Origin of the sequence: Archaeoglobus sulfaticallidus PM70-1, from assembly GCF_000385565.1 — an archaeon.
Classification (GTDB): domain Archaea; phylum Halobacteriota; class Archaeoglobi; order Archaeoglobales; family Archaeoglobaceae; genus Archaeoglobus_A; species Archaeoglobus_A sulfaticallidus.
This window is the reverse complement of record NC_021169.1, coordinates 1,187,167-1,243,196: the sequence shown is the minus strand read 5'-3', so window position 1 is coordinate 1,243,196 and position 56,030 is coordinate 1,187,167. Positions and strand designations below refer to the sequence as shown.

Here is a 56,030-nt window from a genome sequence, read left to right as displayed (position 1 = left end):
ATTCCTCTCCCAGTGCTTCTAAAATTTCATAAGTTCTTGCCTGCCTATCACTTTTAAGAAGGAAAGACAGAGCAAACCTCTCTTTATCGGATAGCTTTGCTATTTCTATCTTTGGGAGCTCAAGTATCTCTGGATCAATGCAGACGCTCCTCCCATAATCGTAAAACTCTTTCTCGTTCTCATAATATCTGTCCGGCTCCACATAGTAAACGATGCAGTCGTGATACCAGCCTGCAAGCGAAGCTGCAACAGCAACTAACCTTCCGAAAGCAGATATGTTGATGTAAACTCTCGCTCCTCTCATTTTTTCCTGAACTATCAGCTCAGAAATCTTGCTGAGCACGGACTCAAAATCGAAAAGATCAACATCGTGAAACTCCACATCATAACCCAATTTTTTCAGGTCACCTATCACAGCGTTTGTGAAATATTGCTGCTTTTTGTAAAGATCCGGATCTCGAAGATGTGCATTTTCAGGACCTATCGAGAGTATGTGTACTTTCTCACCACCAATTTTCCTTATGGCTTTGGTTACAATCGATCTTTCAAATCCAAGCGGTATGATGTGAACTACTCTCAATGTTTTCATTGTTATCGATGTTATCGTAAACAAGTATAATTATTTTGTGGTCTAACAAAAGCCATGATGTCGCTGGAGGTGTGCAGACAGAAAAAACCTTGAGGGGGTGGCGGGGATGAGAAACCACAAAATTCTGGTTCTGGTTGTTGTGTGTTTTTTATTTGGATTCGCAATGACAGGTTGTGTATCGGAAACCTCCACAAAACCCGCTGAAACATCAGAACCAGTAAAAGAGCCAGTAAAAACGCAAACACAGGAGCCGAAGGGTAGCTACGCAAACCCCGCATCCATAAACGAGACTGCAGTGGTTAAGACACTCTCAGGAACCTTTGAAATTACGGTCCTGGATTACATGAAAGGCGAAGAAGCATACCGGATCATCAAATCAGGCAATATGTTCAATCCAGAGGCTGAAGAAGGCTACGAGTATCTGCTCGTGAAAGTAAAGTTCAGGTATGCATCGGGTAAAACCTCCCTTCCCATCTCAGAGTACAGCTTCAAAGCCTACAGCAATGGTGCAGGCTATTCGCCAGCTTTCGTGGTTTTGCCGGAATCTTTTCCGGAGTTCAAGACCGTCAACTTGATGCCGGGTGGAGAAATTGAGGGCTGGATTGCATTTGTGGTGCCAGAGGGGAAAGAAGCTTTGCTTGCGTACGAGTACATGTTCGAACCTGTATGTTTTATAAGGGTGTGCTGAATGATGAGTGATAATAATGGCAAGCAAATACGATGATTACTGGATAAAGCGTCTGGATGTCATATCAGATCTGATTCAAGAGGCTCGTGAGAGAGGAGCAAGCAGGAGCATCGATGTCTCGGACATCCTTAAGTACGGTGATAGAAAAAGCTGGTATGGTGACGTTGTTGTTTCCGAGAAGGGAATCGGCAAGGGAGAGATGGCTCACGCCAGATCCCTTGGAAAGATCGTGTTTGCAAACAAACTCATAGATGCCGGGAAATTCAGGTTTGTGATAACCTCAAATCTGAAGCTGAGAGTTGAGAGACTGGAGACAGTTGAGAGAGTAGAAGCATCTTTTCAGCCGAAAAAAGTCGAAACTCCACAAAGCTCGGTTAAATCGAATTATACTATTTCTGCCATCCTCTCAGCAATCCCTGTAGAAATCTGGGACAGAGTGGTCCAAGAAGAGCCGGAATGGAAACACATGCGCGAGTTCCTTGAAAGCTATGGGTTTGGCAGGTTTGCGGTTCTGATGATCGCTGCTGGATTAAACGACTTCCAGCTCAAGGGGAAAGCTGAGGTAGCATACTGGCCGAAGATGAGGGAGCTTTTGAAGAGAAATAATACCCCCAACTCTCCAAGAGAGCTAGAATCCATTCTGGCAGAGTTCTACGCCAACGAGAGGCTTCCGGATCTGAAGCTCAGGAGGCTGAACAGGTTCCTTTCTAGCAGGCTTGCAGAGTGGCTGTGGAATGCTATGCCAGGAGAGGTGACGGAGAATTTTCTCAGAATATGGTATGATCTTGCCGCTACCATGAGGCAGGAGAGAAGTGTGAAAACCATCGTCTTCGCGATGAAATGCCTCGGTATTGCATTACTGATGGCTGGAGAGAGCAACTTCTGCTTTGAGAGGATTCCGATACCTGTGGATTACAGGGTGAGGGAGTTTACGAAAAGAACTGGTGTTGTCGTTAGGGATGACGAGGATGTTAGGACATTTTGGGGTAAAGTCCTTGAGGAGCTGAGGGGGAGAGGCCTTGAGATAAACATGATCCACCTCGATTCCTTAATCTGGCAGATTGGTGTGCTGAGCAAGCCTGAAATTGTGGATTATTGTCCTGAGCAAAACTATTTATACTAAAAATAACAGACCAGTTGCATGGGCAGAAAGCGAATCTACGAAGTTGTAAAGCATTTACCGGCAGAAGAACTCGATAAAAGGATCAAAAAGCTCGAAAAAGATACAAGAGTTCTTAAAAGACTGTACTTCATAAGATATCTCCACAAAGGAATGAGTGTTGAGGAAGCTGCCGACTTGGTTGGGGTTACTAAAGCTACGGGCTATGCATGGCTTAAGAGATGGAATTCTAGCGGCTACGAAGGCTTAATTCCGGAGTTTGGTGGAGGAAGACCCTCCAAACTTACGGAAGAGCAAAAGGAAGAACTCAGAGAAATGCTCAAGGAAAGAGAATGGACAACAAAAGAAGTTCAGGAGCTCATTGAAGCAGAGTTTGGGGTGAAATATTCCTCATGGCAGGTCAGAAGAATTCTCAGATCTTTTAGGATGAAGTACGCTAAACCCTACCAGAAAGATTACAGGAAACCCGAAAATGCTGAAGACACCTTAAAAAAACCTGGATGAAGCTGAAATCAACGATGACGTCATAGGATTCGTTGATGAAATGGCCGTTGAAGCAAATGCAAATACTGCAAGGCTGTGGAGCTTTGGAAAGCCGGTTAAAAGGGTTGCCACGTACGTTAAAGCTAAGGTTTCAGGATTCTATAGCTTGAACGGAGAGAGTGTAATAGAGTTTTCAGAAAGAAACAGGTCAGAAGACTTCATATCTTTTCTCAGGAAAATCAGAGATGTTAATCCTGAAAAAAGAATCGTAATCATTCTCGATAATTTCAGGACACATCATGCAAAGAGAGTAAGAGAGGAGGCTGAAAAGCTTAATATTGCATTGGTTTATCTCCCTCCTTACTCTCCCGACTTAAATCCAATTGAAAACGTTTGGAAGAGTGTTAAAAGGTTTGTTTCTGAAGTATCTCCGTTGAATATAGAAGAACTTAAAGAAACGATTGTTAAAGCTTTCAAAAAGTTAACAGAGTCAATATCTTTTGCGAAGGGCTGGATTGAGAAGTTCTTGAGTAATAAGTTTAAGATGTTATGCACTTAACCATATTTTGCGAAACTGGGTTTGAGGGAGGTTGGGGAGAGAATTGCGGAGGTGGTGAGATGAAGCTTTGTGTAGTTCCCTGTGGGAGCATGAAAATATGGCATAAGAATCCTGATGCAGGTCCGACCAAAGCAAAGGATGTTTATATCGGCCTTTTCGCCAGAACGTGCATCGAGTACGCTGAAAAATTTTATCCCAACAACTATGTCATCCTGTCGGCAAAATACGGATTTCTCTCTCCCGATGAGCTGATTCCGGAAGACTACAACGTGACCTTCAACGATCCCAAGACGAACCCGATAGGTGTTGAGGAATTGAGAAAGCAGGTGGAAGAGAAAGGGTTAATGAAGTATGATGAAATAGTGGTTGTTGCGGGCAGCAATTACGTCAACATTGCCAAAAGAGTGTTTGCAGGCAAAAAAATCTTAACCCCGCTGAAGGGGCTTGGTGGGATGGGTCCAATGATTTCTGCGATGAAGAAAGCTATAAGAGATGGAAAGGAACTATAACTATGTTCTGTGAGCATGGACGTAATATAGCCCTAGCACATAACGAAAGAGTTGTTACGAGAAACACTATACACCTTGGATGCACTGAAGGATTAGAAGTTGAGAGCCGGTAATAGAGGTGAAGACATGAAAGTAATTATTGAAGTTGTGTACGAGAATAGTGTATTCAAACCTCTTAAACCGCTCGAATCGCTGGGAGTATCTCTTTCTGACGGTGAAAAATTAACTGTTGAAATTAAGGTAGAATCTGGATTTCCTAAAGCAAAAGCTGATCGCACCCCAGAAATCAAAATACTGGATGTTAAAGAACTCAGACCAACAAAACCCTACGCAGAAATGGAGGATTATGGAGAAATTAGAAGATTTAAGGTTTTTGCTAAGATAAACAATAACGTAGAGAAATTCACAATTTACGAGCTTCTGGAGGAAATTGAAGATAACATGTGCTATGTCGTGAATGGCCACTGCAAAAGGCTGGAAAGTAACAGGAACAAAATTTTTACTACGATGAGCAAGGTGTATTTTTCCCGGCTTGGGGCATATCTTGGAAGGTGGAATCGAGACACAGGTTTGATGAAGATGAAGTAGAAAAAATATCGGAACTAACTGGCTTTGAATACGCCTACAAACCGGACAGAAGAGGTTTTGCAATATATATAGCCACAAAAAGAGCCTTTGATTACAGAATCTAGACGCAATGAGCAGTTACTGGAGAAGCTCATACTGGGCTGGCTCGCATGTTGGGAGCTGATCTGAATGGTCAAGCATCATAAGGAGTTATTATTCAACCCCCATCCCGCTAAGGTTGGAGAGGTAGAAATTCAGATGTTTGGTGCAGAGAGAGCAAAAATTGCCAGACTTTTCATAGCCGGCAACTTCAGCAGGAGATTTGATGATGCAAAGAAGATACTGGAGAAAGTTTCAGAGATGGACTTCAAAGCTGACTACTTCCTCACTCCGAGCGGATTCGTGAAAATTCCGTGGAAATTCAGCGGATTTGATGAAGCTTTGAAGGATGGAAAGCGGTGGGCTGCAAGGTTGCTCGAAGGAGTTGAAATAAATGCCAAGCAAATTTTCATTGGCGTGGATTCTTACAGCAGCAGTAACCTCGCCAAACCGCACGTTGAGCTGTCGATAGCGTGCTCTCCTGATCCGTGGCACTGCACGGGCAAGGTTTACCCCACAGTTTCTCAGAAGGGTTTGATCAGGGCGGATATCGATTCTCACTTTCTGGAACTCGATGAGAGAGTTGTGGTGCTCTGCTGCCATGATCTGACGATATTCAATCCCAGATCAGACTCTTCAGCAAAGGGCTGGAGGAAGGAGATCAAGGAGGAGTTCAGGGAGGGGGTTGTGGACTTCAAGCCTGAAGTTGCACTCCATCACTCCCATTATACTGACACACCCTTTACGTGGATCGCCTCATGGAGAAACCTTGAAAAAATTTCAGATGTCAGGCATTACGCAACCTCTGGCGTTTATTACAGGGAGGGCGGTGTGAGAGCAGAGATTGAGAGAACTCTGGAGCTGACTGGGAAAGGTAGCGTTCTGGATGTTGTAGTCGATATTTCCTGCTAAAAAATTGGTAGAATTCCAATCACAAGAGGACAGTTGACAAACATGCAACTGTGGAAAGTCCAGCTCACTTGAGATCTATCCTCTTCTTTCCAAGATTGTTTAGTTCCTCAATCCACTCGGTCAGAACAGCTCCGAAATCTTTCTCCCTAAATTTCAAATTAGCTGGACGATATTTAGACGCCTTTAAGCAAAGATACAGAAGCGTATAGTAATCTCTCATGTTCTTGTTGGGAGAGATTGCTGGTAGAAGTGCTCCGTCAAACTTGCTAGGCAAGTATTTAACGATCTGAGTTGGAACACCACTCCTACTAGGTTCCCGATCTTCCTTCTGAACGACTCTTACGTCTAATCCATCTGCTTTAACCTTGACTGGCAACTCCACAGACCTCAAGACTGCGACATTACACTCCTCGAAGTTCTCTAAAACCTGCCTTAGGTTGCCAAATGCCGCAAGTATCATGGGGTCAAATGCGAAATAGACTTTTCGATTGAATTTGGCTATTCTTTCCAGAGTACTAACATCAATAGGCGTCTTGGCAAGAGCAGTGTCGGCATCGTCGAGGATTATAACCTCATATCTAAGCAATTCGTCGAGGTTCTCGACAACATTCCTCGCTTGCTTAATGTTTATATCTACGTCGTAACCCAGATAATCCCTAATTCTCGAAACAATATCAGAGCTTCTCCGATCCGGCAACACTATCACTACTGCTCTGTCGGAATACTTGTATACGTAGTATGCTGCCAATTCTGCCAGTTTTTCAGTCTTACCGCTACCCGTTAACCCAAAGATTACGGCCTTATCCCCCAAACGGTCGACTACATCCTCTTCTATACTACCGATCCTATCAAGGAGGATTTTTTCAAACTCGTTCGCGATGCCCTCCTCCAGATACCTCCCTAGAGTCTCGTGGGCCTTCTTGTTCTGCTCCTTTAGTGGTAAGGACGAAATTTCCTTTAGAAATCTCTCCAACTGTGAAAGTTTGCGAATCTGAAGCTGGTAGTATTCAAACTCTTTGGAAATACTCACGTTCTCCAGACTCGGATCCTTCTTCAAGGTGATGTATCCCATCTCGAACCAGATACCGTTCTTAGCCACATCTATCGTTTTGTCTCCAATTCTCCAAGCATATCTTGTTCTGGTTAACTTACCCTCATTTTCCCACTTCCGCAACCTCTCCATGAGGGCGGCTTTGAACATCTTTGGGCTGTTGGTATCCAACAGAATTACGTCGCTTTCCTCATCAAAAAATACCAGAGCATCATCTATACTCTTCAAGTCAATTACATCTCGAACTTTATACGCCACGACGAACCCATTGGTGATCTCGTAGTCGATAACTTCGTTCTCAGCCAGAATTTTTAGTGCGTTTTTCAGGGTAGCCTTACCGTCCGAGTATCCGAAGCGGCTGTAAAATGGGTTTAGAGGAATGGCGATTTCGTCTCTCTCGTTCGACGCTCGAAAGTTGCCAATTATCTTAACCAACTTGTTAACCTGGTCGTAAGTTATGTGCCTTATTAACTGCCTTTTCTCGTCAAAATCGTCTGGAGAGAAAACTGTTACAGCGTAACTGTCTTTTCGATCTCTCCCTGCTCGTCCTATTTCTTGATAGTACTCCTCCAGAGACTGTGAAACGTGGGCGTGTACAACGAACCTTACGTTTGGCAGATCCACACCCATGCCAAAGGCTTTTGTGGCGACAACTATCCTCGGCTTGCTTGGCGATTTTACGGCCCTCTCAAGCTTACTGATAACTTCCACTTTTTCATCCAGATCCATTTGCCCGTGGAAGTACAAGACCTCCTCCCCTATACCCTCCTCTATCGACCTTGCAATGTAGTCTACATTCTCGTGAATGATGGGGGATCTCACGAAGGATGCAAAGACCAGTCCAATCCAAGGCTCTCCTCTTTCGTCTAAAGTGTCTCTCAACTGTTTAATTACGTTAACAACCTTCCTAAGCTTATCTTCGTCATTTTTGGCCTGTATAACACCTATTTTTATTTCTGGCCTCGTCGCAGGACCTCGCAGAACCAGATTACCAGAGAAAATCTGGACGTCGTCTGGAGTAAAGTCAGAATCGAAGTCTATTTCGATCTCTCGAACTTTTGAAACGCCAATGCCTAACTCTGCGAGCACATCACTGAGAACGTCCTTCGGCAAGGTTGCCGAGAAGCCGTATATGGGCAAAAATCTATTCTCACTTTCCGAAGCTATCATTCTCGCCATGTACTTATAGCTGGGCCTAAACGTGCTACCCCATGTACTCAGGCAGTGAATTTCGTCAAGTATCACGAAACCAACATTTCCACAGCCAAGAATTACCCGCAATTCGTCTCTCTCGAACCTTTCTGGAGTAACGTACAGCAGCACGATGTCTCCGGAGATAGCATCTAGGATCGCGTTAAATCTCTCCTCTGAACTTGTATTGCTGTCTATTTTCGCCACTCTAACCCCTTTCCTCCTCAGCCCCTCCACGTGATCGTGGATTAGGGCCTGAAGAGGTGAGACCACTATCGTTACAGTGCCAGTTAGTTTATGCAAAGCGATGGCTGCGGACTGGAAAATTACACTTTTTCCAGAACCGGTGGGTAAAACGACCACCCCGAAAGGAGATGTCGATCTGTTTAGCGAATACGCCGATAGAAGGAGCGCTACAGCTTTTCTCTGATATGGCCTGTAGCGAAAGCCCCACACTTCTTCCGTGATATTTTCAGCATACTCGACGGCCTCTTCGACGGAGTTCCACACTCGGACAAAAACATTACCACGTGGCCTCTTCCTCCTATACGTCATTTTATCCGCAGCAGCAAGCATTTTTCCGAACTCCGGTATGCGCAAGAAGTCCGAAAACACTCCGGAAGAAAAAGATAAGTAGGCTATCTTATTAGCTTCGATCTTTCTGGCGATGCCGTACACCTTCATAAAACCGTAGGCCAACTTTTCGGCCCAAGTACGCCCTTTGACACCCTTTACTATACTTTTGTCCGAGAACACGACTAATGACTTGAATCCTGAGGGTATTCTTTCGAACAAGCTCGTAATTGCCACTCCTTCGTTCTCTATAGCCAACCTAAAGGCCGACGAACCGTAATTTTTGTCGTCCACATAAGTTGGACAGAAATCGCTAAAGGCTCTTATTGCGAGACTTTTCTCGTAGTCGTTACTGACCAAAACGACTGCAGGCAACTCAATAACGTCCATCAGGCCTGCAACATTCGACGCGATGTTCAGTGGGTCTAGCGACGATGATTCAGGAAGTAGTAATGCAGGTTTAAATCCCGAATCCACGAACGTAATGGGGTCGAGCTGAATAGTTTCAGATATCTCTGAAAATGCTTTCGCCAGCGAGACGTATGCCAAGACGGTGTCGGATAATCTAAAGAAATCTTTCAGATTGAAAGCTGTTGACAGTACCAGTTCACCATCGTAAAGCACCACTCTGTCGAATTTACCTGTTAGAAATGGAACGTATTCTGATAGCGTTTCGATCGACATTTTAGGTACTTCTCTCTTTTTAACAACCTTTGAAACCTCTAAAATTGCTTTTCGCGTATTTTCGTCGTTGACCCATGTCTTCCTGAACGTATTTGGATCGCCGTTCCCGCACTTGGGGTCACGAATAGCGCACATAGCGGAAAACACTGCAGCACTCTCCCAAACATCTCTGGGAGAGTGCGACGCCGGGTCAACGATGTACGGTGACCACGGATTTGACAAACCTCTCCAATCTGCCACAACGAGCAACTCTCTTCTGTCTTCACCGCCCTGAACACTTTGTTCGCAGTTCTCCGATACGAAATCCGAGCTGTGAGCACACTCACTTTTATCTATGACGTGAGGCAAGCCGGATAGGTACGGGTTATCTTCTAACAGCTCTTTCGCCTCTTTTTCGAGTTCGTATTGTCTGAGCTTTTCAACCAAATGCTTGAGTAAGGTCAAACTCGCCTTAGCGTCTTCTACAGGGTCGTGTTCGTTGTGAGGTACTAACATTGAGAGAGATCTTGGTTTCGATCCGGGTTCAACTAAGCAGTGAAGGTAAAGCGTGTCTACTACTTTGTTTTTTAAATCGATACCACAAACCTCACTCAAAAATTTCAAGTCGTGCTTTAAAATGCCGTGTCCGACCAGAATAGCGCTTGATTTGGATACTACTTCTACGAGAAGCTTTAAAAATTTGTCAGTGTCGCTTCTACTAAAGTAAAAGGTCACGAATCGCTCGTTGTCACAAAAAACTATGCCACCAGCTTCAATGGTTCGACTATCCAAACTGATCTCCACATCCAGCGCTACTACGCCGCCGTCGAGCGATTTCGCGATAACTTTTGCATCTTCGATAAAATCGAGCTTTTCAAGGACTTCAAAGGCCTTCTCTGGGTAATTTACTATCACGTCTTTCCAGAATCTGGTGTATTCGGACAAGCGAAGTAATTCGGGTTTACTTGCTAAGATCTCTTTAAATCTACTATCTCTTCGTTCAATTAGGTAGTCTACTAAAGCCTTAACATCGTCAGTTTTACAGATGCTTAAAAGTTCGTTGCAAGTTATTTTACCGTCTAAATACTTGCAAATAGACTTAGCCGTTTTAAAGATTGAGAAATTAAACGGGAACTTTGATAGAGGTTTGTACAGGGATATTTTCATCTGTTATACTAATTTTACCTGCATGATATAAGGATTGTGAAGGATGTTTTCTTCCCATTTCGTGGAAAACCCATGCAAATGGTTGCAAAAGCAAAATTTACTCTTGATTCTAGAAAGTTGGAGATGCAATTGCCCTGCATCGAGAACTGCGACCTTATGACTGCCGAAGAAAGGGCGATGTACGACTTTTTCTGCTTCCAAGAACTCAGGGAGGTTTACGAGCCGTATGAGGTTGATTACAGCGAGGATAATGCAAGGGAGAAGGTGTTTGTCGAGGTGTATGAATGGGGCTGGGTGAGGATCGAGTTGGAACTAGTTTATCTGACTTTTTTCTTTTGATCTTTGTTGATTTCTTTGGTTAACAAGTTTGGGATTTGGGGCTATTCTGTTTTAGATTGAAATCTGGATGGTATTAAAGCCCATCCACCTGCCCAGAGTTTTGACAGGTCAGAAAGGAGATCTGCAGGTCAAAATTTACGAAATTCAAATTTTCAGTCCATAAACCGGCAGTAATCCTTGAAGTTTTCCATAACTCTGAAAGGATGCACTTCTCTTAAAATTTCTACGGTGTAAACCAGACTCACCCTGAATTTTTCTGAATTCTCCAGTATCTTTTTTATCTCTCTTTCAATTTTTCTGTACAGGATTCTGAGAGTTGGAGACACATCTTTTATTTTACCTTTCACAAGCAATCTTCTGAAACTCTGAATCATTATGGAGGCGGCATAACATCTCCTTGCATCTTCCAGATCTATTTCAAGATCAGGTATGAGTTCGCTCAGTCCAGCGTAGATTTTCTCCAGATCTTTCAGACTTCGGGGGTGCTCAATTCTGAATACCGGAACAGGCCCTTTTCTGGTAAAAACAATCTCAAAGTCATTCCACCATTTTTTGATGTACTCCGGATTTTTTGCCGTAAGGTCGAGAGAAGCAAGATATTCTGAAATTTTTCTCTCTGTATCTTCATGCGGTATTTTCATTTGTTCCGAGTAATTTTCAACTGCCATCTGGAGCAGAAGAATCCACTGGAGCGCATCTTTCAAAAGTTCATCAAAACCATTCCAGATGTATGGCCCCCTCCTGAATACCGCCCTCTCTCCGTGCTCCATCATGAGCCGGATAAAATCTGATCTGAAAGAGAAATAAAGGCCCTGTCTGTCAAGCATGAGTTCCTTGCCAATCAGAGTGGAGCTCCTGCTCTTTTCCATGATTTCACTTGTGTTGATCTCAGCAAGTTCGTTCTCTGAAACAACCAGTAATGATGAGTTTGGCGGAATAAATGCGCCTCTTCCATCGAAATCAACAACGAGCAGAGCTTTCTCGCCGGGTTCAAGTGTTAATGGGTATGAGGGGTAACCATACTGAGGGGTCGATACTTGGATACCGCTATCCAGTTCAAACATGAATTCTTCAGCTAAATCCAAGATTTCCTGATTGGAACTGAGATCAAGTTCTTTCTGTATCTTTTTAAGCAAGGGTGGTGCCGATTCATCCTTTGACAGGATGTAAAGAGGCTTTCTTAGGTTCTCGTCAAGTCTGTTCTTTACAAGCTTGGTAACCGTTTCAATGAACTTTTTTCCACCTATAAATGCGATTTTCTGGATTCTTGGTGCACTTAGAGTAAATAAATATGGTGGTGTGACTGTGCTTATTAAACAAACATCACCACTGCTTTTGCTCCTGAGTATTTCTGGAAGATCAATCCAAGAACATACTACAAGTCTGTCACAGCTTCCAGTGATCAGAGTTTTGAGAATTTTTCGAGTGGCACGAACGTCATGGCTGTGAACAACCACTCCAATTGTGCAGTCCTCCTTTTTAAGTAATTCATTTGCTTTTTCCAATATCTTTTCCATTATCGGGCTACCTATTTCTGGCTCACTTCCGTAAACTGACTTGACGATGGAATTAATCTCATTCGCTTTTTCTTCGCCATGTATATTGTATATCTGAGTCATAATGTAATCGAACGTTAGAATATGTCCTGTGAGCTTACCCTTCCTTCTTAGATTTGCAGGATGGACTGGTGATTTTAACATGTCACGCAAAAATTTAATCATGTCTCTGCCCATATCTCCCTGAAAGATATTTTCTACCTCTTTAACAGCCTCCTCCAAACTGCTGATGCTTTCTGATTCAATAAATTCAACTTCTGGAATACCTCTTTGGTCAGGAAGATCCTGTATGTTTGAAGAAACGGGCGAGGGATAAGTACTGTCTCCACTACCAAGTGCTTTCACCCTTTCAACTACCGGTGCGCAGTCCCATGTGTGGGGTATTACACCCAGATCAAAAATGCTGAATTCACTCGGGTAATTAATGCCATAAAGGTACCGCGCTTCCTGATTTGTCGAAAACATAAGAACGACCGATTCTGGCGGTTCATTCAGGAAATTGATAAATTTCATGCTTTTCGAACCATTTAGAACCATATCTTTTATGAAATCATCCACATTCTGTATCACAACCAGATCCGGGTTGATTGAACTGACCATTCTGAAAATATCTCCGGGATCGATTTCCGCAGATATGAAAAAAAGTCTTGCGGAAGCTGAGTTTTTCAGGTCATCTTTACCCCTGACAGTTGTGTATTTGATAATTCTGGAGGGCCTTTTTATTTTTCGAGAATTTAATAAAACTTCCCAGAGCCACTGACTCCTGTATCTGAGATTTTTTGCTGAATACTGCTGTCTTTCTTCAAGCACAATATCAACAAATCCGTCCTCATTCAGAGCGTCCTCTCTCCACTTTTGAGCATCCAGTTTTTTCCATTTCACAATCCTTACAGCATCTTTGCCAAATGTCTCTTCCAGCTCTTTTATGATGCTGTTTTTACATTTCCTGATCGTTTCTGTGCAAATAAATTCCCTCTGATTTTTTCCTTTCGTCTCTTTGATAACGCAGTTAACAACCTTAACCTTCTTGAAGACCATTTTTCTGTTAAATCTGTTGATTTCTGTTTTCAGATCCTCAAAATCTGTTTTCGGTGAGTCGATGAACACGAGATTTCTGAAAACGTCATCTACAGCTGGGAATTCTATCAGCCCACCACTCTCTTCTTTTGACACCTCACCAATAACAACAGCCTTACTTTTTGGTCTGCTGATTAAAAACTCAGATACGAGGACCGGAACAAATCTGACGTCTTTCCATGGCCAAGTTATGAGATAAACACCTTTTTCAGCTTGGGTTACCCAAGACACATACTCCCTTTCAACCGGATTGGGATTGATCCTCCATACAAGAGGCATGTTTTTCAGATGATTAAGAACCTCGCACCCTTCAGCATTGCTCAGTATTTCGATTGTCCTAGGGAATCTACCTGACGACACCAGATCCACAGATCTGTAAAAATGAGCGCCACAGGAAGGACAGTGGATGCAGTCTTCCCATTCCTCAAGAGGTGAACCACCAGCATGTGGTTCATGACACTGGGGACATGTTGGATAGGTATGATAATACACCCTCATTTTAACAACCTTCTCAGAAGTATCAGAATGTTTTGTGCTATTTTTCCATTGTCCACAAGCAATCCAAGTTCATAGTTTTTCAGCATCCCACCCATGGTTGGATTGGCCGATCCGACCAGTACTTTTCGACCGTCCACAACAAGAACCTTGGCATGCAAAATTTTATCCTCAATATTGTGAATTACGAGATTTCTGAACTCCTTTTTCATTTTAAGAAGCTCTTGAAGAGCTTCTGGTTTGATTGCAATTTGGGGAGAATATACAAAAATCTCAACGGAAACGCCTCTTTCAATGGCTTTCTTCAGGCTGTTTGTCACTGACACGTCAGACATCACATAAACGGTCATAACGACTTCTCTTTCAGCAGATCTGATCATCTCATTTACAACTGAATGAAACGACCTGAATCCGTATCCAACCCATTTTTCGCCCGTTGTAATTATAAAAAATTCACTCATTTTATCAATCACCAAGAATTATATGTCTGTCCAGCCACATGTTTCTGTGTTCACAGGATGTCTCAGAAATCAGTAAACAGCTGTGACAGGCAGATCCGTTCACTCTTTCAGGAGTTTTTCTCACCTCAAGACAGAGAGGATCATTGGAACAGAGTTTCAGTCTCTCAGATGATTTTCTTAAAATTTCCCGAAACACCTTCAGAGAGCCTGTCAAACCACCCATGCTTCCATCCTCTCCTGGAGATGTGGTGTAAATGAGAATTCCTCCGCTGGTGGCATCCCGGTTGATGTAAACCCTCTCCCTCAAGGATGCTGATGAATACCCGGCATGCAGGGACAACGTAAGAATCAGCGCATGTGAAAGGGTGTGCAACCAGACAAAAAGAGGTTCGTGAACAGCATCGCCCCACATCGTCTGCACAAAGTCTGTTTCCGTTCTGGAGTTTTTCCATTCATCAAAGGCCGTGCAAGTGGATAGATCGGGCGGATCTCCCGCAAAGGTTATAAAAACTCCTTCTCCCTGCCCCTCAAAGCCAGGGTACCATAAAGCCCCATCAAGGTACACACCTGAGGAAACCTGAGCAGGAGCTGTTTCCCCATTTTCAGGTAGATATGGCACTCTGTAAAAGCCAGTTTGAGCTGTAACTGTTCTGAGAATATCAACAGGATAAACCTTCATATCCGGGATAATTTCTGCCTGATCGGACCTTATTTCTTCGGGTGGCCCCATGCTGAAATTTTGTGTGGTTCTGGGTCCGGACAAAAGTGATTCCAGCTCTTCATACATGAAGTCAAGAAAGCTCCTGTCCTCACTGTGAAGCTGTTCGAAGAGTTCGCAGAATTTTGATATTCCGTTTGTTTCAACATATTTTTCAATTTCACTGATCGATTCCTCAGGGATACCATTTGAAACAAGGGCATCACGAATCCACTGAACGATTTTTTCCTTTTCAACACCACCTTCACAGGGTCTCCAAGGAGAATTCAGGATTGCCCTTATTGATGCCGCTACGGAAGTTTTCTGGAGAATGTTTGGTAGAGTACCGTCATACTCGGGAATTGTAAGAAGTGTTACCGTCACTGGAAGACGCAGAGACGTTGACTGTCTCTGAAGGACTCTCATTGGACGTTCGCAGTCAAAGGGTCTTTTCGGTTCGGTTACTGATGGTCCGGAGGATGAATGTCTTGGATGTTCCGTTTCGGGGCGCCTCCCGGAGCATCTAAACTTTATGTTATAGATTTCTTTCATGGTTGTTTTTTTTCCACAATCATGACACTCCACAACAAGATCTGAAAGAGAGCTTCCTTCGGCTCTCCACAGATAGTACCGGGGTTTGCACGTCCTGCCTCGATGAACGGCGTAGTCCCAGTCGACCTCGTCCAAATGACCATTAATGCAGGCCGCGACAAACCTTACTGCGGAAGAATCGTCTTTCCGTCCGCATACCGGACATCTTTCACTGTTATGAAGGACCGGTGTGTCATTGGGATGTCCTCCCTCTCTTCCGTAACATATCTTCCAAGTTGGAAACACATAGGTGTGATATATTCCTTCTGTGTTTGGCCTTCCTTCACCGGCGTTTGTTGGGAGGGAAAATACTCTGGCATTCTTTCCCGTAAGGTTTTTTATGACTATTCTAAGCCTGCTGTCGGTTATTTCATATCTTTCGAAAGTTTGCAGTTTAAAACGACTTCCAAGCCCGTGTTCTATCGAGGGTATCATTCTTGGTCCATTTTTACTTTCGATTAGTGCTCCAGGTCCATAAGTAAGAACAAACTGCGATCTTCTGATGTGCTGGATCTCTCTCGCCATATTCTCACACCTCAAAGCCTGTTGTTTCCTCAATCTCTCTGAGAGACTGGGGAGCGTTTCTGTAAACAACCTCTACTGAAGGTGATTTTTCGTGGAGAGGGTCTCCCAGCACCACACTGAACTCTGGCAATCTGTATAGACAATATTCCATAAACTTGAGCACATCCCTTATTTTTGCAGCCACGTATTTCCATCTATCCACCTGAGATCGGAAATAATTTATAAGTTCATTAATCGTACCGTTATCCGTTATTATTCTTGAGATTCTGCTGAGTGTGATGTCAGTAAATTTTTTGATGTCGTCTTCAGCAACAGGATTGAGAATTTCCTTCCCGCCATATTCGTCAAACCAAACCACTTTGGGATTGGGAAGATTTCGGAGAAAGGATACAAGAACGGGCCCTGAGGCTCTGGCAAGACACCCTTTTGAAAAGGGTGAAACTGAAGATGGTTCAACTTCCAGATGAATCCTGTGATGGTAACCAGTGAACATTTCATAATGGCTGAGATCTCTGGGTCTTCCGGCTCTCAGAAATGTGATAACCAGAGCTCCATGAGCTCTTCCAACCCTTCCAGTAGCCTGAACGTACTGAGAAGTCGTTTTCGGCTGCCCATTTACGATCATTAGTGACAGGTGAGGAACATCAACTCCTGTGCCGAACATCGATGTTGTGAAAATTGCATCAGGATTTTCTGAAGGATCTCTCCTCTCTCCCTCCTCAAGCTCATCAAGTATAACGGGAATTTCGGTTGAGCTTATTCTGCTTGAGAGTTCGACTACGTTCTCGGGATCAACCGGTCGCATGCGATCCAGTGAGATCTGCTTCAGTCTTTCAACTGTGTCTTCTCTGTAAAGAGCTCTTCCTCCTCCAAGTTCTCTGATGGCATTGAAATACCCCACTATGGTCCAGAAGTACTTAATCGCTGGGTCGTCTCTGTGATCATAACATGTTTTCAGAAGTCTGGCCCATATTCTTATCTGGGGAGTAAGTGGACCCATGCCAGGGCAGTAAACACCCATGTAAACCCTTCCTGGTCTGTTCTCGTCCCATCCTGCATCCCAGCTAGGATATCTTACAAAAAAGCTGTCTTCAATATCGATGCCGTATGCCGGAAACTGGAAAAGGTTCCTTGCAAACAGCTGTCTGACCTGCAGTTCCGCGTCTTTTATGGTTGCTGTGGATGCTATGTATTTTGGTTTAACTCCTGAAATATTCTGAAGACCTTCAACCACAGTCTCGTATAGGCCAAACATGCTACCCAGCGGCCCCTCTATCAGGTGAAGCTCATCCTGAACGATAAGTTCAGGTGGTGAAAATGGAGACACATCAATTGAATTGGATTCATCTGCGGCACTTTTGGTAGTTGTTTCAGGCAGAAGGTTTTTACGGTAGTATCCATAGTAAGCATTGTATTTTTCAACATTACCATATATGGATGCGGCTCGTGGTTCAAAAGCCATACGTGCAATTTTATCGGCGGTGGAGACAATTATGGTTGGACATCTGTAATATATCTGCTCATCAACTGTAAGAGCTGGAATGGGCATTCTGGAGCCGGAAAACGGATGTTCATGCTCTTTTGTTACAAGCCCGTCAGGAAGTATCTCGCCATTTCCATCCGGATTGAGAGGTACCCCCTCCACGTACTCAACTTCGGTGTTGAGTGTGCAGTGTGGATTTGGACAGTAGATCTCGAAATCTCTCGGAATATTTGATTTCCTGCCTACTTCACTCCTGCATCCAAAATATCCTGGCCTTGAGGCTCTGAAAGAGAGAAGTTCTGCTGCTATTTGTCCCTTCAAATCTTGCCATAAGTTATCCACCTCATTTTCTGTCATTTTTTTATCAAGTTCTATTTCCAGTGTAAAAAACTCTCCACCATGATGAAAAATCCTGAAATTCCTGATAAGTCCAGAGGTTTCGATGAAGGATAAAATTGAAGACTTGATTTCTTCCTCTGTTTTGCCGGATCTGATAAGGAGATAGAGTTTCTCTCCTTCTGGCAACCCACTGCTGGGAACCGAAAGATATGTACCGCAAACAGGACAGCGAATGACCTGTGCAGGCTCACCTTCCGCGTCTTTCCCCATAAGCGCATCTATAGCGTACCCTTTTTTCCGTAAATGGTTTGGAGTCACTGCGCCGCCCACCCAAAGACCGGCGGAAAACCTTGTGGAGCCCAGAATAAAGTCCTCACTCATTTCACACTTTTCAGGCCTCCAGCCACGACCTTTTTCTGTTCTCATCACCCTTAAAAATTCTGCCGCTGTAACCATCCGGAGTATTCTTCTGAACTGCTGAATTGTCAGCAGGCGAAGGGTGTATCTTGTTATGACGGCCGTTCCTCCACCTGTACTCTCTGAGGCCTTTCCCCTTCTGGCTCTCACTCTTCTGAGAGCCATTATAAATGCCATGAGGGCGAGATAGGCCTCTGTTTTTCCACCACCTGTGGCTATCCACAGAAGATCGGTTTTTTCTCTGTCTCTTGATGCTGGATTTGCAAGTGATTCAAGAACCATCAGTATGAATGCAAGCTGAAAAGGCCACCATCTGAATTCTCCACGCCCTTTCCACTTGTGCTGAATCCATATCACTCTGTTAGCAAAGCAGAAGGCAAATCTTGCTTCTTCATCGCTTTTAAGCAATTCAATTCCATTTTTTATTCGTCTCAGCAGCTCTTTCTGATTTTCTATCAACTGGAAACCCAGCTGTTTAAGATTTTCCGGAAGAGGTTCAGAACTGATTCTGCTCTCATTTTTTTGGATCCATCTACGGTAAGCATCAACAACTGGACCCAGAAATCTCTCGATCTCATCTTCATCCCACATCTCCGATAACCTGTATGCAAAAAGCTCTGGAGGGTCACCGAACTCTCTCCTCATCTCCTCGTCCCACTCAAAATTGGGGGCTGAGCTGGGGTAAAGGGGTACAAAGTCACTCCTCACATCACAATCAAAGAATTCGGCACAGTCTTCAAAATAAACTCCATCCGGCCACAGCACTTTTTTTTCGAAATACTCCTGATAGTCGACATCCTTCCATATTGCCGAACACATGTAACCGCGTGCAAGTACAGGCCGATTTCTGTAAAGGAAAAGCATCAAGTCATCCCCAATCTCGGGTTGGGCAAGTCTGGCATCACCGAGAAGTTTGACTCTGATCGAAGGCTGGAAAATACACGCTTCCGTGATTCTTTCCTCGAAGCAGTTTTCAGGCTCCAGATCGTTTACGAGGGTGATCACCACGTTTTGATGATCATAATCCAGAGGCACTCTCCGAACGTAAAGGAGTATCTTGCCGTCTTCTCCTTGGTAGATTGGAAAACTCATAAAATCTCTTTCAAGACGAAAACTGACAATCACTTTGTACGGAAATCTTTTCCAAGTAATTCTATCCTCACGCTGGATTTTTTTATATCTGCCCCATGTCACACAGATACTGAGTTCAGGCTTACTTCCACGAATCAAAAAAGATATCCCGAATGATTTCGGTTTTGTTTTGGGATCAAGTTCGGTTGGTGCAATCACAGGAGCCACTTCTTCTCCGACATCATCTTCAGAAACAAAATTTTCTCCATAAAGTGTTATATCTTCGGAATCCGGATCTGGAACCTTTTTTTTCTTACATCTCACAGGTTCTATCACGCCAGTTAAGTATTCTTTGTATGGGTTCCAGTGCATCTCTTCTTCAGGCCCATTTCTGGGCCCCAGAATTTCTTTGATCAGCTCCTCTATCAAAACCTCCCTCATAAAACACACCTTCTTTTTTGTAAAAATCATTAATAATTCTTATTCTGTAACTGCACATCCACAGTGGACATGCAAAACATTCCGGATTTCTCTTTTTGCAAACCTTTTTTCCAAAGTCAATCATGGCATAGTTGAATACATCCGGTCTCTCCGTATCCAGCAGATTTCTCATAAACTCTCTCATTTTTTTGCTTCTTCTAGATGAGTCTTTTACCTCGATGTCAAACACTCGTCCGGCAATTCTAACCGTGTTGGTATCTAAGAGGGGCTCCGGATAACCGTAAGCAAAGCACCTCACAGCAGATGCAATGTATTCACTCACTCCTGGAAGCTTCATCAGTTCCTCTCTTTTCTCAGGTATTTCTCCATTATATCTTTCAACAATCGTTTTGGCCATTTCGTGCATTAAATCTATTCTCCATCTCAATCCTGCAGACTTTAACATTCTGTGAAGTTCTCCTCTGTCTATTGCTGCAAGAGAGAATGCATCAGGACATAAAGCGACCAAATTGTTATAAAGCGGAATTACCTGTTCTGCGCGAGTTCGGTGAAGGAGAATTTCGGCAAGCAAGACACGATATGGTGTTCTATTTTTTCTCCACGGATAGTTTACAATATTTCTTTCACCCCAGCTTAGCAGTGCCTTTCTGAAGGCTTCTGCAACCTCATCAGCTATTTTCATCTTGTACCACCACCCAAACTCCTGAGTATTGCTGAGGCCACAGCCTTTGCTAGAAGAGGCGGAACAGAATTTCCTATCTGTCTGAAAGCATGAGTGAGTGTGGGGAGAAATATGAATGTATCCGGAAAACTTTGCAATCTCGCGGCCTCTCTCACAGAAATTGTTCTGTGAGGACCAGGACCACCTTTTTTGGATGGATATATATATCTGTAAGAATCCTTGGATATGTGCGCGTCTATTGTCCATGAAGGTTGATTTCTGATAAGTTTTCTGTATCTGTCTTTGAATATATCATCTCTATATCTTTTGAGTTCATCGGGAAGATCAACGTATCTTCCACCTTCTGGGAGGAGTGAGAATGCTCTCAAGTCATCCTCATTATGCCATCTGGTCATATGATTATAGAGTACATCCCCTGCACCCTGCCTCATAAGTTTCTGGTAGGGTGTTAGCCTTCCACTGAAATCATACTCAATTTCATTCTCTCTGAATCCATGCGGAACTTTAGGCAAATCTGAAATCGCTTCCCACACCGTGATGGGCTTTTTAATCTTTTTTTCAGGCCAATTTATCGGACGATTCCCTTTTCTGCCTATAATGAACAATCTTTTTCTCCTTTGCGGAACGCCAAACTCTGACGCATCGAGAATCCTCCATTCCGCATTGTAGCCCAACTTACGTGCAAATGAAACAATATGCTCTGCAAGGTTGCCTCCATTGTAGATGATGTTGGCCATCCCGGGAACATTTTCCATTACGAAAAACTCTGGAGAGAGTTCTTTTACGAATTTAAAGAAATATCGCCATAGTTTAGTTCTTTCGTCACTTTCGGGGTCTCTCCCAAGACTTCTGAGCTTGATTCTTCCAACAGGGCTGAATGTCTGGCAGGGGGGACCACCAATAACCAAATCGATTCTATCAGAGTCGGCATGTTTAGAGACAAAATTTGAAACGTCTCTGATTTTTGTAACATCCTTCACTACACCGTTTTTAAGATTTTGATTGTATGTTGAAATGCACTTGGGATCGAAATCAATCCCAAGAACAACATCGACCCCTGCTTGCTCAAAACCCAGTGAGAGTCCGCCAGCACCGCAAAAAACATCAATTGCAACAATTCTGGAACCGGATGTTTTTTCTGCTCGTTCTGGCAAATTCATCTTATCTATATATTTTGCCATAATATCAGATTTAAGCTTTACGCAAAACAGGATTGAACATTATATTGATGAACCATAAATAACCAAAATCAATTTATCATTTCAAATCTCCATAAACTTATGAGAGCCAAACTTCTGCTCCTGCTCTCCCTGACTTTTCTCGTGCTTGGATGTGTTCAGAATGCCGCGCAACCTCCAGCTACAACAACACCAACTTCTGCAGCTACAGTTACCGTGACTGCCACCACAACCACAACTACTTCCTACCCTTCTTTCTCTTCCCGCTCCAGTTTCCCAGTGGAAGCATCCTGAATTTACCTCTACCATCATAATGGACGTAGGCAGCAAACCCTTTCCGTTTCTTTGCAACATTCCTTAGCCTCCTCCTTTCTTCTTTCGTCAACCTCGCTGAATAGCTTTTAACCTGCACATACGTCTTAACACCGCTTGGAGAAACAGCATAGATATCATGAGGCCCTCTACTGCCTCCACTCCTTCTTACATTTTTGAAACCTAATTTCTTAAGCCAGTTCACAACCTTCTTTTCTGCTATTCTACCACGTCGATAACTGTTTACCATGATAGTTGATTGATTTTTTAATACTTAAATTTTTCGTTAAACTAATTACTTAGTAACCAAAAACGTCTAAAAGTTTAGAAATACTCTCGATAACAAAATCAGCTTCCCTACTCTTCTCCTCAAAAAAGTTCCTGTCTCCATAGGCAGCATAAACGGTCATCATTCCGAGCCTCTTACCGGCCTCTATATCCCGCCTGACGCTGTCCCCAACCAGTATTGCCTCTTTCGCATCAACTCCAAGCTTCTCGAGAGCAAACTTAATCGAGTCCGGCTCGGGCTTTCTCTTGCCTGTCATGTCCGCTGAGACCACAACATCAAAGTAGTGCAACAGACCGGCTTTACGAAGCCTGCTCACCGCATGGCCATTCATAGCATCAGTAACAACTGCAAGCTTCAAACCTAAGTCTCTTAACCTCTCAAGGGTCTCTCTCACATGTGGGTAGGGCTCGATGCTGTTGAGCTTGACTTCCTCGTAGATCCTGCAGCACTCCTCGTACTTCTCCTGACTGTAAACTCCCTTGTCAAGCATATAGTCTGCTATATTCTCCAAATCTTCAAATCCGTGCATACCCCTCAGGAAATATCTAAGCAACTCCTCCTCATCTCCAGCTCCCAAATGCTCAACTACAGCCCTGCAAGCCCTCAGCTTGGCTTCAACGAAGTCAAACAGGGTGTTGTCCATGTCAAATATTACCGCTCTTACCTTTCTGGTGGTCACTTTTCTATCCCCAAAGCCATCAGTCTCCTGCATATTCTCAGATCCCTCTCAAACTCCTCAACCATCTTCTCATCAAGAAACCTCAGCTTGAGCTCCTCGTGCCTGCTTTTCCCCTTAAACTCTCCAAAGATTACGGTTGAGTTCAATCTGATGACACCAAAAACGACAGCAAGGCAATAAACGAGTTCGAGCATTTGTTCAGCGCTACAGTGGTCAGCGCTGATCGCATGCGGGTATTCGAAGAGGAAGTACTCAACGCCTTCAAGCTCGCAGATGTCTACCATTGATACGTCTGCAGTTAGCAAAACTGGCAGAACGTTTCTTTCTTTTTCAAATCTCCTAACGGACTTGATTATTATTCTGTCGTTATGCTCGCTATCGTTTGTCGACTTCTCGACGCCCTCAATCTCCACTGCCAGATCTCTCACCGTCTTATACTCTCTCAGAGCAATGTATGCTACCTTCCTCGACCTCTTCATGCGTTTGTTTACCCATTCATCGAGCAGAAATTCCTGATACTTCACGAGACTCTTGAGCTCGGAGATTTGATGAGGACTGTATTTGTAGTTAAGAGACGCCTCAATCTCTTCCTTAACTGTATCGACGAGCAAAACCTCGTTCTGCTTAAAGAAGGATGAGTTTGAGATGAAGCGGTGGTATATTATATTGGTGTCAGGGCAGAAGTAAACTCTTTTAGTCAAACTCCTGTAGTGCTTGAGCCTCTCTCCGAAGTCGGCCTTGTTTTTATACCTTAATACTCCTGAACTTAATAGACACTCAAGGAAGTCTGAATAGCCGGGCATTTCTTTGGCGTAGTGATCGAGCTTCTCCGTCTCTCTGTCAAAATCGTATTCGCCAGCAAAAACCTTCAGCCTGTATTCTTCTCCTTCCGGCTTCGCTGTCAGAAGCCGGAAGTGTTTGTAGAATGGGTACATAACGCTGATCTCATCTTCCATGTTGAGCAGGATCTGCAGCTCATCCCGAGTAACAACAACTTCATTCACTAGCATCACCTCTGTAAACCTTTGCATCCTCAACGAAATCTTTAAGCTCCTGAATCTGCAGCGGAATCATCCTGTATGGTTTTGATGCGTTGTCAAGCGTTTTGATGGCTAAGTAGAAGACGTGGTCAACACCAATCTTGGAGATTGGAATTAAAGCTCCAGCAACAAGTGCTTTCCTGCCAGGCGTCACGTCTATCGCCACACTGTAACCGTTCTGCTTGAGGTCCCTGATCAAGGATGTGATTTTAAATCCAGCCTCAACAAAGTCCGATTCTCTGACGATTTCCTGCCTTATTTCGGGTTCGAATCCAAACTCCTCTGAAAGAATTTCTATGCCTCTTATCGCTTTATCGAGCTGGTCTGCGTAGATGTCTTCTGCAAAGATGTAAACGATGTCGGGATAGTATGTTTTCTCGCTGAGAATGGCATAGTATGTGTTAATTAGGGCCCATGTGGATCTGCCGAGGATCGTGATGTATGCTTTCACTGTAGTTGATTGGATCATAAATACTTAAATTTTTCGTTCAATTTTAAAGATTATAGCCTACCTTTTTCAACAACTTCTACACGGACAGCTTTTGGAATTGTTACTTCACCAAAAAGCACCCTTAGAATGTTCAGCTTCCCGATTTTTGCCAGTGTGATCAGGGGACCTGAGTTTGACACGACTATCATAACAGCTTCTCCAGTGTTTCAATATCCTCTTTCAGATCTTCGTCATCGTACTGCAGTGGGATGTTCTTCGATGCAAGAATTTCCATTATTTCTCAAGTGGTACAACTTAAATCGTAATTTTTCAGGCATCATCTTCACTCAAACAACGTAGTGTCTCTTCAAGTTCTCCAATAAATTCTGACCAGCCATTTTTGGAGGTTAGATCGTGGATGAGCGAAACTGTTTTTACATGAAGTTCAATATCTTCATCTTTTCCGAGTCTCCATCGGCTTTCTATCTTGCCGTTAAGACCCTCAGGATAGATCAGCAGGCACTTCGTGGTATCTGACTCTTTACAGTAGGCGTACATCTGGTACAGATCCTGTTGTGAAACTCCGTAATTTCTCTCCTCTAAACTGAGCAGCTTATACTTGGTGTCTACTATTGCTTTCCCCACACCTTCTATCCTTATATCGGGTCTGAGCTCAAACTTCCTCTTGCCATTTTTAGTGGCCAAGTGTCCAATTCTTTTCTGGATTAGAATGCTACCCCTCACATTCTCAGGAACTATTCGGGGATTATCCCTGATTACCTCGCCTATGAACTCCTCAAATAACCTCTCCATAGGAATCATTAACGAGAAGAACTCGACATTCGACGCCTGAAGAGTTAGAGAGCATCCACGAAGGAACAACCAGCAGAAGTTTATAAAAGGTTCAAATTCTGCGTTGAGTCTGCTGAAGCTTATCCTCTTTACCAGATCCGGGCTTACAGGAGTCAGCTCGACCGGATCGAGGATTGAAATTATCTGCTTCAAAAGTCTGTAGTTCTCCCTGCTCCTTACCAGCCTCAACATCAGGTAACTTGTGTACTTCAATGTCCTGTTTATTGGGGTGTCCATCGACCTCTCGTGATATATGCACGGGATTCTATGCAGCTTTGCCGGATTTGCACCGTACTTTCTTGTGTCTATTCTCTCCTTCACGAACCTCAGTTCATCATACCGCCTCACATAGCCCCTGTCATGCTTGACCTTAAGGAGATTAAGGAGGTTCTTAGCGAATAGATGCACAAAGACCTCGAAGAAGTCACTCTTAAAATCTAACTCAGCAAACTCTACTTTCCTAATGTTTAATCTACGAGTATATCTTAGCATTTGAAGTAAATTACTCATCACTTTTGGTTTAATTTCTTCTGAATCCTTCCCTATCAGGAACTTTGGTATAATTTCTATCTTAATGCTACCAACCTTGGCAACTCCTGCGTAGTTCAGAGCCTTTATCCTTCCTCTATATATTTCAACGAACTTCTGCTCTCTGTTCAGTCTCTCAAGCTGAAGCATTGTTTTCTCGGACATGTAGAGCTTTTTCTCTGATTCATCGTAGCCCTCTTCTTCGGTGTCAACGATTTCGTATTCAACTGAGTCGTACTCTAAAAGAGTTATAGTGTCTCTCAATGTTACCCCTCTTCCGTTTTGGGCTTTGCAACCTCTTCGAGAGCTCCGACGAAGTCTTTCTCCTCTCTAAAATCGAAATAGTTCTCCCCAACTTCTACGAACTTTCCGTTTAGGACATCTCTAAGCTTTTCTGGACTGTCGTAGAAGTACTCCTGGAGCAGTGGGAGAATCTCGTAGTACCAGATCTGCTTCAGCATTTCAATTGCATCATCTTTTGAATCGCAACTCTTCAACTTCAGGAAATAGCTGTGCCCTATCTGGTGGTCTCTATCATATAGCCTTTTGATCCTCTCATTTAAAGCTTTAAGGACGCTAATTGCAAGTTCTTTGATATCTCCAGCTTCGTCTTCATCATTCATCAGCTCTTTTTCCAAAACCTCATAGTCTGGCATCAGTTCGATGAATCCGAATCTCCTTCTTAAGGCGACATCTATCAAAGCGATGCTTCTGTCTGCGGTGTTCATTGTGCCGATTATGTAGAGGTTGGGTGGGATGCCAAACTTGGTCTTTGAGTATGGCAGTGAGACTATCAGCTCATTCTCTGCAAATAGTCTTTTATCTGGTTCGAGTAGCGTTATGAGTTCGCCGAAGATTCTTGAAATATCACCTCTGTTTATCTCATCGATTATGAGGAAGAACTTAGGAGCGTTGTTTAAGGAACTCCCCACCTTACTGAGTTCATCTTCTGTAAGTGTAGGCAGGTTTTCTCCAACTCTCCACTCTTTTTCAACACCCGCATGGTTGAGCAAGGCATTATGGGCATCTCTGCAAATCCCTTTGAAGATGCCCTCTTCGACTTTATAAAGGATTCTACTTTCATTGTCCGTTTCGGGTTTTAGCCCCTCAATAAACTCTTCGTAGGCATAAGAGGGATGAAATGTGACGATTCTTACAGTCTCGACTTTTTCGTAAGACTCTTCAATACTCAAGCCGAGTTCGTCCAGATTTAAGTTAGATAATTCGAGAATCCTCAAACCTTCATCTGGATCAAGTGGAAATAAAGTTCCTCTGGCACCCATTCTTACTGGAATAGAATTTCCAAGAACTGAGTCTTCTTTAAGATCTTTCCAGCTAGGGCCATCAAAGATTTTCTGAACTTTTACATGGGGCTTTCCGTCTTTTTCCTCGTATGTTCCGACAGCATATATCCTTCCAACTTTGCCACCTACATAAACGAAAACTATATCTCCATCGCTTATTTCTTCAAAAGCTCTCTTCCATTGTCCATACCACAATTCTATGCCTTTACCTTCCTCAAGTTGAGTGTAATCCCATTTGCGTGGGTTTATTGACCACCAGAAAAACTTTACATTTTCCAGAACATCTTTTTTTGCAATCTTGTAAGTTTCTGGAGCATTTTCATCCACGAAGTTTTTAGCAAGCCAAGTTTTTCCAGTGCCTGGCGGGCCGTAGAGGATTACCTGTTTTTTGGAGTTCAGGATTTTATTAAGTTCATCGAATACAAAATTCGTCTCCTCAGGAATTTTATTCAATATTTCTTCAATCAAATCCTTTATCCCAAGCTTTTTAAGATCTCCTTCGCTCAGCTCATAAATTGTGCCTCCAAATTTTCCTTTTAGGTTTTCAGGGATTGGTACATCGAGATCTGTCTTATGCCATTTCACCCTTCTAAAAATTGGATACTCTAATTCCAGACCAATTTCTGGGTTTGACTCAATTATACCAATACCAATAATACTCTTTCTCCCTCTGTTTGAGATAATAATGTCGCCTTTAGATACCTCCTTCAAGAATTTCCACAATTGATGATAACTCTGATGGGGTTCCTTGAACTCGTTCTTCATTACCTCACTAAATGAACTATAATCGCTGAATTCGAAAAGTCTCTCTCCCAGTTTTTCGACAATCTTTCTCCATCCGACGCAGATTATATTTTTGTCAACGCACAACTCCCAAAATCTAGCATTCTCTCCTGGAGCAATTTGCCAATATCTAGGTTTCTTGATGCTGCTATATAATGCATAAGAAGCTCTAACGAGATCTCTCTCTTTCTTTAAAATTTGTTGAAATACATTAACTGCTTCTTCAAAGTTCTTTGTATTCGCAAGGTGAAGTTTTGTGAGATCCAAACTCTTTACGGCCTTTGATATCCTGTGATTCAGCGGTATAAACCAGTTAGGTTTCAAAACATGTGCTAAAGTCGAAATTACTGTCACCTTTGCATTTTTAATGTTGCCTCGTTTAAAAAGGTCATAAGCGAAATCCTTAGTATCTGATGTTTCGATGTTCTTAATAAATTCAACAATAGCCTCTCTTGTACTCTCATTTTTCAAAGCTTGGGATAGATTTGCAAAAAATCCTGTTTCTATGTATTCAATTTCTTTGAGCAACTTTAAAACATCTTTCCAGCCACGTTCATAATCACTGTCCTTTAATTCTTCGAGTTCTTCTATTAATTTATTTTTCACATCGTCTAGTATTTTTCTCCAAGTTGCCAATTTCTCCTCACTTAATTTATACTTCCTCAATAAATTTTCAAGATCCATTATTAACACCTCTTTCCACCACATTAGAAATTAAACTCATACTGAAGCTTTCTAACACATTTTTTAACCTTATCTATATCATCCAGATCTAAAACATCCAGCAAATTTTAACATTTTTTCAGATTTAATCCCGCAAGGTCTATTTTTGCACCTTCATAATCCATCAGACCAGTAGAGACCAAATATCCAATGTAAAACGCGTATAAGTCCAGATCTCCATTTAACCGATAGGCTCTTCGCAAAACCTCTGGTATGCTAACAATCCCAGCTATATCAAGAAATTCAATACATGCAGACTTAAAATATTTCTTCCGTCTTATCCGGCTCTCCTAGATCCTCGTAAACCAGAGCCATGTTGTAGTAAGCCACTGCACTTTACATAGGGGGAACATCTCTGTGTTCCAGCGCTTTTCTTAGATACCTTAAAGTCTCCTTGAGCCTGTAGGCTTCGTAGTAAAAAGTTCCAAAATTTAACGCCATAATTGCAAAATCTTCCCTGTAGAGGGGGTCTTTTTCGTAAAGCTCCCTCATTATTGTGTAAGCATCTTCAAGCATGATCTCTGCTTTTTTGGGTGTTTCATTCTGATGTATTATATTCCGAGCCTGTTCATCGTGTTAACTAGTAAAAATGCTCTTTCAGAACCATAGAGCTTGCTTCTTAGGTTGAAAGTTTCGAGCAAGAATTTTTCAGCCCTTTCATATCCTAAATCAAGATAGAACGATCCAGTTTCAGAGCACACTGTAGCGAGAAGCTCCTCATAATCTGGATTTTCTGCAAATCTCCTCCTAACTTCCTATATATTTTAAGCAAAACCTCTTCACCCTTCGCATCAGAGTAATAAAGCTCTAACATCTCTGAACGCATCCACATCGTTTCTCTTTTTTTCAAGAAAACGGCAGGTAATCTCCAGATAAATAACTATATCGGATGAGATTCCAAATAGCGCCTCAGTTAACCTCGATGGTTTCACCATCTTTTAACACCACCACATTCTCAAAGTTCTCCTCAAACCATACCGAATTTTCAGTATGGACGGGGATTATAACATCAGGATCAATCTGCTCGATCACCCACCTCAAATCACCCTTCGACGCATGCCCGGAAGCATGAAAACCTCTGATGAAACTTGGGACCAGCCTGCCATTATCCAGCACCATCTCAAATCCGTAAACTCTCAACCCAAACTCCTGCAGCCAGTTGTAAAGCCTGAGGAAGTCGAACTCCTGCTCCTCGCTGAATGCCTCACTCGACGAATAGATATAAGCCCCACCATCAGGCTTAATGTCCAGCAAATGCTTCATGTCGTAGAATGAAAAGCAAAGGATGTAGTTCTCCGGATTACTGGAAATGTCGCTGGGATCAACATACCTATCTTCCCATTTTCCTCTGACAACGATTTCTTCCCACTTGTTTTTTCTGTCTCTCAGCTCATGGTAGATCCTCACATCCTCAATTCTGCGCACACCATCGGCACATTCCATCGCATGGAGCATGTACGCATCCTTGGCTGTTACAACAAGCTCTCTTGAAGTTCTCCCTGCAATCTCGATGAATGTCTCAAGCCTCTCAAAGTTTCTTGGTGAAAAATCAGCCACAACAACACCTTCTGACTCCTCGACAGCCTTCAGGCAGTTCTCAAAGACAGTATCTTCAGACTCGTTAACATCCTCATTCCTGCTCGCTCTCGTCCCCTCGATGATTAGAACTGACGCACCCTTCGCCCTTTTAATGAACTCCTTCGATCTGTCTGCATACTTCCCGTGCATCCTGATGTCGCCGGTGTAAGCTATGGCTGAATCGCCCCACAGGATGTATGCTGTAGCACCGTAAATGGAATGGTCGACCTCGTAGACATCGATGTCGAAGGAGAGGTTGTGATCGTTTACGTGACAGATGTTTCCGGGGTTGAGCTTCTTCCTAGCATTTTTACTTTCCTGTCCTGGTTTATAGCACATAAATTTGGCGAGCTCATCAGGTATTCCGCCAGTGCAGATGAAGTCCCTACCTTTATAGAACTTGGATTTGATCGACGAAAGCACCCTCCCATCGCCTACCGGCTCTCTGCACGAGAAATAGGCAATCTCGGAGCCAATTCCCGATGCCGAGACATCCCTCATGGCCTTCAGGATCGCCATAGTCATAGGAGATGCCATGACGGGTATGCTTTCATCGAGCAGAGATATGTTCCCGCAGTGGTCAACATGGGCGTGGCTCAGCAGAACAGCCTCCACGTTTAGTTTAGGATAGATAGACATGTCGAGGTCTGAGGGTATCAGGTCTGAACGGTAGATGTTCAGCTTTGGTATGAGATTGAGGTAGAGCAGATCATGTATCCCTCTCGTGCTCCTCTCGTTCAGAAACTCTGCAAAATACCTGCTGTATCTGGCAAAATTCATTCCAAAATCAAAAAACACCCCCTTACCATTCTCCTCAACATAAATCTTGTTCCCACCTATAGTTGTGGCACCATCAAAAACAGTAATTTTCACTCTCCCACCTCAACATCAAAATTCGAAATAGTTGAGTAATATCCCCTCAAATCCGTGTAGGACTGCTGAACTCTCGAAACATTGTTGTAGGCATTGTTTATATGTCTGAATAAAGTCTCAAGTCTCGAACCGAGCTCATCTATGTAGCCGCCCATTAAATCCATCTTTCTCTGAATTTCTTCAGCTCTCTCCGATATCTCTTCAGCTTTTATTCTCGCCGATACCAGATTCAGATATGCTGGCAGGACAGACGGTGAAGCAAGGATAACTCCTGATTTGGACGCCTCAACAGCAATTTCAGGTGATTCGGAAACAATATGGTAGAATATTACATCTGAAGGGACGAACATGAATGCAAAGTCAAGAGTGTTTTCCTTTCCAACGTACTTCCCTTTTATTTCTTCAATATGCTTTCTGACATCTCTTAGAAATTCATTCCAGTATTTGCTCTTTTCCTCAGCATTTTCAGCTTCGCTGTATTTCCTGAAATTCTCCAGAGGGAATTTTGAGTCTATGCAGAGGTACCTGCCTTCTTCAACAAGAATGCATGCATCTGGAATTCCAGCACCGATATTTTTCTGAAAATTGAGCCTTTTCGATGGAAATATGTCCTTCAAAAGCATCTCAAGCTGAAGTTCTCCGAACTTCGCTCTTGCCTGTTTAACCTGGAACATCGATTTCAAATCCGAAGTAATGCCCTTCAGGTCGGATGAAGCTTCCTTTAATTTGCCAAGATCCTCCTGAATGCCGAGCTCTTTCAGTGATGTGGCAAACGCCCCCTTTATGACATCGGCATTTCTTGCTATTGCTGATGAGAATATGTTCTCAAAGACACTTGAGGAGCTCTGAAAGGTCTTTGCCACCGCCCCCTCAACCCAGAGAGGGACGCTCTGGTTCAGTTCCTCAATTTTAACCTTAAAATCTGCAAGACTTCTTTCGGTCCCCCTCTGTCTGAGGATGATATAGACCGCAAGAACAAGCACAAGCAAAGAGAGGATAGCGGTTACATAATCCACCAATAACACCCCCCAAACTAATCTCTTAATTGTGTTTTGGATTCTTTTTCAATTATTCTGTTTTCAACCTTCTCTGCAGCTTTTGGAAGCAAAAAGACTCTGAAACCTGCTCCTTTAAACTCGCAGGGATGATCCATCCTGTTAAGGTGATTGGATTTCCCAGCATAGGCTGTGTTGAATCTGAAATCAATTTCGTAAACATTTGATGCCTCCTCAATATGCTTCTCCGAGAACAGCCTTCTCTCCACCAACTCCATCCCCATCTGCACCCCCCACCAGAAACCTGCCTAAAGGAGTAAGGATTATTCTAACGTTCCTCCCACTCTTCACCTTGATTACAGCCCCAGCCTTCTCAAGCTTTGAGATGTGGTGGCTGACCCTGCTCCTCTCCTTTTTGAACTTCTCACTTCCCTTCTCCATGCCGGGGTTCAGTCTGAATATCACCTCATCAAGAGAGTTCACACCCTCCCCAATTGCCCTGAGAATCTCGATCTGCTCCTCAACAGGGAACTCAACAGGCAGGGTCGGGATCTCTATGACCTCCTCAATTCCTATCTCTTCCTCTTTCTCATTGTATCTTGGAATTGATGTGAATATCCTCGATGAGGTCACACAGGCAGCAATGTAGCCAGCTACTGCAAGAGTTCTCAGAGAGCCGGAAGCGTTGATAATAACATCATTCCCTTCAGCTTTCTCCCGCTTTATGATGTCTATCAGCTGCATTGCAGCCCTTATAACATTCCTCTTGTCAATCCTGGCAACTTCAACTTCCCAAACCACTTCCAGCTCCTTTTTCAGTTCGTAAACAGTCTCTCTTGCCTTTTTTTCGCCGGGAAGTTCCTCTTCACCCATGAAGAGAATGATCTTTGAAGTGGGTAGTTCCCTAAGAGCCCTGATGGACTCAACAATCCTCTCTTTATGATGGCCTACAAAAACGATCTGGGTTGCTGGCATTAATAGTTGATTGATTTAATAATACTTAAATGTTTTGTTTAATTACTCTACCTCGAAGTGTCCATCATAACGAGGCTGGAGGTTTAGGAAGACAGTGAATTGAGGGGTCGGTGAACGTAACGGCTATTCATACTTGGGAAGTTATCTGTTCAGAGGTGATACATGGTCCTAAAAGGAAAGGCACACGGTAAAGGTGTTGCATATGATGCAAACGGTTCGGTCTCTCAGAAGACCGGAGTTGTGGAGGTCTGTGCATGCACACCATGTGAAACCTCAACAAACATTCTCACCCAGTTCACCACGATAAGCGCGTCCAGCTCCTCTGCTTGAGTTCGAAGCAGGTACGAACAAGCAGTGCTGGGTTGGAAAGGTTGAGGTGTACTTGGACGACAAGAAGGTGTTCGAGAAGACGTACAACGACAACAAGTACTCGGTCAGGGAGAGTGTGGATCTCAATGACTTTGTTACATTTGGTGAGCACTACGACGTGAAGGTTGTAGCCTACGCCAAGACTGACAAGGGACTGTGCACCACAGGAAGCTGTGTTGCTGGTGATGAAGTTTGGTTTGAGACATGTTATGGTAACCGCACAATAGATCTCTTTGAAGGTTAGCCCTCGCAGACAACACAATATACTTCGTCGGAGAATACAACGGAAAGACGTACAGTGTCCATCGCTTAAAGTCTGCTGGCAAATGCCGGTGGATTACGGTTGAGGAGTTCCGGTATAGGGCTGGTTGTAAGGCAGGAGAGAGTAAATTTCTTTTGCAAACTTATGTGAAGGTGTAAGGTAATTTCTTCTGTAAAGTGAGATCGGGTAGTGAGACAGGATAAGGGAAACAAGGGTAAATTTTCCGGTCTGGTGACAATAAGCATTCCGGATGGGGGAAGAGAAGCAGTGGTGGAAAAGAAGCAGTGATGGAAAAGCAATAGGCAGCAGCAGGAAAGTAAGGTGAAGGTAAGTAAAAAGTAGAGAAGCATAGGTGACGGTGATAGGTGGAGAAAGCGGTGATGGAAGCAATAGGTGGAGAAGCAGAGGGAACCAAAAGCAAGGTGAAAGGCAGGAGAAGCAGTAGTGGATAAACAGTGGTGAAGTGGCGGGAAAGAAATAAGGTGGGAGATAGGTGGTAGGTAGCAGTGGTGAAGCTAGAAGCAGCGAGAAAATAAGGTGAAAGATGAAGGCAAAGGAAGCGGTGAGGGAGAATCACTCTGCAACACTTTCCTTTTTTCAACTAACCACCTCCACAAGCCGGGGGTTATTACAGAATAGCTGTGATACGGTGGCCACTCTGGCGTCTACTTAGGTTCTGACTGGTATCCAGGATGCCGGGGTGGGCATGAATGCAGCCCCTTTTGCATCCTTCCCCGGCTTTTTTGTTTATTTCAAGAAATTTGTGATAGAGATGGTATATAAAGTTTGAAAAAATGGGGGGTGTGAATTACCAGCGGGTCGAAATTAATAATTACTTATTCTGACAATTAATGACATGCCTAAATCTAGACGTAGCCTCCTCAAACAAACGGAGCATGATGAGGCCGTAAAAAAATTAGCTTCTAGATACAGAAGGCAGCATCCAAGCGCCACAGTTTATGCAGATGCGTCGGGATTTCTTAAACCCAGGATGATTGGAAGTCATAGGCCAGACATAATTGTTGTCTTCCGAAATGGTAGAGGGAGAATTATTGAAATCGAGACAGAAGATACGATCAACACTGAGCATGCAAGAGCTCAGGCTAGAAGTTTTAGAGGATACGCAAACCTCAAAGGGTTCAAGTTTGATGTTTTTTTGGCTGAAAACATTGTTTAATTTATTTATCTATTATTTTCTCTTTTAAGCTCTCGAAAAAATTCCTGTTTTTGAGAACCTGAAGTATTATAGAAGTGTCAAATATCAAAGTTCCTCACCCTGAATTTCTTTCTCTCTTCCTTCACAGTTCTTTCCAGCTCATCGTCTGCAAGCTTTCCAACATATCTTTCGAGAACCTCAAAGCTTTTCCTCTTTTTCTCCTCGATTAGTCTTAGTATAACGTCTGAGAAGGATTCTTTGCCCCTTTTATCTTCTGTAATTTTTCGTAGACTTCATCTCTCACCATTATGTTTTTCATGTATGAATGTATGTAGATATCTATTTAAGGGTTTTACAATTAAAAGGCTCTCAGCGGGAATGTTCCATTCTCCTTTGGGATTCGAAAATTCTTGATGAGCCTTTGAAAAACTAGAAACTTTTAAACCTGCAATTCACGGTTCTTTGACTTCCTCAATCCAGCTCAGTTGTAATACAGAGCTAGTATGGCGTGGAATATTGATAGATAAATCTTATCTAAAATTCTTCCAAGAGTTTCTCCATTCTTTCAACAAACTCAAATGCGATATTCAGTGCAGATTCTGCCTCTTCTCTGGTTGCGAAGTAGGATACATCGTACTGGTCTGCATGCCTCGTTTCCCTCAGCCTGTCGAGCAGATCGACCCACTCCCTTTCAAGTTTGCCCTTTTTAACATACATTTCTTCAAGATATCTGGCAATACAGAAATGGCTCTTCTCTCTCCACCCATCCCTGTATAACACAGCTCTTGCTGAATGGAACATCGCAAGATAGGATGATATCAGGCAACTATCATAAAGCTCATTGTTCAGACTCTTTTCAGCTTCCTCAAGCCATCTTTCAGCCCTCTTCATGCTCTGTCTGGCCTTATCAGCAGATGGAGTTACTCTCCTCAACAATCTTTTTCTCACACAGCTCTCAAAATCCAAAGTTCTCAAAATCCAACCCCCTCACCCCACATAACAAAAGAGTTCGCAAGCTCGCAGTAGAAGATTGGATCGTTCTCCCTGAGCCGTGCAATCCTTTCGGGAGTGAGTATCAGGATATGCACCCGTTTTCCAAGCTCATTTGAGAGTTCCCTTTCAATTCTTGCAACCTCCTTCTCTCCTGGATGACTATCAACTCTAATCCAGATGTCAATATCGCTATCCTCTCTGTTTTCTCCTTTTGAAAAGCTCCCATAAACTCCAAGGCTCACTATCCATTCCTCTCGGTGTTTAACAAGTGATGTTTGCAGTTTTGTTATGTTGAGCATAATTTTGATTGCTCTCACTTCCGGAGCTTCGTGAAGAACTGCATATTTTCTCTTCTGCTTTCTCAGAATTCCCTCCTCTTCAAGTAATCTGAGAAACTGTGAAACAAAACCCTTGCTCCTCCGTAGAGAAGTTGCAACCTCTTCTACACCAACCGCTTCTCTTTCCAGAATGAATTCTAGGGTTTCTATCCTCTCCCTGCTGGAAAGAATTTTCCATATGTTCATGATTTATGAACCTGTAGTTCATGATTTATGAACTTTTTGTTCATAGTTTGTGAACCGCTTAACCATTCTTGGAAAATTCAGTCTATGGGAATTTTAATCTGGATTTCAGAATTTGTTGAAGCCTGCGAAAATAATATAGCGTGATCAACATTAACAAATTTATGAGTAATTATGTTAGAAATAAACTTTCACAACCAAGTTATCGCCGTCTTGGACGACATCGATTTTGGATATCCTGTTTATATTATCACATAATTCATTTTCAAGTTTAAGCTTAATTGCTCTTGTCATTGAATAAATGACGATTTCATCCTCTCCGTAGCATTTAGCCAGTTTAGAGAGAGGTGGTATTTCAACAATAGAGTTCTCCTTCTGAGTTACTTGATTTATCTCAAGCAGTTTAGTAACTTCATCAGTCAGCTTTTCTGTATTTACCTCGATTGAAGGATCTGATAATTTTGCCACCCCACACTTTTCGAGTTTTATTTTTTTCTTGTTCTTGGAATCCAAAACTTTTAGCTGGTAAATTGTTGCGGTTCTTCTATTCCAAACTCTTAGCCAAGCATCTAATGTCAATACGGGAAGCTTTTGATCTAAAATATACAGCTTTTTGTTTACCTTAATACCAGCAGCAACATGCCAAGGGATCGAAATAAAGTAGATCTGGCTGTTGGGGAATAAGTTATGGAGTAAAACAGCCGTAAGTTTTGCGTAGTCTCTACACATCGCAAGTCTATACTCTATATAGGGCTTCCCTTTATCAACTCTCTGAATAAAATCAAATAACAATTCTTAAACCTCTATATTTTTATCTCTTAATTCCTGAAAAGTGCCTCCAAAAAATAAACCATAAAATCAATCTAAATCAAAAAATAAGGCAAATAAATCGAAAATTTTAAAAAACAAAAGCATACAATTCTTTTTCATGATTACGAATGAGATAAGGGAGAAAATAAACAGAGGAGAAGGGGTGTGAATTTAGGATTAAATCTCTCGCCAGATAAGGTATCTCGTCAGAGGTGGTGCTGTCCATCTAAATGCCAGCCCAAGGAGGATTCCTATAAACAAAAACAGAATTCCTAAATACCAATTATATAGCATTACAACACCACCAGGCCAGCTAAAGGATCCAGTAGGTCCCCATATCCAGAAAACTCTGTACAATGTTGCAAAAAGCTCATCATAGTGTAGGTATGGTGAACTACCCCCCTGCTCACGCAAGGAGCTTCCTGCTTCCTTCACCGAACTTACCATCATCGGTAGCTCTTTCAGCCGACCTAGGCAGAGGTTCGGTGTCCACAGGCGTAACTTCGGGCCGTCCCATCCCTAGGCTACCTTGCGGTAGCAAGGAAATATATGGTAGAGAAGATATAAATAATTTGCGGGCTATCATCCCCTCCCTTGCGGAAAGGGGACTTCCCGCCCGCATTAGTTAAAATAAAAAGTAGGACATATATCATTAATCCCATTAGCCAAAATGGGAAATAAGATGCAATGACCTGATCTATTAAAAACGATATGGTGTACTTGGCTATTTCGTAAGAACTCGGAATGCCGAAACTCATGACTAAGCCGATACCAAATGCCGAACTTGCAATCTTAAATACCTCTGATTTACTCACGTGTTTTGTTTAGAATAGACTAAGATAAATGTTTTTAGCATGTATTTAGGGCTAATTAAAGTCTCAGAAACTTTCCACCCCGGCAATCCTCTCCTTTATTTCTCTCCCCTCTATTTTTGAGAAAGGTAGCTGCGTGTAGTATTCATTGAAGTTATCTCAGTATGCCCCTGATTCATGCAGATGAGCGGAACTTTATCAGGGAAGAAAATCATGAGCAGCTTTACCCACTCCTGAAGTTCTGTTCACCAGCTCACCACATCTGTCAGATTCCCTGCAGCGTCAAATAGGTAGGCAGTATCTCCATCATTGTTCCAAATCGCCCTGTCCGATCCCCAGTAGAGGTGGCCAGCCGTATCCGTGCCGCTCCCCGTGTGCACGTACACAACCTCTCCAGGTCCGAAGGTATAGCTCGGGAAGACGTAGGTGTGCCCAGCCTCATCTTGCAGCACCCATCCCTGCAGGTTGATGGATGCTGCTCCGTTATTCGCGATCACAACATACTCATCGTTCAGGTTGTATTGGTCGTTTCCTGCAGCGTCGTAGTGGATGTAATAGAAGTCCACAGTTGCTGTTGAAGCAGTATTAGTTGGTGTGGGTGTTGGCGTTGAAGCAGGAGTCAGTGTTGGCGTGGAGGCGACCTCAACACTGCAAGTCCAAAGCCCTACACTGTTCTCCATCGCAGTACTCTGATATGCCACGTATTCCGATTCTCTCTCAAAGTTCCCCTCGGTGTAAACCCTAGCATAGCCCTGCTTTACGAGCTCAGCAGTGAAGTCTGTGCTGTCGTAGTAAATATAGGCCAGCAAACGCCCATAATATCCTCTCATTCTCGCTATCGGGTCGAGCTCGATGTAAATGTACTTGCCTTCCAGCTTAGATTCGGTGTACTGCTTGGCCATCAAACCCCAGTAGGCCAAGCACGAAAGATTGGTTATGTCATCGTACTCGTAGGGCTTGTTTTTCGAAGCTGCTGTTTCAGGTGTGTCGATTCCCAGCATCCTGACTCGCTCTTCTTTTCCGTCGGGCATGATCACGTCTATTGTATCGCCATCGACGACTTCCACGACCTTGACCTTGTATTTTACTCCGTATTCAAGTTTGAAGGGTGTTGGGGTCTCTGAAGGCTGCCAGGGAGTGAGAGAGGGAGTAGCTGTCGGAGTCATGTGAGGTGTGTGCATCGGGGTTGGAGTTGTAGCAGGCATCTGCGTTGGCGTATGTTGCGGGGTTGGCGTGTGCATTGGGGTTATTGCAGGTGTGGGGGTGGGTGTTGGAGTCTGGATGGAAATCTTGCCCTCTTCTGCACAGCCGAGAACAAGCAGGCTTAGAAACAGTAGTGTGAGGAATTTAACTCTCATGTTTGAATGTAATCTTCATTAGTTAAATACTTTCCACATACTGTTTCAAAAACCTATGCTGAAAGAGTCAAGGGGGTTTATATATCCTAAATAGGGTTTTAGGATGTTTCAGAAAGATGTCTTTTTGAAAAGCTCAGAGAGTCCTACTTTGCACTTATTCATTCACTTCTTGCTCATAGACAAATATATATGGGTTATGTGGGTAATTTGGCAATAATGGTAAGCATATCAAGAGCAATTGACTGGCTTAACGATAATTCAGGAACTATTCAGGCAATAGCTACAATCATTTTGGTAATTGTGACCTACAAGTACGTAAGGCTTACCCGAGAACTAGTGAATGAGACTAGGAGAGAAATACAATCCAAGAGGATGGAAGAATTGGTAAATAAGATCATGATCCCTCTAAAAGAGCATGCAAAAGCTAACTATGAGGATCTAGCCAATAGGGAATATGGATATAAATTCCGTACTAAAAGAATCCGTACATTTAAATTAAACCTTAATGACACAACGATCTTAATGAAAGACTTCAAACAAGACTATCCGAGCATATATGAGAAAATAAAGACACACGATGAACTCCGTGAAAAGCTTAAGACTGCGGTTAGAAATCTGGCAGAGAGAATATTAGAACTTCCAGATTTTAAAAAAAGATGTCACCAAATGGTAAAAGAATATAACGATAACGCTTCAGCAGAGGATAAACTAACTGGATCGCAGCTGGAAGACTTTCCAGAAATACTTATAGGAGACATAATCGACAGAACCGAGAACTTCAGAGAGCAAGACATTTTCAGGAGATTTTGGCAAAGATATAGAAACGAACTAATTGGATTTTTAGACAGAGAAGAAGTTAAAGAAGAAGTTAAAAAGGTACAAGAGTTAACCGATGAACTTTTGAAGATATTAGCAACAATTGTAAGCGAACTAGATAACGAAATCCTCAAAATCTGGAGGAAATACAAAATCGAATTAAGAGATTACGTGGTCATTTAGATCCAAGCATTAGTAAAGCTACCACCCGTGAACATACTTTTCCATCATCCTGCGATCGTTCTCGGTGAATGGCATGTTGAGGTAGTGTTCCACAGCTGTTAGTAGTGTGTGCCCCTGGCTCTGGATTATTTCGATCCTCCTTTCTGAAAAGTAAAACATCAGCCAGCTTTCCCAGGTTTTCCTCGTGGTCTTGGCACCCAATCCTGCAGGATCTAATCCGACTCTCTCCGCCCACCTCATGAGATTTTCTTTCCATGTGTGTGGATCTGGAAGAGGTTTGTTGTCGAAGAAGAATGGCAAGATCGTTCTTCCCATCAGGTTGAGCCTCATCTCTGTCTCTGCTTTCTTCGTCTTGTCACCTTCATCTCTGGTATCCTGATAAATATGCCGTCGAACCACTCTGGGTGCTGTTTCAGTCTGCGAGCCTCCTCATACCTAGGTCCTGTGAGTAGGAGTACATCGAGGTTGAGCTCTTTTTTTCTTGGCTCCTTGCTTGAGCAGCTCATACTCTATAGGGTGGAGAATACGGAAAGGTCGCTTATGACTTGGCTTTTTGCCCTCTCTCAAAAAACTATCTCTTAAATTCGTAATGTGATAGGAGTATGGCCAAATTTTCAGAACCTTAAAAGCGCGCTAAGGTTTGCTCTAATGTCTGTTACGGTTTCGAGGCAATATGGAAAATGTCTCAGTTTTGTGGTAAAAGTTAAACAATGTTTGAATTGATCATGAATGAGTTAGAAGAATTTATTTCAACTTGGAAAGGCATAATTGATGAAATTAAAAATAGCTCAGTTGGGATCGATGGAAAAGAGGCCAGTGTAATCTGGCTTCATTTTAGGTCAAATGAAACTTTTTTGAAAATTAGAATGAACCGTATCCGGTATGAAAATAGTTTTCTACGAATCCAACTTCTTGAGTCTGAATTAGCTGCTGCTTTAGCTGTAGCTGTCTCAAAGTTTAAATTACACCACAGGGGGATATTAGCAAGAATTTTCGGTGGGATCTTAACATCATGGAGACCTGATATAAAAGAGCAAAAACTATAGTGGATTAATGTTTTTTAATAATTTTCCGTTACTACAAAAAGCTATATTCCATTGATTTTTCCTTCTAAATTATCCAATCTCTCTTTAATTCTTAATTGACTCTCAACTTCATTAACCGTCGGCTGTTCAATCTTCTCTAATTCCAAGAAATCGTTGAGAATTTCGTAATATTCTTCATGAATAGATTCATCTAATTCTTGAATCTTCTTGGGAATTTTCTCAAGTTTTTTTCTAAGTTTCTCCATTATGTCTTCATATGTTTTTTTAGCCATAAAGATTCATGTTAAAACTATTATATCAAATTTTCCCAACCCTAACCAAGCTAAAATTTAGTTTGATGTAGGAATTAACTTTCACTTTCACTCCACTCAAAACCACTTTCAATGTAACAGACATACCTTCAACCAATGCACAAAATCGACAAGCCCATCGAAATTCCAGCAAGGACTTTAGCAGCTGTGACAGTCCCATCAGACTTTGCCATCTAGGGAGTGTAGGACCTGAAGAAATTTGGAGAATATTTGAGGGAATTTGGAAGGTATAATGGGAAATGAAGATTCTGAGACCATAAGAAATATCATTATTGCTTGGTTATCTGAGAAACAGTTTATCAAGAAGAGTATAAAAGAAACCGGTGGATCATAAATCTTCATTCTACATTTTTTTTGATCTCGACTACCCAGACCTCTTGTTCAGGATCCCACGAGCCATTGATTTCTTTCCAGATTCGTTTGAACTGTTCGATGCTGTAGCCTCCCTATGCCCATGCATCCTCGGGAGAGACGTCTCCAAGGCGTTCTTTCCTTAATCCAGTAACCCGTAGTCTTTTGAGAACAGCTTGTTTTGGCTTTGTGGGTGCTAAGATTGGTCTTGTTGAGATTCGGGATCTTCTCTTTGAACTCGGCGATAATTTCAGAGTAAGGTCTGCCTTCAGCAAGTATGTGATTGATGTCATCGTAATACTCGCTTTGACAGATTTTACATTGCGGGTTTTTGTTAAAGCTCATAAAAGAGCGTTAAAGCAAGACTTTAAAAAAGAGAGTCAAGAGCTACCTAGTAGCAATCTTTAAAGCTTTAAATTTTATAACGCTATCATGGGGCTGCGTGATATAATCCTTAAATACCCTGAAATTTTGATTCTTCCACCAACATTATTTGTTAGTATAGGTCTCTACTTGATGAAATCGGATGTTTCAGTTGAGCATTTAGATACATTTTTAGTTGGGTTTTATTTGGGTGTTGGTGGAATTATTTTGGGCATCTATATCGGATTCATAATTATTTATGTGAGATTTTTGAAAAAAGAAGTTAAAAAGAAATTAGGGGAGAAAATTGAAGGAACATTATGGAACCAATTCATGATAAGTTATATCGCAGGAATTTATGGAGGCCTAACAGTTCTTGCAGCTAATCTAATTTTATCAGCCAATGACATATACTCCAAAACAATTACAACAATCACGTTTATCGGTATGATGATTCTTTTTGGTTTGCTTGGACTTGCTGGCCTAACCTACGTTTTAGAAACTAAAACTGGGGGGAAAACAACTCATAATTAGGAGGTGATAGGTACAAATGAGTCTTCCATGGGTTCTAAAGCTCATTCAGCTACTTGCAGCTTTTATATTTATTTTGATGATTGCTCCATCTGTAAAACGACTTCCGTTTCGAATCTGGTTCGGCAAATCAATCGTTCTCTTTATCTACCTGCTGTTCATATGCGTCGCTATCCTCCACGAAGGGGGACACATGTTTGCTTACACTATTTTCGGCGTCAAATTCACTTATCACTTTGATTTGCTATCCCTCCTTCACGTCACCGCTGAGAGTCCTCCACCCCCTACAGTACAGCTCATTTCTCTGGCAATGGGACCCATTTTTCAAGCAGTTCTTGGATATATCTTCCTGTTCTCGGATTGGGATTTTCTCAAGAAGTTTAGAGAAGGGTTCCTTGACAAAAACTTAACAAATATTACCTTGTTTTTAATTATAGTCCTTCTAGGAAGTTTTTTGGACATTTACGGGATAATTGTGATATCATGGGATCTATTGAATTAAGGTCATCAAGTTTGTCAAGCATAAAGCTTGATAAGAACGGGTTTAAAAGAGGTGGGTTAAAAATTAGTGAGAAAATAGACAACTAACTTTGGTTAGAATACCTCTTCTATCATCTACCTCACTATCAGAAAAATAATCGCATTCTGTACACTCGCTTATAGGAACAAGCTTATTCAACTTAGAGCATCTTACAGCTGCAATAATCTCCAGAGGCTTGGATCCCATAAAACTACACCTCCTACATTTCTACTTTTTTTGGATAATCTATTAAAGTATTACTACTCTCCTTGCTCTTTAACTTTAACCCTGTGCAGCAACCTGCGGGGCTCTTTTTCCAGGATACTTTCTCCCTGACTTCTTCAAGATTTACGACAGAATTACCCCATCTTTTCGAGCTTCCTGATTGTTGATTCTATATCTCCCCTGTAGTCATCTTGGAGGGACATGTAAAATCTATCTGCGCGGCAATGTCCGTTCTCATTTTTTCTGCCCTTGTAATGGTACTTGCTTTTACGCTTACAGTTTTTGCATTCGGAAAGTGATACTATGCACGAAAGATATCCAAGGTTTTTGTGTGCATCAGCCCACCGATTCCATTCCTACATTCACCTATTACGAGGAATTTCTGTGTTCTCTTGCTGATTTATTGACGCTTTTAAAATCCCAGTCAAGGCTGGATTGAATCATACTTCACCCATTGCACTAGTTTTCTCCCCAAACCTTGATGTATTTCCTCTCACCCTGCTGTCGCAATTCTATCGCTTGTTTTGCTAGTTCGTGGATTTCGTAAAATGAGAAGAGGAGATTCAGGCATTTAAATGCCAGGCTGATGAATTTTGCTGTAGAGATGGCAGTGTTTTAACCGGTCAGAGCTGAGATCGAGGATGTGTTTGAGGAATTGCATAGTATACAATGAATTCCGAATACAAGTTCGTTGCTGTGAAGGTACTTAGCGAAGTTGTTGCGATGGGTTTCAGGGAAAGGAGGGTGTTGAAGTTAGCTGAGATGTGATTATGCAAGGACACAATTACGCTTTTCTTACAATGACTTCCCCATCCTTGATAACGAACACGATCTTGTCTCCGGCATTTACTCCCAGGATATCTCTCACATCCTTTGTTAGGGTCACTTGGAATTTTTTAGTGACATTGCTAAGTCCCAGTATTCTTTCCTCCATACGAGTAATACAAGTAAGGAAAAATTTAAATATTTCTCAATACAAGTAAGAAATGTAATACAAATAAGGAGGTATTGAAATGGATGCACCTGTTAGAAATGGAGATATTGAGAAGTTGCTGCAGGTATGCAGCCCGAGCAGGCTGGACAGTCTGGTGAGAAAGATATGCCCAGGATACAAAGCCGACAGATCAGCACCATCTTTGCTCTATGAAGAAATACACAATATGGCGGTGGTGATGATATTGACGAGGCTCAGGGCGGCAGGCATAGAGGCAGAGGGAGAGATAGCCATTGAGTATGGGGTTGTGGACATAGTGGTGAAGTACAGAGGCGAGATAATAGCAGTAGTTGAGGTAAAGACGGGCAAGGTGAAGCTCATACAGTCCGCAGTCTATGCACACATAACTGGAAAGCCCGTCTTCATAGTGGAAACCAAAAGTGGAAGGGTCACAAAACTAACACCAGATGTGGCGACAAGGCTGGTGGAACTGTTTATCGGCGTTCTGAAGGACATAAAGGAGGTTAGAGGGGATAAAGTCATCCCCAACCCGGGATGCAGGTACTGCACCGCAAACTGCAGCTACGGGAATGGCAGAAACCTGAAAGGTGCAGATCCGGTGAGGAATATGCTGAAGATGCTGGACAACATAAATGTGGTCGTTGACAGGCTTATAGAAGGTTTGAGAATGGAGATGGAGAGAATCGACAGAGGAAGGCAGGATATGAAAGAGAGGAATAATTAAAGTCTGTCCAGTGTTTTTGCACATTGAATCTACCTTTCTGATTTTTATAAAATTAATTCATCCTTGCGGGGAATCCAGACAAAGTTGAGTATATGTTGAAGTCCTTTTCACCACATGACTCTCTACGCGTAGCTGGTCGCATAGCCGTTCTCGAGCGAGCCGCCGCCCTCTAAAAAAATAGGGGGTAAGGCACTGGGAAGGGTGGAAATTAGGCTGAGAATTGTGAATAGAATAAGCAGCAGAAAGACTCAAGTGGCAAAAAGGCTTAAGCTGCATAAGCAATGGTGGTAGTAAGGCTGGGAATGGTAAGCTGGCTGGTAAAAGCAATCAGCAGCTGAATACAGGTGAAAGATAGCTGAATACAGTGTAAAACCTCTAATCCATGGCAGGAATTTCTGGTTGGTAGATGATTGTTGTTGTGTATGTTGGCAATTGTGGGGTTTCAGTAGTTGGTAAGGCAAATGTCTGGTGTGAGTTATTGGGCAATGGGGTTGTTGTGGAGGGAATTGCTTGGGCAACAAAAGGCAGTGGAATAGCAACTAGGAATGGGATCAGGAAAGAAATAAGATGACTGAAAATGACTGGAATGAGACCTGAGCGGTTAGCCACTGGGAATGGGAATGATGGATAGATAAAGCAATGGAGAGGAATGGTAAGCAGAAGCAATGGGACTGGATGGTAAGCTGGAATAGGGATGGACGGTAGAAGCAATATAGGTAAGGCACTGCGCTGGAATGGATAAAGCAATGGAATGGTAATGAGAATGAAGATTTGGCAAATTGAATGGTTGGAAATGGTGAATGGCTAAAGCAATGGATTGGATAAATTGGAATGGAGCAGTTAGGCTCGGGAATGTACATGGAATGATTAGGCTATGCCGGGAATGAATAAATGGACTCACGCAAGCACTGGGAATGCAAGGCACTGGACTGGTAAGCTTGAATGGGAATGGTAAGCATCTGGAAAGGGTAGGAATGGAACCAGCTTAAGCACTGAGAATGGTAAGACTGGAAGCGGGCACTGGAGCAAGCAATGGGAATGGTAAGCTGGGATGAGAATGGAAATGCTATCTAGCAATGGAAATGCAAGCAATGAGCAATGGAAATGCATGAATGGAAATAGAAATGCAAGCAATGAAGTAATGGAGCACTGGGAATGCAAGCAATTAAGCAATGAAAATGCAAGCTGTAAGGCACTGGAAAAGATAAGCTGGAATGGAAATGCATGAATGGAAATGCAAGCAAGGAAGCACTGGGAATGGAAAAAGCATGCAATAATAGCGCTGGAAATGCATACAATGAAGCACTGGAAATGCAAGCTGTAAGGCACTGGAAATGCATGAATGGGAATGGAGGTGCAAGCAATGGGAATGGTAAATGTGAGTATGGTACAAGGATCAGTTACATGCTTACCATATCCACTTATCACCAGCACAATGTAAAGTGATAGGGTTTGGCAAAACCCAAACCCAAAACCTAAAGCCCAAGGCAAAACAAGGCAAAAGCAAGAACCATATGGCAAACATCACCGTCACCAAAAATAGGCAGCAGCAAGCATGGGAAATGCTTTCGAAATGGCGGCAACCGCAATCTCCCCTCTCGTAAATATTTCATGTGAAAATAAAAATTCTGAGGCTTTCTTTTCAAGGGGTAAAGAAGCCCGGAAACAGCTCCTCACGCTTTACCAACTATTCTCTGACCTTAAATCCGTAAATGGAGCACGCATACCTACGAAGTATATGGGTTAGAAGGCAGCACGTCGCTCCAAACCATGTCCAGAAGCAACAGTTTCAGTCCATTTGAGAGATATTTTTGTCTGATCGGCTATTTACCGAAAATATTTGAGAACAACCGTCAGAATTCCAAAATCAATATTTTGGGCATATCTCAATAAAAGTCTAATATATATTTTTACTTATTGGATTTTGGGTGTTGTTGGAAAACACGAAATCCGATGCGAGGCTACCAATTTTAAAATAAAATTTTATTAAGCTGTTCAGCGTGAAAATATTAAAATGTCTCTCAGTATTTTGATTGCGCATTTCTTTAACCACATTCAAACAAGCAATATAATTTTCATAGAAGCGCTAGCGTAGGAAATATTCCGTGTCCTAATTTCTCTATTGTGTACACCTGTTATTATGGTTGTATTGCTTCATAGAAGCGATATACTCGGAGTTAGTTTTGCGGAATTATACGTAATCTATACGTAATGTGACCAAAAATTTATCTGATGTTGGATCTCATTAGTTTTGATGGCGCAAAGCAGGAAGATGTCACTTTACATCGATGAAAGAGTCGTTGACAAAGCCGGTTTAATCAGGCGGGCTACCGGTAAATCAATATCACATCTGGTGTCAGAGTACTTGCTTGATATTCTTGGAAGGATTGAGAAGGGCAAACCCGTACACGACACCACGACTGCAAATCAACTCGCTCTTAAAAACGACATCATCCAGCTGGCACGTGAGATTGAGGCTGCTGACCCCACACTCAGCACAGTGAAAAGAATTGAAGCCAGGATCAGAAAGATAAAAAAACGCAGACTCCCTCTGGATCCGGATACTGCCGAACTGCTCATGAAAGCGCTTGTGGAGTTTGAAGAGCTGAAGAGGCAGGCGATGGGAGAAAGAACAGAATTCGTGAGGGTGAACAGGTCAAAGCTTCAAAATATCCTCACCACGGTGGAAGAAGTAAAGAAGCTCTTTGAGGAGTACAGGGAGATGGAAGGGTTCTTCACAGACAAAAACAAGAAGAAAGCTCTTGCGAGGGATATTGAATCCAGGCTGAACTCTGCAATTGAAGAAGTGGCTGAGCTGGTTTAGACTGTTTGTCCGTTGTTTGTTTTCTCACGTCTTTTGGAGTTTACCTCCCAGACCTTGCCCTGGATCCAATAAGGTCGTGAGGGTGAAAGACAGAAAATGGTCTGAGTGGTCTGAGAAGGAGAAGCTGAAATGCCGCAACTGTGACCGGGAGATTTCGCTGAGAAGCAATTATCAGAACTTATTCCCTTTTTATAGAACGTGGCAGAAGACACACAGCCTCTAAGTGGTTCACTTAAAGCATCATTGTGTCTTCACTTCACAAAGGGTGTTGGGTATGTAGACGAAATTTTTAAATACTTTAAAGTTATGTGTATGTTAGTACAAGAATTAATTTGTATGATGTATCCCACCAAGTGTGGGCTATAGTTTAAGCCACCCGGGTGGTGGCAGTAAGATCCGGCCAGGTGTCGGAGAAATGTCCCGCAAAATGCGGGAATGGGCCCGATCCGCCTGGGATCGCGGACGGGTAGATGGCTGTTTTAGTAAGGTTAGCTGGCTCTATTAATAGGAATGGCTATTTTAGCCAGTTCAACTCCAGCTCCCTCACCTTTTTAAAAAAGAAGGAGTATGGAGGAAGTTGTGGTTTCCGTACAGTTTATTGTATACAAGTTTGTGTATACAAGTTTATGTATCTCCATGAGCAAGTTGATTCGTTTCATTTGATGATACAGAAGGGTTTTCACATCCCGAGGTTACTCTGTATCATTGAGTAATCTAACTCAAACAACCTACACCTCATTTGATTACATAGACCTTATTTTGCAGGTGAGAACTGATCTAAGAAACTTAAGAACATCAGGTTAAAACATACATGAATGCACCATACTGTCAACTTTGAAGAGTGATCGATAAAAAAATCTACCTAACCTGTAACTTACATTATCACGCCTTTTTCACAATAACTGCATCACCTTTTTGCACAAATACAACCTTATCTCCAGGTTTTACTCCCAGAACATCTCTGACGTCCTTTGTCAGAGTTACCTGGTACTTCTGAGTAACGCTGCTCAACCCAAGTATCTTCTCTTCCATACCAGTATTACAAGTAAGGAAAAGCTTAAATACTTTACCAATACAAGTAAGAAATGTAATACTTGTAAGGAGTGATGAGGTATGGAAGTACGTGTTAGACATGTTGAAATAGACAGGCTGTTGAAGGTGTGCAACCCGAGCAGGCTTGACAACCTGGTGAGAAAAATATGTCCGAAGTACAAACGAGATAACTCGAAACCATCGCAGATTTACGAGGAAATCCACAACCTGGCAGTTTCAATAATCCTGGCAAGGCTGAGAAAGGTGGGAATTGAAGCTGAAGCTGAGATTACCCTGAAAAACGGGGTCGTGGATATAAGGATAAAGCGTGAGAATGTACCTGTTGCAATCGTGGAAGTCAAGACTGGCAAGGTCAAGCTCATACAATCTGCTGCTTATGCCTACATGACCGGAAAGCCAGTTTTCGTGGCCGAAATGAGGACAGGCAATGTAACCAAAATAGCTCCCGATATTGCGAGGTACCTGCTCGAACGATATCTGGGCCTGCTCAGAGATATTAAAGAAGTTAAAGAGGGTTCAATCATTCCTAACAGCGCCTGCAGGTTCTGCGTTGCAGACTGTAAGTATAACAATGGCAAGAATCTGAGAAATCTAGATCCGGTCAGAAACCTTTTCGACGTTCTCAACAATATCGACAAAGTAATCGAAAAGCTGGTAGAAGGGATCAGAGCAGAAATGAAAGGTCTTAAGAAAGAGAATTTAAATTAAACAACTTTTTAATTTTAACATTATGGACTTGTTTGCCCTTGCTTAGCAGCTGACAGTTAATTGAGTGAAAAACCAAGTATACCTCGCCACTGAGCAATTATTCTGTTTTTGACTCGTTGCCGCAATCGCAATGCAACTATCCAAATACACCACAAAATACGCTCATGACATCAGATTCGTTGAGAACGATGTTGTTTATCCTCTTCTTTTCTATCAAAATTCTGAACTGCATGAATGGATCTTCAACTCCCGTCAACAGATCATCAAGAAATCTATCTGTTTCCAGCTTACCGTGCAATCTTCTTACCGCTTCCTCACTCTCTTCTATAAACTCACGGATACCTTCATGCTTACTCGAGAGACCCATTATCTTCTGAAGCATTTTCTGAAGCGTTCCCACCACTTCGCCATTAACAAGATTTTGGGCAGGTTTTCCAGATACCTGCCATGCAAAAACATCCACGAGGCTGTATGCGGTTAATAGTGTTATGATCCTTAAGTGTGGCTCTAGCTTCAGCGCAGCATCAGGGTTAACGACAGGCAGAGACGTTTCGGTGTAGACCTGAAGCATTTTCTAGAATGGAGATAACGGCACCCTCACACATTTCTCGACCTTCTCTTTAGAATACCCAATTTCTGCAAGGACTGCTTTTGAAAATACATCTTCAAAAAAGTTTGCAGCATTTAAGCTACCACCAAAAAGCCGTTTCAACCACCTGAGCTTCATTTCTGTCGCGTACACGGGGCTGATAACTCTCTCGTTGTAATGAGTCACCTCATGTGCAATCTTGATCTCATCCTCTTCGTAAATCTCTCCACTCCTCACCCTCTTGTAGGTAACACTGCTGACACCAATAACATACCTTCCGTTCATCATCCCTGTTGCAAATGATTGCATTCCAGGGCTTTCGGCGTATCTGTTTTTGCATAAACAACCATATCTGCTGGATCTACCTCAATGGATTTCAACCTGAAGGGCCTCATCTCTTCAACTCTTCGAGCCTTCTCCTGAACTCCTCGATGATCTCATCCGCAAGCCTTTCATCCACCTCTATGAGGTTCATGAACAACTCTGCAGCCTCGTTCTGTTTCAGAACCCTTCTGCCCTTCTCGGTAATTCTGTAGTACACAGGAGGAGGGTATGCTGAGTTGTCCTGCATCCTCTCAATGAGTCCTTCTTTCTGCAGTTTTTTCAGCACTTTCGTTAAGCCTGCCGGAGATATCCTGACTTCCTCTGCCAATTCTGTGTACCTCATCTCTCCATTCTTCAGTGCTCCCAGGACGTTCAGATCGTTATTTGTCAATCGCATAATATACACACCATCAGGTAAGACTTAGATATTACGGTGATTACTTTACTATAGTAAAGTAAGTTTACCGGAGTGATGAGAATGGTGAGGACGAAGAAGCATGGAGACGATGTGTACCGGTATTTTAGAAGGAGAGAAATCAGTGATGAGTTGATTAAAAAGATAAACGGTCTCACATGGGAGCAGGCGGCCAAACACCTTAACGTATCGATTCCTGGACTCTTTGTATTCCTGGAACATGCGAGAAGAGTTGGTAAGATAAAGGAGGTGGAGGTAAAGTGATCTTTCACGAAATAGTCGCACAGGCAGTGCGAGAGGTGGCAGAGGAGGAAGGCATATCCGAAGAGACAGTCTGGAAGATCCTCCCGAAAGTGAAAGAAAGGGCTAGGAATTAAGATGGTGTTAGTTTTACATCTTAATTCAAGGTGTCCTAGGATTGGAAGGACACCCCCATTTCCTCTCGTATCAAGCACTCTGTAAAAAGATTACCCATGTTTCTTTTTGACCCCCATATTTCCTCTCGTATCGTACACCATGAATGATCAGACTGTAGGATTGAAAGATGGTGTTAGTTTTACATCTTAATTCAAGGTGTCCTAGGATTGGAAGGACACCCCCATTTCCTCTCGTATCAAGCACTCTGTAAAAAGATTACCCATGTTTCTTTTTGACCCCCATATTTCCTCTCGTATCGTACTCCATGAATGATCAGACTGTAGGATTGAAAGATGGTGTTAGTTTTACATCTTAATTCAAGGTGTCCTAGGATTGGAAGGACACCCCCATTTCCTCTCGTATCAAGCACTCTGTAAAAAGATTACCCATGTTTCTTTTTGACCCCCATATTTCCTCTCGTATCGTACACCATGAATGATCAGACTGTAGGATTGAAAGATGGTGTTAGTTTTACATCTTAATTCAAGGTGTCCTAGGATTGGAAGGACACCCCCATTTCCTCTCGTATCAAGCACTCTGTAAAAAGATTACCCATGTTTCTTTTTGACCCCCATATTTCCTCTCGTATCGTACACCATGAATGATCAGACTGTAGGATTGAAAGATGGTGTTAGTTTTACATCTTAATTCAAGGTGTCCTAGGATTGGAAGGACACCCCCATTTCCTCTCGTATCGTACACCGTGAATGATCAGACTGTAGGCAGGAGTCCTTCTTCAGCGAGAATCTGTCTGATCAGCTGCTTCAGCTTCTCCTTCATCTGATTCTGCATGGGTTCGTCGATTACGGCCTCAACTATCTCCTCATCTATCACTTCTTTCGCCAGCCTGAGTGGATCCAGCACTGCCTTGCACTTCCAGCATCTCTGCCTGTGAGGTTCGTTGAACTCTCCGCAAAGATTGCACTGCACCGGTTTTAGCTTCTTGACCTCTGGCTCAGCCTCCTCCTCGCTGAGCAGACCGAGCTCCTTGAGAATTTTCTTGTCGGTGTCTATGTCCACTAGCTTGGAGTACCTTCTCAACGCCTTTGATCCGACCACGTGACCGCTTCTCTTGACAAGTTCCTGCTCCGTCAGCACTGCACTCCACATCGTGATGCTCGTGTGGCGGAACTTGTAGGGTGAGAACCTCTTTCTTTTCTGTATTCCTGCCTTCTTGAACAGCTTGTCCAGAATTCTGTTGTACGCGTATATGTCAATGGGCTTCACTATCCTCCTGTTGAAGTTATGTAAGTCAAGCCACATCGGCGCATCAGGATCATCCCTCAGCGGATGCACCTCCAGCCATCTGACCACATAGGGTATGCTGAAGCTAAGGTGTGGGCTCCTTCTTGTTGTTTTGCTCCTCCTTATGTGTACCCTTATACCGTAGGAATCTCTTTCGAAATCCCCAACCCTCAGCGTTAGCAGCTCTTCCGGCCTGCATCCCAGGTCGAGGTGACACATAATCAGGGCCGGGTCCCTGTGATTTACTGCAACACTTATCAGCCTGAGTATCTCTTCAACCCGTCAGCAGATCTTCTCTCGTGAGGTCGTTGTCCTTCACATCCCTCACACGTATCCTGCCAGCAAGCTCGTTCTTTCCGATCATCCTCAGTAGCATTCTCAGGTCTCTTTCGTACTCGTTGACAGTTGCTGGCTTCCAGCCGTAAGTTTCTATCTTTGCCAGCAGCACTATCAGAGACTCCTCATCGAGCTCTTCCAGCTCAACACCAAACTTCTCGCAGAGCAGGCGAAGCGAGACGATCTCTCTGTGCACTCTGGCAACGCTTACACCATCAGCAAGCCTGTAGTTCATGTACTTCAGAATGAGGTTCTTGTTCCTGTCCGAAATTTTGCTTCTCTCAAGAATTTTCAGCTCTTTCTTCAACCTTTCGTTGTAGTCGATAGCCCTCCACTTATCCAGGTCTACTCTCATCAGAGAATTCGTTCCCTCGTTGCTATTTAAGCCATTAAACTTTGTTCCCGTGCATTTAACAAGAGAATTCATGCGGGGGGAGGGACTTTGTTCCGAATTTACCGGTAAATTAACCTCCAATTGCTTAATAGAATTCTGCGAATTCTGCATTTGCTGCATTTACTGCCTAAATTGCTTTGTATTGAAGGATATATAAGGTCACATCGTAAGCCATGTAAATGTTGTTCAGCCAAATCCGACCTCATCAAAATCTTCATGAGCATGCAGAAAGAAATAGAAATGCTCAAGATGGAAATAGAGAAACTCCTAAATGGAGATGGTGAGAAATGAACTTCCTCTGGAGAGATGAAACCCTGTTCAGAGATGAATCTGTCTTCGACCCGGAATATGTTCCAGAAACACTCATTCACAGAGAGAGGCAGATGGTGGCTCTTGCAATGAATCTCAGGCCTGCATTGAAGAACCTCTCTCCAGTTCACACAATTCTCTTCGGCTCTCCTGCAACAGGCAAAACCTCAACCCTGAGAACGATTCTCAGGGAGGTTGATGATCATGCCATTATCACTTACGTGAGATGCCCTCTGGCAAGAACCTCCTACAGGGTTTTCTCAAGAATATTCGAGAGGGTTTACGGCTATCCCCCTCCAAACACGGGAATATCAATTGCAAGAATGTACGAACTCATCTGCGAGGGACTGCTTGAGAAAAACAAACCCCTCATTGTTGCCTTGGACGACTTCAACTTTCTGGAGAGAAATGCTGGAAACGAGATACTCTACGCACTCCTTAAAGCACATGAGGAATTTGGCGTGAGGATTGGAATCATCCTTGTAACAACAGAGAGAATCGAGCTGGATGATAAGACTGGAGCTGTCTTTCATCCCGACGAGATTTACTTCCCGCTTTACGATGAAGATGAAATAAGGGACATTCTTGCTCAGAGGGTCAGGCTGGGATTCTATGATGGTGCAATAACTGATGATGCCTTTGAGAGAATCGTAGAGCTCACAGCCAGAACATCAGACCTGAGGTTCGGGATTTACTGCTCAGGATGGCCGGAATTGAGGCTGAAAGAAGAGCGAGCAGGAAGATCGAACTGAGAGATGTGGAGATGGTCTATGAGGGGGCCAGGGTTTTCCTTGCAAAAAGCATCTCAGCCCTGAATTCGGATGAAAGAGAGGCTCTGAAGATAATATATTCCATTGACGGGGATGTCAGTTCAGGAGAGATTTACAGAATTCTGAAGGCTGAGGTTAACATGGGCTACACCAGGTTTTACGAGATTATCAACAAGCTGGAAAGGCTCAGGCTGATAGACGTGGTCATGGGGAAGAAGGGGAGGGGGAGGACCAGATACATCCTCAGGAAGTATGACAGAGAATTGATGCTGAAGGCTCTTACGGAGGGATGAAATGCAGAAAACATATTTAAGAGATAGGGATCATATTCAGAATGTTATGGCTCAGAATACAGAATCCCTCAGGAAAGAAATTTTCAGACTCAAAAGAGAAATGGACTCTCTGAAGAGAAGACTGGAGGAGCTTGAGCTCGAGCTGACCCACAGATCTGTTGAGGATATAAAGAGCGAGCTGAAGGAAGAGTATCCCGACATTGACTTCGATGATGATCTTCTCGCTCTCGTAGGAACAATTCCGCCAAACCCTCCCGAAATGGATAAGCAGATTGTGAGGGAAGCGGTGGAGAAGGTTCTGAGATGAGCGCCTTCTTCGATGTAAACGTCTTCATGGATGTTCTTGAAAGGAGAAGGGGCTGGAAGGCAAGTCTGGCTGTCGTTCAGCTCGTCAGAAATGGTAAAATTGAAGGTTACGTTTCAGCGCTCACACCACCGATAATTTACTTTCTTAGGGCAAGATACACCGATGAGAACAGGGCAAGGGAAGACGCCAGAAGAATCCTCAGGGAATTCAGAATTGTTCCGCTGACGGAAGAGATCATCCTGAACTCTTACGAGGAATCAAGAATTGACGATTTTGAGGACTGCATACAGTTCCATTCTGCACTCAGTACTGCGGAAGTCCTCATCACGAGGAACATAAAGGACTTCGAGGCAGTCAAGGACGAGATTGCGGTCATGACTCCCGAAGAGTTTCTCACAGAGAGGAGAGAGCGTTTCTGACCGCAAAACTCACCTCTTCATATGCTTTCTCAAGCAGTTTTCTGTAATACTCAAAATCAACTGTTTCGGGATTTCTGATCGAAACGAGCTTTCGTTTAAAGTCTACAACCACGTATTCGATCTCCATTCCGGGGAAGAGCTTCACACCAAGCTTCTTCAGCTCTCTGACAGCAGAGGCTTCAAGGGAGTTTTTTGAGTAGGATGTTCTGCTTATCCTTTTCCGAATGAAGAACCACTCAGGATCAGCATACTTCATCGCTAGCATGTACCTGCGGTAAATTCCCTTCAGATCGCTTTCAAGCTCAGCAAGTTCATTCAGTGTTCTCGCATTTCTGAGCAGATAAAACATCTCCATCTGAGCTCTCCGAATGAACTCAGGAGTGTCTCGCCTTCTGGCCATCACTCCCCTGAGCTTCATCTCACCGCTCTCGACAGGC

Annotated in this window: 64 protein-coding genes (2 of these 64 only partly in view); 26 read left to right on the top strand and 38 right to left on the bottom strand. The window is 42.9% G+C overall.

The features are described from left to right. Positions 1–589 carry the 5' portion of an HFX_2341 family transcriptional regulator domain-containing protein gene (locus ASULF_RS06735; protein ID WP_015590957.1) on the bottom strand. Its footprint begins 197 nt before the window's first position, so the window shows 589 of its 786 coding nt (coding positions 1–589); the start codon lies at positions 587–589; its stop codon lies beyond the left edge, outside the window. 106 nt (positions 590–695) lie between these two features. On the opposite strand from ASULF_RS06735, the gene ASULF_RS06730 reads away from it, so the two are divergent. From ASULF_RS06730 to ASULF_RS06700, 6 genes are all read left to right on the top strand, one after another. Further along, positions 696–1,277: a DUF4352 domain-containing protein gene (locus tag ASULF_RS06730; RefSeq protein ID WP_015590956.1), complete on the top strand. Its 582-nt coding sequence runs from the start codon at positions 696–698 to the stop codon at positions 1,275–1,277. Between the two features lie 16 nt (positions 1,278–1,293). Next, the gene (locus tag ASULF_RS06725) at positions 1,294–2,400 is read left to right on the top strand and encodes a DUF7664 domain-containing protein (RefSeq protein WP_015590955.1); all 1,107 of its coding nucleotides are present in this window, start codon (positions 1,294–1,296) and stop codon (positions 2,398–2,400) included. A gap of 18 nt (positions 2,401–2,418) precedes the next feature. Beyond that, a protein-coding gene (locus ASULF_RS11530; protein ID WP_144060501.1) for an IS630 family transposase occupies positions 2,419–3,439 on the top strand; the annotation gives its coding sequence in 2 pieces (ribosomal slippage) (positions 2,419–2,886 and positions 2,888–3,439; 1,020 coding nt in all). Between the two features lie 59 nt (positions 3,440–3,498). Next, entirely contained in the window at positions 3,499–3,948 is a 450-nt protein-coding gene (locus ASULF_RS06710) for a DUF6884 domain-containing protein (protein WP_015590952.1), read from the top strand. Positions 3,949–4,074: 126 nt separating this feature from the next. Then, positions 4,075–4,536, top strand: a complete 462-nt coding sequence (locus tag ASULF_RS06705) for an antitoxin family protein (RefSeq protein WP_015590951.1) — start codon at positions 4,075–4,077, stop codon at positions 4,534–4,536. A gap of 168 nt (positions 4,537–4,704) precedes the next feature. Next, positions 4,705–5,526, top strand: coding sequence for a hypothetical protein (locus ASULF_RS06700; protein ID WP_015590950.1), 822 nt, complete (start codon positions 4,705–4,707; stop codon positions 5,524–5,526). 64 nt (positions 5,527–5,590) lie between these two features. On the opposite strand, the gene ASULF_RS06695 is transcribed toward ASULF_RS06700, so the two are convergent. Continuing rightward, positions 5,591–10,171, bottom strand: a complete 4,581-nt coding sequence (locus ASULF_RS06695) for a DEAD/DEAH box helicase (protein WP_015590949.1) — start codon at positions 10,169–10,171, stop codon at positions 5,591–5,593. A 156-nt stretch (positions 10,172–10,327) separates the two neighbouring features. Here ASULF_RS06695 and ASULF_RS06690 point away from each other — a divergent pair, with 156 nt between their 5' ends. Continuing rightward, positions 10,328–10,510, top strand: a complete 183-nt coding sequence (locus ASULF_RS06690) for a hypothetical protein (RefSeq protein ID WP_144060500.1) — start codon at positions 10,328–10,330, stop codon at positions 10,508–10,510. Positions 10,511–10,662: 152 nt separating this feature from the next. On the opposite strand, the gene ASULF_RS06685 is transcribed toward ASULF_RS06690, so the two are convergent. From ASULF_RS06685 to ASULF_RS06605, 20 genes are all read right to left on the bottom strand, one after another. After that, positions 10,663–13,641, bottom strand: a complete 2,979-nt coding sequence (locus ASULF_RS06685) for a hypothetical protein (RefSeq protein ID WP_015590947.1) — start codon at positions 13,639–13,641, stop codon at positions 10,663–10,665. Beyond that, on the bottom strand, positions 13,638–14,111 hold the full coding sequence (locus ASULF_RS06680) for a phospholipase D-like domain-containing protein (RefSeq protein WP_201763915.1): 474 nt from the start codon (positions 14,109–14,111) through the stop codon (positions 13,638–13,640). The genes ASULF_RS06685 and ASULF_RS06680 overlap by 4 nt, the downstream gene beginning before the upstream one ends. Beyond that, a complete protein-coding gene (drmB, locus tag ASULF_RS06675) occupies positions 14,104–15,912 on the bottom strand; it encodes a DUF1998 domain-containing protein (RefSeq protein WP_015590945.1) in 1,809 nt (602 codons plus the stop codon). The genes ASULF_RS06680 and drmB overlap by 8 nt, the downstream gene beginning before the upstream one ends. Before the next feature lie 4 nt (positions 15,913–15,916). Then, positions 15,917–19,663, bottom strand: a complete 3,747-nt coding sequence (gene drmA / locus ASULF_RS06670) for a DISARM system helicase DrmA (RefSeq protein WP_015590944.1) — start codon at positions 19,661–19,663, stop codon at positions 15,917–15,919. After that, positions 19,602–20,345 (bottom strand): HhH-GPD family protein, encoded by a 744-nt coding sequence (locus ASULF_RS06665; RefSeq protein WP_015590943.1) that lies wholly within the window; start codon positions 20,343–20,345, stop codon positions 19,602–19,604. The genes drmA and ASULF_RS06665 overlap by 62 nt, the downstream gene beginning before the upstream one ends. Further along, a complete protein-coding gene (locus ASULF_RS06660) occupies positions 20,342–21,526 on the bottom strand; it encodes a DNA cytosine methyltransferase (protein ID WP_015590942.1) in 1,185 nt (394 codons plus the stop codon). The genes ASULF_RS06665 and ASULF_RS06660 overlap by 4 nt, the downstream gene beginning before the upstream one ends. A 235-nt stretch (positions 21,527–21,761) precedes the next feature. After that, the gene (locus ASULF_RS06655) at positions 21,762–22,085 is read right to left on the bottom strand and encodes a restriction endonuclease (protein ID WP_015590941.1); all 324 of its coding nucleotides are present in this window, start codon (positions 22,083–22,085) and stop codon (positions 21,762–21,764) included. Positions 22,086–22,134: 49 nt separating this feature from the next. Continuing rightward, a complete protein-coding gene (locus ASULF_RS06650) occupies positions 22,135–22,803 on the bottom strand; it encodes an HAD family hydrolase (protein ID WP_201763914.1) in 669 nt (222 codons plus the stop codon). After that, entirely contained in the window at positions 22,800–23,807 is a 1,008-nt protein-coding gene (locus ASULF_RS06645; RefSeq protein ID WP_015590939.1) for a PIN domain-containing protein, read from the bottom strand. Before ASULF_RS06645 ends, ASULF_RS06650 begins: the two co-directional genes overlap by 4 nt. Then, positions 23,800–24,294 (bottom strand): hypothetical protein, encoded by a 495-nt coding sequence (locus ASULF_RS06640; protein WP_144060498.1) that lies wholly within the window; start codon positions 24,292–24,294, stop codon positions 23,800–23,802. The genes ASULF_RS06645 and ASULF_RS06640 overlap by 8 nt, the downstream gene beginning before the upstream one ends. A 50-nt stretch (positions 24,295–24,344) precedes the next feature. Next, positions 24,345–24,482, bottom strand: a complete 138-nt coding sequence (locus ASULF_RS11720; protein ID WP_015590937.1) for a hypothetical protein — start codon at positions 24,480–24,482, stop codon at positions 24,345–24,347. Positions 24,483–24,603: 121 nt separating this feature from the next. Next, entirely contained in the window at positions 24,604–25,917 is a 1,314-nt protein-coding gene (locus ASULF_RS06635; protein ID WP_015590935.1) for an McrC family protein, read from the bottom strand. Positions 25,918–25,919: 2 nt separating this feature from the next. Beyond that, on the bottom strand, positions 25,920–28,424 hold the full coding sequence (locus ASULF_RS11325; RefSeq protein WP_015590934.1) for an AAA family ATPase: 2,505 nt from the start codon (positions 28,422–28,424) through the stop codon (positions 25,920–25,922). 375 nt (positions 28,425–28,799) lie between these two features. Then, complete coding sequence (locus ASULF_RS06625) at positions 28,800–28,979, bottom strand: hypothetical protein (protein ID WP_015590933.1); 180 nt, start codon at positions 28,977–28,979, stop codon at positions 28,800–28,802. Between the two features lie 35 nt (positions 28,980–29,014). Then, positions 29,015–29,164: a hypothetical protein gene (locus ASULF_RS11980; protein ID WP_169336395.1), complete on the bottom strand. Its 150-nt coding sequence runs from the start codon at positions 29,162–29,164 to the stop codon at positions 29,015–29,017. 90 nt (positions 29,165–29,254) lie between these two features. Next, positions 29,255–29,398: a hypothetical protein gene (locus ASULF_RS11975; RefSeq protein ID WP_015590932.1), complete on the bottom strand. Its 144-nt coding sequence runs from the start codon at positions 29,396–29,398 to the stop codon at positions 29,255–29,257. Continuing rightward, positions 29,373–30,914 (bottom strand): MBL fold metallo-hydrolase RNA specificity domain-containing protein, encoded by a 1,542-nt coding sequence (locus ASULF_RS06620; protein WP_015590931.1) that lies wholly within the window; start codon positions 30,912–30,914, stop codon positions 29,373–29,375. The genes ASULF_RS11975 and ASULF_RS06620 overlap by 26 nt, the downstream gene beginning before the upstream one ends. Continuing rightward, positions 30,911–31,930 (bottom strand): DNA recombination protein RmuC, encoded by a 1,020-nt coding sequence (locus ASULF_RS06615; protein WP_015590930.1) that lies wholly within the window; start codon positions 31,928–31,930, stop codon positions 30,911–30,913. The genes ASULF_RS06620 and ASULF_RS06615 overlap by 4 nt, the downstream gene beginning before the upstream one ends. Positions 31,931–31,947: 17 nt before the next feature. Beyond that, positions 31,948–32,193 carry a hypothetical protein gene (locus ASULF_RS06610; RefSeq protein WP_144060496.1) on the bottom strand — a complete coding sequence of 82 codons (246 nt, stop codon included), beginning with the start codon at positions 32,191–32,193 and terminating at the stop codon, positions 31,948–31,950. Beyond that, complete coding sequence (locus ASULF_RS06605) at positions 32,144–32,884, bottom strand: HFX_2341 family transcriptional regulator domain-containing protein (protein ID WP_015590928.1); 741 nt, start codon at positions 32,882–32,884, stop codon at positions 32,144–32,146. The genes ASULF_RS06610 and ASULF_RS06605 overlap by 50 nt, the downstream gene beginning before the upstream one ends. A 162-nt stretch (positions 32,885–33,046) precedes the next feature. Between ASULF_RS06605 and ASULF_RS11970 the strand changes: the two genes are divergently transcribed. The 3 genes from ASULF_RS11970 (at position 33,047) to ASULF_RS06595 (ending at position 34,692) form a co-directional block, all read left to right on the top strand. Next, positions 33,047–33,214, top strand: coding sequence for a hypothetical protein (locus ASULF_RS11970; protein WP_015590927.1), 168 nt, complete (start codon positions 33,047–33,049; stop codon positions 33,212–33,214). 46 nt (positions 33,215–33,260) lie between these two features. After that, positions 33,261–33,497 (top strand): hypothetical protein, encoded by a 237-nt coding sequence (locus ASULF_RS06600; RefSeq protein ID WP_048098157.1) that lies wholly within the window; start codon positions 33,261–33,263, stop codon positions 33,495–33,497. A gap of 874 nt (positions 33,498–34,371) precedes the next feature. Then, the gene (locus ASULF_RS06595; RefSeq protein WP_015590924.1) at positions 34,372–34,692 is read left to right on the top strand and encodes a hypothetical protein; all 321 of its coding nucleotides are present in this window, start codon (positions 34,372–34,374) and stop codon (positions 34,690–34,692) included. A 77-nt stretch (positions 34,693–34,769) separates the two neighbouring features. Here the strand turns inward: ASULF_RS06595 and ASULF_RS12415 are convergent, their stop codons facing one another. The 5 genes from ASULF_RS12415 to ASULF_RS11965 form a co-directional block, all read right to left on the bottom strand. Continuing rightward, the gene (locus ASULF_RS12415; RefSeq protein ID WP_394295716.1) at positions 34,770–34,898 is read right to left on the bottom strand and encodes a hypothetical protein; all 129 of its coding nucleotides are present in this window, start codon (positions 34,896–34,898) and stop codon (positions 34,770–34,772) included. A gap of 307 nt (positions 34,899–35,205) precedes the next feature. After that, entirely contained in the window at positions 35,206–35,646 is a 441-nt protein-coding gene (locus tag ASULF_RS06590; RefSeq protein WP_015590923.1) for a HEPN domain-containing protein, read from the bottom strand. Continuing rightward, entirely contained in the window at positions 35,643–36,188 is a 546-nt protein-coding gene (locus tag ASULF_RS06585; protein WP_015590922.1) for a nucleotidyltransferase domain-containing protein, read from the bottom strand. Before ASULF_RS06585 ends, ASULF_RS06590 begins: the two co-directional genes overlap by 4 nt. 174 nt (positions 36,189–36,362) lie before the next feature. Then, positions 36,363–36,977 carry a transglutaminase-like domain-containing protein gene (locus ASULF_RS06580; protein WP_015590921.1) on the bottom strand — a complete coding sequence of 205 codons (615 nt, stop codon included), beginning with the start codon at positions 36,975–36,977 and terminating at the stop codon, positions 36,363–36,365. A 1,075-nt stretch (positions 36,978–38,052) separates the two neighbouring features. Continuing rightward, positions 38,053–39,165 (bottom strand): lamin tail domain-containing protein, encoded by a 1,113-nt coding sequence (locus ASULF_RS11965; protein ID WP_015590920.1) that lies wholly within the window; start codon positions 39,163–39,165, stop codon positions 38,053–38,055. A 207-nt stretch (positions 39,166–39,372) separates the two neighbouring features. On the opposite strand from ASULF_RS11965, the gene ASULF_RS06560 reads away from it, so the two are divergent. After that, positions 39,373–40,164, top strand: a complete 792-nt coding sequence (locus ASULF_RS06560; protein ID WP_236609667.1) for a hypothetical protein — start codon at positions 39,373–39,375, stop codon at positions 40,162–40,164. An 18-nt stretch (positions 40,165–40,182) separates the two neighbouring features. On the opposite strand, the gene ASULF_RS06555 is transcribed toward ASULF_RS06560, so the two are convergent. After that, the gene (locus ASULF_RS06555; protein WP_144060494.1) at positions 40,183–40,479 is read right to left on the bottom strand and encodes a hypothetical protein; all 297 of its coding nucleotides are present in this window, start codon (positions 40,477–40,479) and stop codon (positions 40,183–40,185) included. Between the two features lie 11 nt (positions 40,480–40,490). Next, positions 40,491–40,670 carry a hypothetical protein gene (locus ASULF_RS06550; protein WP_048098154.1) on the bottom strand — a complete coding sequence of 60 codons (180 nt, stop codon included), beginning with the start codon at positions 40,668–40,670 and terminating at the stop codon, positions 40,491–40,493. Between the two features lie 219 nt (positions 40,671–40,889). Here ASULF_RS06550 and ASULF_RS06545 point away from each other — a divergent pair, with 219 nt between their 5' ends. Continuing rightward, positions 40,890–41,210, top strand: coding sequence for a hypothetical protein (locus tag ASULF_RS06545; RefSeq protein WP_144060493.1), 321 nt, complete (start codon positions 40,890–40,892; stop codon positions 41,208–41,210). 41 nt (positions 41,211–41,251) lie between these two features. Here ASULF_RS06545 and ASULF_RS06540 read toward each other — a convergent pair whose 3' ends face one another. Further along, on the bottom strand, positions 41,252–41,482 hold the full coding sequence (locus ASULF_RS06540; RefSeq protein ID WP_015590916.1) for a hypothetical protein: 231 nt from the start codon (positions 41,480–41,482) through the stop codon (positions 41,252–41,254). Between the two features lie 822 nt (positions 41,483–42,304). On the opposite strand from ASULF_RS06540, the gene ASULF_RS06530 reads away from it, so the two are divergent. Further along, complete coding sequence (locus ASULF_RS06530) at positions 42,305–42,769, top strand: hypothetical protein (protein ID WP_015590915.1); 465 nt, start codon at positions 42,305–42,307, stop codon at positions 42,767–42,769. A 16-nt stretch (positions 42,770–42,785) separates the two neighbouring features. Next, a complete protein-coding gene (locus ASULF_RS06525; RefSeq protein WP_015590914.1) occupies positions 42,786–43,268 on the top strand; it encodes a hypothetical protein in 483 nt (160 codons plus the stop codon). A gap of 1,027 nt (positions 43,269–44,295) precedes the next feature. Here ASULF_RS06525 and ASULF_RS06520 read toward each other — a convergent pair. Next, a complete protein-coding gene (locus ASULF_RS06520) occupies positions 44,296–44,445 on the bottom strand; it encodes an AbrB/MazE/SpoVT family DNA-binding domain-containing protein (RefSeq protein WP_015590912.1) in 150 nt (49 codons plus the stop codon). 79 nt (positions 44,446–44,524) lie between these two features. Here ASULF_RS06520 and ASULF_RS06515 point away from each other — a divergent pair, with 79 nt between their 5' ends. The 6 genes from ASULF_RS06515 to ASULF_RS06500 all read left to right on the top strand — a co-directional run bounded on the left by ASULF_RS06515 (position 44,525) and on the right by ASULF_RS06500 (position 48,014). Next, positions 44,525–45,190 carry a PD-(D/E)XK nuclease family protein gene (locus ASULF_RS06515; protein WP_015590911.1) on the top strand — a complete coding sequence of 222 codons (666 nt, stop codon included), beginning with the start codon at positions 44,525–44,527 and terminating at the stop codon, positions 45,188–45,190. 406 nt (positions 45,191–45,596) lie between these two features. Continuing rightward, complete coding sequence (locus ASULF_RS11960) at positions 45,597–45,761, top strand: hypothetical protein (protein WP_015590910.1); 165 nt, start codon at positions 45,597–45,599, stop codon at positions 45,759–45,761. A gap of 480 nt (positions 45,762–46,241) precedes the next feature. Beyond that, positions 46,242–46,418 (top strand): hypothetical protein, encoded by a 177-nt coding sequence (locus ASULF_RS11955; protein ID WP_169336394.1) that lies wholly within the window; start codon positions 46,242–46,244, stop codon positions 46,416–46,418. Further along, on the top strand, positions 46,415–46,636 hold the full coding sequence (locus ASULF_RS06510) for a hypothetical protein (protein WP_015590909.1): 222 nt from the start codon (positions 46,415–46,417) through the stop codon (positions 46,634–46,636). Before ASULF_RS11955 ends, ASULF_RS06510 begins: the two co-directional genes overlap by 4 nt. A 109-nt stretch (positions 46,637–46,745) precedes the next feature. After that, positions 46,746–46,937, top strand: a complete 192-nt coding sequence (locus tag ASULF_RS06505; RefSeq protein WP_048098152.1) for a hypothetical protein — start codon at positions 46,746–46,748, stop codon at positions 46,935–46,937. Between the two features lie 507 nt (positions 46,938–47,444). Next, on the top strand, positions 47,445–48,014 hold the full coding sequence (locus tag ASULF_RS06500; protein WP_015590908.1) for a hypothetical protein: 570 nt from the start codon (positions 47,445–47,447) through the stop codon (positions 48,012–48,014). 882 nt (positions 48,015–48,896) lie between these two features. On the opposite strand, the gene ASULF_RS06495 is transcribed toward ASULF_RS06500, so the two are convergent. Next, the gene (locus tag ASULF_RS06495) at positions 48,897–49,046 is read right to left on the bottom strand and encodes an AbrB/MazE/SpoVT family DNA-binding domain-containing protein (protein WP_015590907.1); all 150 of its coding nucleotides are present in this window, start codon (positions 49,044–49,046) and stop codon (positions 48,897–48,899) included. Positions 49,047–49,127: 81 nt separating this feature from the next. Between ASULF_RS06495 and ASULF_RS06490 the strand changes: the two genes are divergently transcribed. Beyond that, entirely contained in the window at positions 49,128–49,775 is a 648-nt protein-coding gene (locus ASULF_RS06490) for a hypothetical protein (protein WP_015590906.1), read from the top strand. Positions 49,776–49,911: 136 nt separating this feature from the next. Here the strand turns inward: ASULF_RS06490 and ASULF_RS06485 are convergent, their stop codons facing one another. From ASULF_RS06485 to ASULF_RS06475, 3 genes are all read right to left on the bottom strand, one after another. Next, the gene (locus ASULF_RS06485) at positions 49,912–50,346 is read right to left on the bottom strand and encodes a hypothetical protein (protein WP_015590905.1); all 435 of its coding nucleotides are present in this window, start codon (positions 50,344–50,346) and stop codon (positions 49,912–49,914) included. A 3-nt stretch (positions 50,347–50,349) separates the two neighbouring features. Continuing rightward, positions 50,350–50,673, bottom strand: a complete 324-nt coding sequence (locus ASULF_RS06480) for a hypothetical protein (protein ID WP_169336393.1) — start codon at positions 50,671–50,673, stop codon at positions 50,350–50,352. Between the two features lie 82 nt (positions 50,674–50,755). Continuing rightward, a complete protein-coding gene (locus tag ASULF_RS06475) occupies positions 50,756–51,085 on the bottom strand; it encodes a winged helix-turn-helix transcriptional regulator (protein WP_015590903.1) in 330 nt (109 codons plus the stop codon). 81 nt (positions 51,086–51,166) lie between these two features. On the opposite strand from ASULF_RS06475, the gene ASULF_RS06470 reads away from it, so the two are divergent. Next, the gene (locus ASULF_RS06470; RefSeq protein WP_015590902.1) at positions 51,167–51,367 is read left to right on the top strand and encodes a hypothetical protein; all 201 of its coding nucleotides are present in this window, start codon (positions 51,167–51,169) and stop codon (positions 51,365–51,367) included. Between the two features lie 864 nt (positions 51,368–52,231). Here ASULF_RS06470 and ASULF_RS06465 read toward each other — a convergent pair. Both ASULF_RS06465 and ASULF_RS06460 read right to left on the bottom strand, forming a co-directional pair. After that, positions 52,232–52,984: a site-specific integrase gene (locus ASULF_RS06465; protein ID WP_015590900.1), complete on the bottom strand. Its 753-nt coding sequence runs from the start codon at positions 52,982–52,984 to the stop codon at positions 52,232–52,234. Positions 52,985–53,039: 55 nt separating this feature from the next. Continuing rightward, positions 53,040–53,456: a hypothetical protein gene (locus tag ASULF_RS06460; RefSeq protein ID WP_144060492.1), complete on the bottom strand. Its 417-nt coding sequence runs from the start codon at positions 53,454–53,456 to the stop codon at positions 53,040–53,042. Positions 53,457–53,782: 326 nt separating this feature from the next. On the opposite strand from ASULF_RS06460, the gene ASULF_RS06455 reads away from it, so the two are divergent. The 4 genes from ASULF_RS06455 to ASULF_RS06445 are packed head-to-tail and all read left to right on the top strand — an operon-like array spanning position 53,783 to position 55,593. After that, entirely contained in the window at positions 53,783–54,556 is a 774-nt protein-coding gene (locus ASULF_RS06455; RefSeq protein WP_015590898.1) for an AAA family ATPase, read from the top strand. Continuing rightward, a complete protein-coding gene (locus tag ASULF_RS11320) occupies positions 54,508–54,867 on the top strand; it encodes a Cdc6/Cdc18 family protein (protein WP_015590897.1) in 360 nt (119 codons plus the stop codon). Before ASULF_RS06455 ends, ASULF_RS11320 begins: the two co-directional genes overlap by 49 nt. A 1-nt stretch (position 54,868) precedes the next feature. Beyond that, entirely contained in the window at positions 54,869–55,174 is a 306-nt protein-coding gene (locus ASULF_RS06450) for a hypothetical protein (RefSeq protein ID WP_015590896.1), read from the top strand. Continuing rightward, positions 55,171–55,593, top strand: a complete 423-nt coding sequence (locus ASULF_RS06445) for a type II toxin-antitoxin system VapC family toxin (RefSeq protein WP_015590895.1) — start codon at positions 55,171–55,173, stop codon at positions 55,591–55,593. Before ASULF_RS06450 ends, ASULF_RS06445 begins: the two co-directional genes overlap by 4 nt. Here ASULF_RS06445 and ASULF_RS06440 read toward each other — a convergent pair. After that, a protein-coding gene (locus ASULF_RS06440; protein ID WP_048098149.1) for a type B DNA-directed DNA polymerase crosses the window boundary here: on the bottom strand, positions 55,568–56,030 show its final stretch. It continues 974 nt past the right edge of the window; the window shows 463 of its 1,437 coding nt (coding positions 975–1,437); its start codon lies beyond the right edge, outside the window; it ends in the stop codon at positions 55,568–55,570. The two genes, ASULF_RS06445 and ASULF_RS06440, sit on opposite strands and share 26 nt — an antisense overlap.

What these genes read in the sequence shown, in the direction of transcription:
- ASULF_RS06500 (WP_015590908.1), top strand. Translation starts at nt 47,445, where the DNA reads ATGGCGCAAAGCAGGAAGATGTCACTTTACATCGATGAAAGAGTCGTT.
- ASULF_RS06515 (WP_015590911.1), top strand. Translation starts at nt 44,525, where the DNA reads ATGGATGCACCTGTTAGAAATGGAGATATTGAGAAGTTGCTGCAGGTA.
- ASULF_RS06540 (WP_015590916.1), bottom strand. Translation starts at nt 41,482, where the DNA reads ATGGCTAAAAAAACATATGAAGACATAATGGAGAAACTTAGAAAAAAA.
- ASULF_RS06625 (WP_015590933.1), bottom strand. Translation starts at nt 28,979, where the DNA reads ATGCTTGAAGATGCTTACACAATAATGAGGGAGCTTTACGAAAAAGAC.
- ASULF_RS06490 (WP_015590906.1), top strand. Translation starts at nt 49,128, where the DNA reads ATGGAAGTACGTGTTAGACATGTTGAAATAGACAGGCTGTTGAAGGTG.
- ASULF_RS06610 (WP_144060496.1), bottom strand. Translation starts at nt 32,193, where the DNA reads ATGGGGATGGAGTTGGTGGAGAGAAGGCTGTTCTCGGAGAAGCATATT.
- ASULF_RS06520 (WP_015590912.1), bottom strand. Translation starts at nt 44,445, where the DNA reads ATGGAGGAAAGAATACTGGGACTTAGCAATGTCACTAAAAAATTCCAA.
- ASULF_RS06455 (WP_015590898.1), top strand. Translation starts at nt 53,783, where the DNA reads ATGAACTTCCTCTGGAGAGATGAAACCCTGTTCAGAGATGAATCTGTC.
- ASULF_RS06700 (WP_015590950.1), top strand. Translation starts at nt 4,705, where the DNA reads ATGGTCAAGCATCATAAGGAGTTATTATTCAACCCCCATCCCGCTAAG.
- ASULF_RS06685 (WP_015590947.1), bottom strand. Translation starts at nt 13,641, where the DNA reads ATGAGGGTGTATTATCATACCTATCCAACATGTCCCCAGTGTCATGAA.
- ASULF_RS06545 (WP_144060493.1), top strand. Translation starts at nt 40,890, where the DNA reads ATGAATGAGTTAGAAGAATTTATTTCAACTTGGAAAGGCATAATTGAT.
- ASULF_RS11960 (WP_015590910.1), top strand. Translation starts at nt 45,597, where the DNA reads ATGATTGTTGTTGTGTATGTTGGCAATTGTGGGGTTTCAGTAGTTGGT.
- ASULF_RS06595 (WP_015590924.1), top strand. Translation starts at nt 34,372, where the DNA reads ATGCCTAAATCTAGACGTAGCCTCCTCAAACAAACGGAGCATGATGAG.
- ASULF_RS06710 (WP_015590952.1), top strand. Translation starts at nt 3,499, where the DNA reads ATGAAGCTTTGTGTAGTTCCCTGTGGGAGCATGAAAATATGGCATAAG.
- ASULF_RS06530 (WP_015590915.1), top strand. Translation starts at nt 42,305, where the DNA reads ATGGGGCTGCGTGATATAATCCTTAAATACCCTGAAATTTTGATTCTT.
- ASULF_RS11320 (WP_015590897.1), top strand. Translation starts at nt 54,508, where the DNA reads ATGGCCGGAATTGAGGCTGAAAGAAGAGCGAGCAGGAAGATCGAACTG.
- ASULF_RS06585 (WP_015590922.1), bottom strand. Translation starts at nt 36,188, where the DNA reads ATGAACATATGGAAAATTCTTTCCAGCAGGGAGAGGATAGAAACCCTA.
- ASULF_RS06450 (WP_015590896.1), top strand. Translation starts at nt 54,869, where the DNA reads ATGCAGAAAACATATTTAAGAGATAGGGATCATATTCAGAATGTTATG.
- ASULF_RS06495 (WP_015590907.1), bottom strand. Translation starts at nt 49,046, where the DNA reads ATGGAAGAGAAGATACTTGGGTTGAGCAGCGTTACTCAGAAGTACCAG.
- ASULF_RS06510 (WP_015590909.1), top strand. Translation starts at nt 46,415, where the DNA reads ATGAATGGAAATGCAAGCAAGGAAGCACTGGGAATGGAAAAAGCATGC.
- ASULF_RS06665 (WP_015590943.1), bottom strand. Translation starts at nt 20,345, where the DNA reads ATGAAAATAGCTGATGAGGTTGCAGAAGCCTTCAGAAAGGCACTGCTA.
- ASULF_RS06485 (WP_015590905.1), bottom strand. Translation starts at nt 50,346, where the DNA reads ATGCTTCAGGTCTACACCGAAACGTCTCTGCCTGTCGTTAACCCTGAT.
- ASULF_RS06695 (WP_015590949.1), bottom strand. Translation starts at nt 10,171, where the DNA reads ATGAAAATATCCCTGTACAAACCTCTATCAAAGTTCCCGTTTAATTTC.
- ASULF_RS06445 (WP_015590895.1), top strand. Translation starts at nt 55,171, where the DNA reads ATGAGCGCCTTCTTCGATGTAAACGTCTTCATGGATGTTCTTGAAAGG.
- ASULF_RS06460 (WP_144060492.1), bottom strand. Translation starts at nt 53,456, where the DNA reads ATGAGAGTAGACCTGGATAAGTGGAGGGCTATCGACTACAACGAAAGG.
- ASULF_RS06505 (WP_048098152.1), top strand. Translation starts at nt 46,746, where the DNA reads ATGGGAAATGCTTTCGAAATGGCGGCAACCGCAATCTCCCCTCTCGTA.
- ASULF_RS06705 (WP_015590951.1), top strand. Translation starts at nt 4,075, where the DNA reads ATGAAAGTAATTATTGAAGTTGTGTACGAGAATAGTGTATTCAAACCT.
- ASULF_RS06555 (WP_144060494.1), bottom strand. Translation starts at nt 40,479, where the DNA reads ATGGGAAGAACGATCTTGCCATTCTTCTTCGACAACAAACCTCTTCCA.
- ASULF_RS11720 (WP_015590937.1), bottom strand. Translation starts at nt 24,482, where the DNA reads ATGATAGTCGTGTCAAACTCAGGTCCCCTGATCACACTGGCAAAAATC.
- ASULF_RS06725 (WP_015590955.1), top strand. Translation starts at nt 1,294, where the DNA reads ATGGCAAGCAAATACGATGATTACTGGATAAAGCGTCTGGATGTCATA.
- ASULF_RS11965 (WP_015590920.1), bottom strand. Translation starts at nt 39,165, where the DNA reads ATGAGAGTTAAATTCCTCACACTACTGTTTCTAAGCCTGCTTGTTCTC.
- ASULF_RS11325 (WP_015590934.1), bottom strand. Translation starts at nt 28,424, where the DNA reads ATGGATCTTGAAAATTTATTGAGGAAGTATAAATTAAGTGAGGAGAAA.
- ASULF_RS06690 (WP_144060500.1), top strand. Translation starts at nt 10,328, where the DNA reads ATGACTGCCGAAGAAAGGGCGATGTACGACTTTTTCTGCTTCCAAGAA.
- ASULF_RS06465 (WP_015590900.1), bottom strand. Translation starts at nt 52,984, where the DNA reads ATGTGTCACCTCGACCTGGGATGCAGGCCGGAAGAGCTGCTAACGCTG.
- ASULF_RS06605 (WP_015590928.1), bottom strand. Translation starts at nt 32,884, where the DNA reads ATGCCAGCAACCCAGATCGTTTTTGTAGGCCATCATAAAGAGAGGATT.
- ASULF_RS06480 (WP_169336393.1), bottom strand. Translation starts at nt 50,673, where the DNA reads ATGCAATCATTTGCAACAGGGATGATGAACGGAAGGTATGTTATTGGT.
- drmB (WP_015590945.1), bottom strand. Translation starts at nt 15,912, where the DNA reads ATGGCGAGAGAGATCCAGCACATCAGAAGATCGCAGTTTGTTCTTACT.
- ASULF_RS06470 (WP_015590902.1), top strand. Translation starts at nt 51,167, where the DNA reads ATGGTGAGGACGAAGAAGCATGGAGACGATGTGTACCGGTATTTTAGA.
- ASULF_RS06660 (WP_015590942.1), bottom strand. Translation starts at nt 21,526, where the DNA reads ATGGCAAAATATATAGATAAGATGAATTTGCCAGAACGAGCAGAAAAA.
- drmA (WP_015590944.1), bottom strand. Translation starts at nt 19,663, where the DNA reads ATGAGGGAGGTTTTGATAGAGGAGCTGATCAAAGAAATTCTGGGGCCC.
- ASULF_RS06475 (WP_015590903.1), bottom strand. Translation starts at nt 51,085, where the DNA reads ATGCGATTGACAAATAACGATCTGAACGTCCTGGGAGCACTGAAGAAT.
- ASULF_RS11975 (WP_015590932.1), bottom strand. Translation starts at nt 29,398, where the DNA reads ATGGTGAAACCATCGAGGTTAACTGAGGCGCTATTTGGAATCTCATCC.
- ASULF_RS06730 (WP_015590956.1), top strand. Translation starts at nt 696, where the DNA reads ATGAGAAACCACAAAATTCTGGTTCTGGTTGTTGTGTGTTTTTTATTT.
- ASULF_RS06525 (WP_015590914.1), top strand. Translation starts at nt 42,786, where the DNA reads ATGAGTCTTCCATGGGTTCTAAAGCTCATTCAGCTACTTGCAGCTTTT.
- ASULF_RS11955 (WP_169336394.1), top strand. Translation starts at nt 46,242, where the DNA reads ATGAGAATGGAAATGCTATCTAGCAATGGAAATGCAAGCAATGAGCAA.
- ASULF_RS11970 (WP_015590927.1), top strand. Translation starts at nt 33,047, where the DNA reads ATGGTCCTAAAAGGAAAGGCACACGGTAAAGGTGTTGCATATGATGCA.
- ASULF_RS06655 (WP_015590941.1), bottom strand. Translation starts at nt 22,085, where the DNA reads ATGGTAAACAGTTATCGACGTGGTAGAATAGCAGAAAAGAAGGTTGTG.
- ASULF_RS06550 (WP_048098154.1), bottom strand. Translation starts at nt 40,670, where the DNA reads ATGAGCTGCTCAAGCAAGGAGCCAAGAAAAAAAGAGCTCAACCTCGAT.